At 68.3% G+C, this 57,671-nt stretch carries 48 protein-coding genes (1 of these 48 running past the window's edge); 19 read left to right on the forward strand and 29 right to left on the reverse strand.

The annotated features are described in order from the left end of the window. Positions 1-1,731, forward strand: a 1,731-nt coding sequence (locus tag BN948_RS11375) for a PhoH family protein (protein WP_035621717.1), incomplete at its 5' end; no start/stop codon positions are given. 90 nt (positions 1,732-1,821) lie between these two features. On the opposite strand, the gene dnaB is transcribed toward BN948_RS11375, so the two are convergent. From dnaB to ppsA, 10 genes are all read right to left on the reverse strand, one after another. Further along, positions 1,822-3,243: a replicative DNA helicase gene (gene dnaB, locus BN948_RS11380; RefSeq protein WP_009520645.1), complete on the reverse strand. Its 1,422-nt coding sequence runs from the start codon at positions 3,241-3,243 to the stop codon at positions 1,822-1,824. A 157-nt stretch (positions 3,244-3,400) separates the two neighbouring features. After that, entirely contained in the window at positions 3,401-3,856 is a 456-nt protein-coding gene (rplI, locus tag BN948_RS11385; RefSeq protein WP_009520644.1) for a 50S ribosomal protein L9, read from the reverse strand. A 14-nt stretch (positions 3,857-3,870) separates the two neighbouring features. After that, the gene (gene rpsR, locus BN948_RS11390) at positions 3,871-4,152 is read right to left on the reverse strand and encodes a 30S ribosomal protein S18 (protein WP_009520643.1); all 282 of its coding nucleotides are present in this window, start codon (positions 4,150-4,152) and stop codon (positions 3,871-3,873) included. 12 nt (positions 4,153-4,164) lie between these two features. Further along, positions 4,165-4,452, reverse strand: a complete 288-nt coding sequence (gene priB, locus BN948_RS11395; RefSeq protein ID WP_009520642.1) for a primosomal replication protein N — start codon at positions 4,450-4,452, stop codon at positions 4,165-4,167. A 30-nt stretch (positions 4,453-4,482) separates the two neighbouring features. After that, a complete protein-coding gene (gene rpsF, locus BN948_RS11400; protein ID WP_009520641.1) occupies positions 4,483-4,854 on the reverse strand; it encodes a 30S ribosomal protein S6 in 372 nt (123 codons plus the stop codon). A 196-nt stretch (positions 4,855-5,050) separates the two neighbouring features. Next, a complete protein-coding gene (locus tag BN948_RS11405; RefSeq protein WP_009520640.1) occupies positions 5,051-7,165 on the reverse strand; it encodes a sodium:solute symporter family protein in 2,115 nt (704 codons plus the stop codon). A gap of 3 nt (positions 7,166-7,168) precedes the next feature. Then, a complete protein-coding gene (locus tag BN948_RS11410; RefSeq protein WP_009520639.1) occupies positions 7,169-7,429 on the reverse strand; it encodes a DUF4212 domain-containing protein in 261 nt (86 codons plus the stop codon). Positions 7,430-7,573: 144 nt separating this feature from the next. Beyond that, positions 7,574-8,149: a tetratricopeptide repeat protein gene (locus tag BN948_RS11415; protein WP_009520638.1), complete on the reverse strand. Its 576-nt coding sequence runs from the start codon at positions 8,147-8,149 to the stop codon at positions 7,574-7,576. Beyond that, entirely contained in the window at positions 8,146-8,445 is a 300-nt protein-coding gene (locus BN948_RS11420) for a hypothetical protein (RefSeq protein WP_009520637.1), read from the reverse strand. The genes BN948_RS11415 and BN948_RS11420 overlap by 4 nt, the downstream gene beginning before the upstream one ends. 187 nt (positions 8,446-8,632) lie before the next feature. Then, on the reverse strand, positions 8,633-11,032 hold the full coding sequence (gene ppsA, locus BN948_RS11425; protein ID WP_009520636.1) for a phosphoenolpyruvate synthase: 2,400 nt from the start codon (positions 11,030-11,032) through the stop codon (positions 8,633-8,635). Positions 11,033-11,191: 159 nt separating this feature from the next. On the opposite strand from ppsA, the gene ppsR reads away from it, so the two are divergent. The 4 genes from ppsR to BN948_RS11445 all read left to right on the forward strand — a co-directional run bounded on the left by ppsR (position 11,192) and on the right by BN948_RS11445 (position 19,599). Further along, positions 11,192-12,013, forward strand: a complete 822-nt coding sequence (gene ppsR, locus BN948_RS11430) for a posphoenolpyruvate synthetase regulatory kinase/phosphorylase PpsR (protein WP_009520635.1) — start codon at positions 11,192-11,194, stop codon at positions 12,011-12,013. Positions 12,014-12,120: 107 nt separating this feature from the next. After that, complete coding sequence (locus BN948_RS11435; protein ID WP_009520634.1) at positions 12,121-13,029, forward strand: caspase family protein; 909 nt, start codon at positions 12,121-12,123, stop codon at positions 13,027-13,029. Between the two features lie 61 nt (positions 13,030-13,090). Then, positions 13,091-14,044, forward strand: a complete 954-nt coding sequence (locus BN948_RS11440; protein ID WP_009520633.1) for an N-acetylmuramoyl-L-alanine amidase — start codon at positions 13,091-13,093, stop codon at positions 14,042-14,044. Further along, the gene (locus tag BN948_RS11445) at positions 14,041-19,599 is read left to right on the forward strand and encodes a CHAT domain-containing protein (protein WP_035621722.1); all 5,559 of its coding nucleotides are present in this window, start codon (positions 14,041-14,043) and stop codon (positions 19,597-19,599) included. The genes BN948_RS11440 and BN948_RS11445 overlap by 4 nt, the downstream gene beginning before the upstream one ends. On the opposite strand, the gene ahpF is transcribed toward BN948_RS11445, so the two are convergent. Then, positions 19,600-21,177 (reverse strand): alkyl hydroperoxide reductase subunit F, encoded by a 1,578-nt coding sequence (ahpF, locus tag BN948_RS11450; RefSeq protein WP_009520366.1) that lies wholly within the window; start codon positions 21,175-21,177, stop codon positions 19,600-19,602. Between the two features lie 104 nt (positions 21,178-21,281). Then, positions 21,282-21,845 (reverse strand): alkyl hydroperoxide reductase subunit C, encoded by a 564-nt coding sequence (ahpC, locus tag BN948_RS11455; protein WP_035621730.1) that lies wholly within the window; start codon positions 21,843-21,845, stop codon positions 21,282-21,284. A gap of 388 nt (positions 21,846-22,233) precedes the next feature. Here ahpC and BN948_RS11460 point away from each other — a divergent pair, with 388 nt between their 5' ends. Further along, positions 22,234-24,465: a catecholate siderophore receptor Fiu gene (locus BN948_RS11460; protein WP_009520368.1), complete on the forward strand. Its 2,232-nt coding sequence runs from the start codon at positions 22,234-22,236 to the stop codon at positions 24,463-24,465. Between the two features lie 81 nt (positions 24,466-24,546). On the opposite strand, the gene ppk2 is transcribed toward BN948_RS11460, so the two are convergent. Then, positions 24,547-25,458: a polyphosphate kinase 2 gene (ppk2, locus tag BN948_RS11465; protein WP_009520369.1), complete on the reverse strand. Its 912-nt coding sequence runs from the start codon at positions 25,456-25,458 to the stop codon at positions 24,547-24,549. A 90-nt stretch (positions 25,459-25,548) separates the two neighbouring features. Continuing rightward, the gene (locus tag BN948_RS11470; RefSeq protein ID WP_009520370.1) at positions 25,549-26,736 is read right to left on the reverse strand and encodes an MFS transporter; all 1,188 of its coding nucleotides are present in this window, start codon (positions 26,734-26,736) and stop codon (positions 25,549-25,551) included. A 99-nt stretch (positions 26,737-26,835) separates the two neighbouring features. Between BN948_RS11470 and BN948_RS11475 the strand changes: the two genes are divergently transcribed. From BN948_RS11475 to BN948_RS11490, 4 genes are all read left to right on the forward strand, one after another. Continuing rightward, positions 26,836-27,753 carry a LysR family transcriptional regulator gene (locus tag BN948_RS11475; RefSeq protein ID WP_009520371.1) on the forward strand — a complete coding sequence of 306 codons (918 nt, stop codon included), beginning with the start codon at positions 26,836-26,838 and terminating at the stop codon, positions 27,751-27,753. A gap of 100 nt (positions 27,754-27,853) precedes the next feature. Beyond that, the gene (locus BN948_RS11480; protein WP_009520372.1) at positions 27,854-29,557 is read left to right on the forward strand and encodes a cation:proton antiporter domain-containing protein; all 1,704 of its coding nucleotides are present in this window, start codon (positions 27,854-27,856) and stop codon (positions 29,555-29,557) included. A gap of 44 nt (positions 29,558-29,601) precedes the next feature. Continuing rightward, positions 29,602-29,931 (forward strand): hypothetical protein, encoded by a 330-nt coding sequence (locus BN948_RS11485; RefSeq protein WP_009520373.1) that lies wholly within the window; start codon positions 29,602-29,604, stop codon positions 29,929-29,931. Positions 29,932-30,022: 91 nt separating this feature from the next. Next, positions 30,023-31,345, forward strand: a complete 1,323-nt coding sequence (locus BN948_RS11490) for a hemolysin family protein (RefSeq protein WP_009520375.1) — start codon at positions 30,023-30,025, stop codon at positions 31,343-31,345. A gap of 163 nt (positions 31,346-31,508) precedes the next feature. On the opposite strand, the gene BN948_RS11495 is transcribed toward BN948_RS11490, so the two are convergent. From BN948_RS11495 to BN948_RS11510, 4 genes are read right to left on the reverse strand one after another with little or no spacing between them, the layout of a single operon-like run. Further along, on the reverse strand, positions 31,509-32,585 hold the full coding sequence (locus BN948_RS11495) for a maleylacetate reductase (RefSeq protein ID WP_009520376.1): 1,077 nt from the start codon (positions 32,583-32,585) through the stop codon (positions 31,509-31,511). Positions 32,586-32,602: 17 nt separating this feature from the next. Then, entirely contained in the window at positions 32,603-33,463 is an 861-nt protein-coding gene (locus tag BN948_RS11500; RefSeq protein ID WP_035621733.1) for an NAD(P)-dependent oxidoreductase, read from the reverse strand. Next, complete coding sequence (locus BN948_RS11505; RefSeq protein ID WP_009520379.1) at positions 33,460-34,824, reverse strand: amidohydrolase family protein; 1,365 nt, start codon at positions 34,822-34,824, stop codon at positions 33,460-33,462. The genes BN948_RS11500 and BN948_RS11505 overlap by 4 nt, the downstream gene beginning before the upstream one ends. Positions 34,825-34,833: 9 nt before the next feature. Next, positions 34,834-35,757, reverse strand: a complete 924-nt coding sequence (locus BN948_RS11510) for an NAD(P)-dependent oxidoreductase (RefSeq protein WP_009520381.1) — start codon at positions 35,755-35,757, stop codon at positions 34,834-34,836. Positions 35,758-35,892: 135 nt separating this feature from the next. Between BN948_RS11510 and earP the strand changes: the two genes are divergently transcribed. From earP to BN948_RS11530, 4 genes are all read left to right on the forward strand, one after another. Further along, on the forward strand, positions 35,893-36,939 hold the full coding sequence (gene earP / locus BN948_RS11515; protein ID WP_035621752.1) for an elongation factor P maturation arginine rhamnosyltransferase EarP: 1,047 nt from the start codon (positions 35,893-35,895) through the stop codon (positions 36,937-36,939). Positions 36,940-37,044: 105 nt separating this feature from the next. Then, complete coding sequence (gene efp / locus BN948_RS11520) at positions 37,045-37,599, forward strand: elongation factor P (RefSeq protein WP_009520383.1); 555 nt, start codon at positions 37,045-37,047, stop codon at positions 37,597-37,599. A gap of 76 nt (positions 37,600-37,675) precedes the next feature. Beyond that, positions 37,676-38,554 carry an AEC family transporter gene (locus BN948_RS11525; RefSeq protein ID WP_009520384.1) on the forward strand — a complete coding sequence of 293 codons (879 nt, stop codon included), beginning with the start codon at positions 37,676-37,678 and terminating at the stop codon, positions 38,552-38,554. 16 nt (positions 38,555-38,570) lie between these two features. Then, on the forward strand, positions 38,571-39,461 hold the full coding sequence (locus tag BN948_RS11530; protein WP_009520385.1) for an LOG family protein: 891 nt from the start codon (positions 38,571-38,573) through the stop codon (positions 39,459-39,461). A 442-nt stretch (positions 39,462-39,903) separates the two neighbouring features. Here BN948_RS11530 and BN948_RS11535 read toward each other — a convergent pair whose 3' ends face one another. The 3 genes from BN948_RS11535 to BN948_RS11545 are packed head-to-tail and all read right to left on the reverse strand — an operon-like array spanning position 39,904 to position 45,657. Then, positions 39,904-41,289 (reverse strand): efflux transporter outer membrane subunit, encoded by a 1,386-nt coding sequence (locus BN948_RS11535; protein ID WP_035621736.1) that lies wholly within the window; start codon positions 41,287-41,289, stop codon positions 39,904-39,906. Beyond that, on the reverse strand, positions 41,276-44,434 hold the full coding sequence (locus tag BN948_RS11540) for an efflux RND transporter permease subunit (protein WP_009520363.1): 3,159 nt from the start codon (positions 44,432-44,434) through the stop codon (positions 41,276-41,278). The genes BN948_RS11535 and BN948_RS11540 overlap by 14 nt, the downstream gene beginning before the upstream one ends. 11 nt (positions 44,435-44,445) lie before the next feature. Next, on the reverse strand, positions 44,446-45,657 hold the full coding sequence (locus BN948_RS11545) for an efflux RND transporter periplasmic adaptor subunit (protein WP_009520362.1): 1,212 nt from the start codon (positions 45,655-45,657) through the stop codon (positions 44,446-44,448). Positions 45,658-45,770: 113 nt separating this feature from the next. On the opposite strand from BN948_RS11545, the gene BN948_RS11550 reads away from it, so the two are divergent. Next, positions 45,771-46,526 (forward strand): TetR family transcriptional regulator, encoded by a 756-nt coding sequence (locus BN948_RS11550; protein WP_009520361.1) that lies wholly within the window; start codon positions 45,771-45,773, stop codon positions 46,524-46,526. Here BN948_RS11550 and BN948_RS11555 read toward each other — a convergent pair. The 8 genes from BN948_RS11555 to BN948_RS11590 are packed head-to-tail and all read right to left on the reverse strand — an operon-like array spanning position 46,427 to position 53,994. Next, on the reverse strand, positions 46,427-47,593 hold the full coding sequence (locus BN948_RS11555; protein WP_035621739.1) for an MFS transporter: 1,167 nt from the start codon (positions 47,591-47,593) through the stop codon (positions 46,427-46,429). The genes BN948_RS11550 and BN948_RS11555 overlap by 100 nt on opposite strands. 8 nt (positions 47,594-47,601) lie before the next feature. Further along, positions 47,602-48,990 carry a DNA recombination protein RmuC gene (locus BN948_RS11560; RefSeq protein ID WP_009520359.1) on the reverse strand — a complete coding sequence of 463 codons (1,389 nt, stop codon included), beginning with the start codon at positions 48,988-48,990 and terminating at the stop codon, positions 47,602-47,604. A gap of 2 nt (positions 48,991-48,992) precedes the next feature. Next, positions 48,993-49,991, reverse strand: a complete 999-nt coding sequence (locus BN948_RS11565; protein WP_009520358.1) for a 2-hydroxyacid dehydrogenase — start codon at positions 49,989-49,991, stop codon at positions 48,993-48,995. Between the two features lie 41 nt (positions 49,992-50,032). Continuing rightward, a complete protein-coding gene (locus BN948_RS11570) occupies positions 50,033-51,445 on the reverse strand; it encodes a sodium:proton antiporter (RefSeq protein ID WP_009520357.1) in 1,413 nt (470 codons plus the stop codon). Positions 51,446-51,459: 14 nt separating this feature from the next. Continuing rightward, positions 51,460-51,807, reverse strand: coding sequence for an FKBP-type peptidyl-prolyl cis-trans isomerase (locus BN948_RS11575; RefSeq protein ID WP_009520356.1), 348 nt, complete (start codon positions 51,805-51,807; stop codon positions 51,460-51,462). Positions 51,808-51,842: 35 nt separating this feature from the next. Further along, entirely contained in the window at positions 51,843-52,562 is a 720-nt protein-coding gene (locus BN948_RS11580) for a nitroreductase (RefSeq protein ID WP_009520355.1), read from the reverse strand. Further along, positions 52,559-53,002: an acyl-CoA thioesterase gene (locus BN948_RS11585; RefSeq protein ID WP_009520354.1), complete on the reverse strand. Its 444-nt coding sequence runs from the start codon at positions 53,000-53,002 to the stop codon at positions 52,559-52,561. Before BN948_RS11585 ends, BN948_RS11580 begins: the two co-directional genes overlap by 4 nt. Continuing rightward, positions 52,999-53,994, reverse strand: coding sequence for a histone deacetylase family protein (locus BN948_RS11590; protein ID WP_009520353.1), 996 nt, complete (start codon positions 53,992-53,994; stop codon positions 52,999-53,001). The genes BN948_RS11585 and BN948_RS11590 overlap by 4 nt, the downstream gene beginning before the upstream one ends. Positions 53,995-54,243: 249 nt before the next feature. Between BN948_RS11590 and BN948_RS11595 the strand changes: the two genes are divergently transcribed. The 4 genes from BN948_RS11595 to BN948_RS11610 form a co-directional block, all read left to right on the forward strand. After that, entirely contained in the window at positions 54,244-54,786 is a 543-nt protein-coding gene (locus BN948_RS11595) for a phasin family protein (protein WP_009520352.1), read from the forward strand. 304 nt (positions 54,787-55,090) lie between these two features. Continuing rightward, positions 55,091-56,428: an NAD(P)/FAD-dependent oxidoreductase gene (locus tag BN948_RS11600; RefSeq protein ID WP_009520351.1), complete on the forward strand. Its 1,338-nt coding sequence runs from the start codon at positions 55,091-55,093 to the stop codon at positions 56,426-56,428. Then, positions 56,425-57,423 (forward strand): chorismate transformation FkbO/Hyg5 family protein, encoded by a 999-nt coding sequence (locus BN948_RS11605; RefSeq protein ID WP_009520350.1) that lies wholly within the window; start codon positions 56,425-56,427, stop codon positions 57,421-57,423. Before BN948_RS11600 ends, BN948_RS11605 begins: the two co-directional genes overlap by 4 nt. Next, positions 57,423-57,671, forward strand: partial view of a lysophospholipid acyltransferase family protein gene (locus tag BN948_RS11610; protein ID WP_009520349.1) — the 5' end (the start) only. It continues 558 nt past the right edge of the window; 249 of the gene's 807 nt are visible here — the first part of the coding sequence; its start codon is at positions 57,423-57,425; its stop codon lies off the right edge, out of view. Before BN948_RS11605 ends, BN948_RS11610 begins: the two co-directional genes overlap by 1 nt.

The raw sequence follows: 57,671 nt of genomic DNA on the forward strand, positions 1-57,671 counted from the left end.
CCCTCCAAACGCGCCGCCCTCCTCGCACCCGACGCCTACTCCCTCAAGGCCTCCAACGCCAACCTCGAAGATTTCGACGAGCGCAGCGGTGGCCTGAACATCCTCCCGGACAACGACGCACTGCTCGCGGATGAGCGCGGCGACACACCTGCGCCGCGCAAGACGCGCCCTGCCGCGCCGGCGGCCAAGTCGCGCCGCGCGCCGGCACCTGTCCAGGAACTGAAAGACCGCCACGAGCGCCCCGAACCGGCCGCTCCCACCCCCGCGGCCACCACACCTGCCAGCCCGGCGCCCGTGGCCGCCGCGCGGCGGCGCAGCGCCGGGAAGGGGCCCAGCGGCGGCCCTGCGCGCCTCTTCGTGCTCGACACGAACGTGCTGCTGCACGACCCGATGAGCCTGTTCCGTTTCGAAGAGCACGACATCTACCTGCCGATGATCGTGCTGGAGGAGCTCGACGGCCACAAGAAGGGCATGACCGAGGTCGCGCGCAACGGCCGCCAGACCAGCCGGAATCTGGACGTCCTCGCCGCGCAGGCGGGCGGAGACATGACCAAGGGGCTGAAGCTTTCGGCCACCGGACACCAATCCGCACGCGGTCAACTCTTCTTCCAGACGGAACAGTTGCTCGGCGAGCTGCCCGCCGCCCTGCCACAGGGAAAGGCCGACAACCAGATCCTGGGCGTGGTAGCCGCGCTGCGCCAGCGCTACCCCGAGCGCGAAGTCATCCTGGTGTCCAAGGACATCAACATGCGCGTGAAGGCGCGCGCGCTGGGCCTTGCCGCCGAGGACTACGAGAACGACAAGACCCTGGACGACGGCGAGCTGCTCTACCCGGGCTCGCTCGCGCTCCCGCAGGACTTCTGGACGCGCCAGAGCAAGACCATCGAAAGTTGGCAAAGCGGTAGCCACACCTTCTACCGCGTGAGCGGCCCGGCGGTGAGCCAGTTCTACATCAACCAGTTCGTCTACTTCGAGGCGCCCGGCGAGCCTTCGCTGTACGCGCGCGTGACCGAGATCCGCGACAAGACCGCGGTGCTCAAGACACTGAAGGACTACACCCACCTCAAGAACGCCGTGTGGGGAGTGACCAGCCGCAACCGCGAGCAGAACTTCGCCCTCAACCTGCTGATGGACCCGGAGATCGACTTCGTCACGCTGGCCGGCACGGCCGGCACGGGCAAGACGCTGATGGCGCTGGCCGCTGGCCTCACTCAGGTGCTCGACGACCGCCGCTACACCGAGATCATCATGACCCGCGCCACGGTGAGCGTGGGTGAGGACATCGGCTTCCTGCCCGGCACCGAGGAAGAGAAGATGGGCCCCTGGATGGGCGCGCTCGATGACAACCTGGAGTTTCTGGCCAAGGGCGATGGCGGCAACGCGGGCGAATGGGGCCGCGCGGCCACCAACGAACTCATCCGCAGCCGCATCAAGGTCAAGAGCATGAACTTCATGCGCGGGCGCACGTTCATGAACAAGTACGTGATCATCGACGAGGCGCAGAACCTGACGCCCAAGCAGATGAAAACGCTGATCACGCGCGCGGGACCCGGCACCAAGATGATCTGCATGGGCAATCTGGCGCAGATCGACACGCCCTACCTCACCGAAGGCTCCTCGGGCCTGACCTTTGCCGTGGACCGCTTCAAGGGCTGGCCGCACGGCGGGCACATCACGCTGGCGCGTGGCGAGCGTTCGCGGCTCGCGGACTTCGCCTCGGAAGTGCTGTAAGCCTGCGCAACCGATCCGCCGACGGGCCGCCCCAAGGCGGATCAGCCCCCTCGGGGGGCAGCGACCCGCGCAGCGGTGGAGCGTGGGGGCCTAGTAGTCGCCGCCGCCGACGAGTGATTCGAAGCGCGTCAGCATGTTCAGGAAAGCGAGCTTGACGACCCCGGTGGGGCCGTTTCGCTGCTTGCCGATGATGATTTCCGCCACACCGGGCTCTTTGCAGGCGTCCTTGGTGTAGTACTCGTCGCGGTAGATGAACATGATGATGTCCGCGTCCTGCTCGATGGCGCCGGATTCGCGCAGGTCGCTCATCATGGGGCGCTTGTCGGTGCGCTGCTCGACCGAGCGGTTGAGCTGCGACAGCGCGATCACCGGGCATTGCAGTTCCTTGGCCAGCATCTTCAGGCCGCGCGAGATCTCACCGAGTTCGGTGGCGCGGTTGTCACCGCCGTCGCTGCTGGAGCCGCTCATGAGCTGCAGGTAGTCGACCACGATCAGGCCGAGCTTGCCGCAGGTGCGCGCCAGGCGCCGGGCGTTGGCGCGCAACTCGCTGGGCGTGAGGCCGGGTGTCTCGTCGATGTGCAGCGAGACGTGGCGCAGCTTCTCAATGGCCTCGGTCAGGCGCGGCCACTCCTCGTCGGTGAGCTTGCCGGTGCGCAAGTGGCCCTGGTTGATGCGGCCAATGGAGCCCACGATACGCACCGCGAGCTGGGCCGCGCCCATTTCCATGGAGAACACGGCCACGGGCAGGCCTTCGTTGAGCGCCACGTGCTCGGCGATGTTGATCGCGAAGGCGGTTTTCCCCATCGACGGGCGCGCCGCCAGCACGATCAGGTCGCCCCCCTGCAAACCCGCCGTCATGCGATCGAGGTCGATAAAGCCGGTGGGAACACCCGTCACGTCCTGCGGGTTGTCAGCCATCTCCTGCACGCGGTCCAGCAGGTCGACCACCAGCCGGTCCATCGACTGGAAGCCCTCCTTCATGCGCGAGCCTTCCTCGCCGATCTTGAAGATCTTCTGCTCGGCCTCGTCGAGGATCTTGGCCACCGGCTTGCCCTGCGGGTTGAAGGCGGAGGTGGATATCTCGTCGCTGGCAGCCACGAGTTTGCGCAGCACGGCGCGCTCGCGCACGATCTCGGCGTAGCGGCGGATGTTGGCTGCGCTGGGCACGTACTGAGCCAACGAGTTCAGGTAGGCGAGACCACCCACCTCCTCGGCCTTGCCGAGATTTTGCAGGTGCTCGAACACCGTCACCACGTCGGCAGGCTTCGAGGCATTGACCAGCGCGGCAATGGCCGAGTACGTCAGGCGGTGCTCGTAGCGATAGAAGTCCGAGTCGTTGAGCAGATCGGCCACGCGGTCCCACGCACCGTTGTCCAGCAAGAGCCCACCCAGCACGCTGGACTCGGCTTCGATGGAATGGGGGGGAACGCGGAGCTGGGCGACCTGCCGGTCGCCGGTGTCGTCGAGGCCGCTGCCGAGGTCAGGGAAGGGGCTGGAGAAGGCGGTGGACATGCAGCGTCAGGTCAAAGGGGCATGGTACGCCCCTGGGTAGTCCGCGTCATGGGACAACCCTGTGGAAAACAGGTGGGAATGCGGTGTACGCGTGGTGCAAAGAAAAAGCCGCTGCCCGAAGACAGCGGCTTTCGGCAAGCCGGACGGCTTGCGGGTATCAGGCGGTTTCGCCCAGCACCGAGACCGCCACGTCGACCGTGACGTCGGTGTGCAGGTTGACCTGCACGGTGTAGTCGCCAACCACCTTGAGCGGGCCGTTGGGCATGCGCACCTGCGACTTGACCACATCCTTGAAGCCAAGCTTGTGCAGTTCGTCGGTCACGTCGTGGTTGGTGACGGAGCCGAAAAGGCGACCGTCAACGCCGGCCTTCTGCGTGAGCTTGAGGCTGCTGGCAGCCAGCTTCTCACCTAGGGCCTGGGCATCGGCCAGCTTGGCGGCGGCGGCCTTCTCCAGTTCGGCGCGGCGGGCTTCGAAAGCCTCCAGGGCGTCCTTGGTGGCGCGGCGGGCCTGGCCCGTGGGGATCAGGAAGTTGCGGGCGTAACCGTCTTTCACCTTGACGACATCACCGAGGGCGCCGAGGTTGTGGACTTTTTCGAGAAGAATCACTTGCATGTCGGGCTCCTCGATCAGACGCGGTGCTGATCGCTGTAGGGCAGCATGGCCAGGAAGCGCGCGCGCTTGATGGCGGTGGTGACCTGACGCTGGTAGATCGCGCGGGTGCCAGTCAGGCGCGCGGGAATGATCTTGCCGTTTTCAGAGATGAAGTCGCGCAGGACGTCGATGTCCTTGTAGTCCACCTCTTCGACCTTGGCGACGGTGAAGCGGCAGAAGCGCTTGCGCTTGAAGAGCAGCGACTGGGTGTTGCGCTTGGGGCGCTTGTCTTTGTTGAAACGCTTGGGTGCAGCCATGATGGGCCTTTCCTATGTCTTGCTGAATGCCTGGATGTGGAAAACCACGCCTTTGCCGTTGCGCGCGTTCGCGAGGAAGCCGTCAAACACCGCCAGTTCGTTGAGCGCCTGCTTTTGCAGGGTCTCGGCCAGGGGCCCGAAGGCCACGGCACGGATCTGGAGGGCGACGGTTCGGGGTGTGTCCAGTTCGGTCTGCTGTGACTCGTGCTCTAGCACGAGGTTGAGCACCGGGATGCCTGCCGGTGTGTAACGCAGGTTCTGCACCTGCACCACCACGGCCTGCAACTGGAGACGGTTCACCCGATTCCCGCGAGCCTCACGCCTGGGGCGTCAGGTGGTGGGCTCCTGCGACTGCTGCTGGGCCTTGCGGGCCTCTTCGCGCTCCACCGTCTTCATCATGGACGACGGGCCGGTGTCGGCTTTCTTGCGCTGCACGCTCAGGTGGCGCAGCACGGCGTCGTTGAAGCGGAAAGCGTGCTCCAGCTCGTTCATCACGGCCTGATCGGCTTCGATGTTGACGCAGAGGTAGTGGGCCTTGGACAGCTTGTTGATCTGGTACGCCAGTTGACGGCGGCCCCAGTCTTCAACGCGGTGGATCTTGCCGCCGCCGGCGGTGATCATGCCCTTGTAGCGCTCCAGCATGGCCGGAACCTGTTCGCTCTGATCCGGGTGGATCAGCAAGACGATCTCATAGTGACGCATGGACTCTCCTTGTGGATGACCCCGGCCGACCGGAAGACCCTGGCCGGGGAGGTTGACAGCCGCCCCCAGGCGTCAGCAGGGGTGCAGCAAGGCAAGCCCGCGATTATACAAAAGTGAAAAGCCCGGGCCACCTGCCGGTGGTCCGGGCCGGATTCACCCACCAGCAACGGCGGGTGAAGGGCTTCTCAGGCGCCGATCAGGCGGCCTTGAGGTTGGGGTAGCGCACGTGCTCCACCAGTTCCTGGATCTTCTTGTTCGGCGCCGGGGTAACCAGGCTGACCAGGATGATCACCGCCATGCCGAGCGGCACACCGAACACGCCGGCCGAGATCGGCTGGATACCGAACCACAACTCCACCGGCGAGGTGACGCCGAAGACGCCGCGCAGCCAGGGCTGGGTGGTGACCATGTAGTAGAAGGTGATGCCCAGGCCGGCGATCATGCCCAGCGAGGCGGCAATGCCGGTGGCGCGCTTCCAGAAGATGCCAAGCACCAGGGCCGGGAAGAACGCCGCCGCCGCGAACGAGAACGCCGCGGAGACCAGGAACAGGATGTCGGCAGGCTTCTGCGCCGCCACGTAGGCAGCGCACAGGGCCACGACCAGCAGCAGCGTCTTGGAGATCGTGACGCGGCGGGCCGTCGAGGCGTTGGGGTCGATCATCTTGTAGTACAGGTCGTGCGACAGCGCATTGGCGATGGTCAGCAGCAGGCCGTCTGCGGTGGACAGCGCCGCAGCCAGGCCGCCGGCCGCCACCAAGCCCGAGATGACGTACGGCAGTCCACCAATAGCCGGGGTGGCCAGCACGATGATGTCACCGCCGATGCTCATCTCGTTGAGCTGCAGGATGCCGTCCTTGTTGACGTCGGTCACCGACAGCAGACCCGGATCGACGCGGTTCCACGCCGCTATCCATTCCGGCAGGTTGTTGAACGGTGTGCCCACCAGGACGTTGAGCACCTCGAACTTGACCAGCACCGCCAGCGCGGGCGCCGTGAAGTACAGCAGGAAGATGAAGAACAGCGACCAGGTCACCGACTGACGCGCCTCCTTCACGCTGGGCACCGTGTAGTAGCGCATCAGGATGTGCGGCAGCGCGGCGGTACCCACCATCAGGCAGAAGATGAGCGCGAGGAAGTTGCGCCGGGACTCGTCGAAGGTCTTCTTCGCCGCGGCGTCGCCGTTGGGGTCGCCCGCGAACTGAGCGGCGTGGCGCGGCATGCCGTTGAGCGGCTTGGTCTTCGCATCGGCGGCGGCCTTGGCCTTGGTCCAGGCAGCCTTGGCGGCGTCCGGGTCCTTGGGCAGATCGGCCACGGCTTTTTCGGCGGCGGCGATCTCGGCGCTCGGAGCATTGGCGGCGCGCAGGTCGGCCAGCTTCTTGTCGGCCGCGGCCTTGTCCGCGGTCAGGGCGGCAGCCGGATCCTTCAGCTTTTCAGCCAGTGCGTCGGAACGGGCCTTGAACACGCCACGGACTTCCAGCTCCTTCGGATCATTGATCAGGCGCTGTTCAGCCTCGGTGACCTTGACCAGTTGCTGGCCATAGATCGCCTGGGGCACGGGCACGCTGGTCTGCTTCACCGACAGCCACACCACCGGGATCATGTAGGCAATGATCAGGATGATGTACTGAGCCACCTGCGTCCAGGTCACCGCGCGCATGCCACCCAGGAACGAGCACACCAGGATGCCGCCGAGGCCCAGGAAAACCCCGAGCTCGAAGGCCACGCCCGTGAGGCGCGCGGTGATGATGCCCACACCGTAGATCTGCGCCACCACGTAGGTGAAGGAGCAGAGGATGGCCGCGAAGATGCCCAGGAAGCGCGGCAGGTTGCCGCCGTAGCGCTCACCCAGGAAGTCGGGGATGGTGAACTGCCCGAACTTGCGCAGGTACGGCGCCAGGAACAGCGCCACCAGGCAGTAGCCGCCCGTCCAGCCCATGATGAAAGCCAGGCCGCCGTAGCCCGTGAGGTACAGCGTACCGGCCATGCCGATGAACGACGCGGCCGACATCCAGTCGGCGCCGGTGGCCATGCCGTTGTAGACGGCTGGCACGCGGCGTCCGGCCACGTAGTACTCAGCCGCATCGGTGGTACGGCTCATGATGCCGATGCCCGCGTACAGGGCGATCGTGGCGATCAGGAAGATGAAGCCGATCCACTCGCGCGAGAGCCCGAGCTGCTCGAAGATGGCCAGGGCGACCACGAAGACGAAGAAGCCCCCCGTGTACCACTTGTAGACCTTGTTGAGTTGTTTCTTGAACGCAGCGTTTCCGCTTGCGCCGCCGGATGCGCCGGTTTCAAAGATGCCAGCCATGGTTCACTCCTCGGTCTCGTCGACACCGTGTTCGATGTCGAGCTTGTTCATGTACCAGGCGTAGAAACCGATGATGGCCACGTAGACCACCAGTGCCCCTTGCGCCCCGACCCAGAAGCTGAACGGCCAGCCGAAGAAGCTGAAGTTCAGGTCCCTGGCGAAGTAGCCCACCACGAACGTCACGAAGAACCATATCGCGAGCAATATGGCCGTGATGTTGAGGTTCTTCCGCCAGTACTGGCGGTGCTTTTCTGTCAATTGCATTGCATCGACCTCCATCAACAAGACCCTCTCGGGCACATCACGGACACCACCGTCTCCTCATGGCGGCCTGCAACCGGTCCGTGTTCTCGGCACCCGGCTTGCACCCGGCACCCCTTTTGATCAACCCCTCAGCCGCAGCGCGCGTCAGGTCTGTGCCTTGCCCAGACCTGTCTCGCGCTCCAGTTGAGCGGCCACCTTGGGCTCGAACCGTCGCAGGTGGCGAATGATCTTCGCCGCCTCGTCAGGTTCTTGCCGGTCCACATGAACCCGCGCCAGCTGATACCAGCCGTAGGGGCTCATGGGTTGCAGTTCGGTGTTGCGCTTGAGTGCCGTCACGGCGTCGTCGAATCGACGCTGACGTATCAGGCACAGTGCCAGGCCATACCAGGCACGGTCGAATTTGTCGTCAAGGGCGATGGCCTGGCGAAAGGCCGCCTCGGCCTCGTCGATGCGGCCCAGGTCTTCGCGCAGGAAGCCCAGGTTGAACCAGCCGGCGGCCTGCGACGGCTGCAAGGCGACCACGCGCTCAAGCGCTTCCACGGCCCCTGGCTTGTCCCCCTGCTCCGACAGCAGGTGCGCGCGAGTGGCCAGTGCATACAGGTCTTCGGCATCGAGCGCGAGCAAGGCGTCCACGCGCTCCAGCGCCGCGGCGCGGCGGTTGAACACCAGCAGCAGCTTGATCTGCCAACGCAAGAACCGACGGTTGAGCAAGTCGTTCATTTGCACAGCTCCACCCCGATGCGCAGGCAATGCTGGATGCGCAGCGCGGTCACCACGATCCAGGCGAAGGCGAGCACGAGGAAGGCCACCAGCGGCACGTGGCGATCGAGCACGATGCTGCGCGGCGTGATGAAGCGCGCCAGCACCACGAAGGGCCGGCCGACCTGCGCGAGGATCTGATAGAAGATGTTGGTGTCGCGCTTGCCGCCGGCCAGCAAGCCCACCACCCACTGACCGAACAGCGACATGAGTGCGATCTCGCAGATCAGCTTGACGGCAGAGAGAAGCAACAGCATGCGAAAGGTGTTCCTGTGAGTTGCCGCGATTCTGGGCGGGCAACTTACCGCCTTCTTACAAAGGCCCCGGGCTGGGCTTCCGGGCAGGTCAAACCCTGTCGGGGTTTTCCCGGGGTAGGACTTCGCTGCAGCGCAATGAAAAACGGCCGGGTTTCCCCGGCCGTTGTCGTGTTGAGTACCGAAGACCTCAGGCCCCGGGCTGCGCCAGCAGCTGCCAGGTGTCAACCACCGTGTCGGGGTTGAGCGAGATCGAGCTGATGCCCTCGTCACGCAGCCACTGCGCGAAGTCGGGGTGGTCGCTGGGGCCTTGGCCGCAGATGCCCACGTACTTGCCCTCGGCCTTGCAGGCGCCGATGGCGAGCTTGAGCAGCGCGCGCACCGCCGGGTCGCGTTCGTCGAAGTCGTGCGCCAGAAGCTCCAGGCCCGAGTCGCGGTCCAGACCCAAGGTGAGCTGCGTCAGGTCGTTCGAGCCGATGGAGAAGCCATCGAAGTACTGCAGGAAGTCCTTGGCGAGCACGGCATTGCTGGGGATCTCGCACATCATGATGAGCTGCAGGCCGTTCTCGCCGCGCTTCAATCCCTTGTCGGCCAGCAGCTCGGTCACGCGCTTGGCCTGCGCCAGCGTGCGCACGAAGGGCACCATCACCTGCACATTGCTCAGGCCCATGTCCTCGCGCACGCGCTTGAGCGCCTCGCACTCCATGGCGAAGGCCTCGGCGAAGTCGGCGCTGATGTAGCGCGCCGCGCCGCGGAAACCCAGCATGGGGTTCTCTTCATCGGGCTCGTAGCGCGAGCCGCCCACGAGCTTGCGGTACTCGTTGCTCTTGAAGTCCGACAGGCGAACGATCACCGGCTTGGGCCAGAAGGCCGCGGCGATGGTAGCCACCCCCTCGGCGACCTTGTCCACGTAGAACGCGCGCGGCGAGGCGTGGCCACGCGCCACCGACTCCACCGCCTTCTTCAGGTCCGCATCGATCTGCGGGTAGTCGAGGATGGCCTTGGGGTGCACGCCGATGTTGTTGTTGATGATGAACTCGAGCCGCGCCAGGCCCACGCCACCATTGGGGATCTGCGCGAAATCGAAGGCGAGCTGGGGGTTGCCCACGTTCATCATGATCTTCACGTCGAGCTCGGGCATCTCGCCGCGCTGGACCTCGGTCACTTCGGTTTCGAGCAGGCCGTCGTAGATGTTGCCGGTGTCGCCCTCGGCGCAGCTCACGGTGACGAGCGTGCCGTCCTTCAGCAGCTCGGTGGCGTCGCCGCAGCCCACCACGGCCGGGATGCCCAGCTCGCGCGCGATGATGGCCGCGTGGCAGGTGCGCCCGCCGCGGTTGGTGACGATGGCGCTGGCGCGCTTCATCACGGGCTCCCAGTTCGGGTCGGTCATGTCGGTGACGAGCACGTCGCCGGGCTGCACCTTGTCCATCTCGCTGATGCTGTGCACCAGGCGCACCGGGCCCGTGCCCACCTTCTGCCCGATGGCCCGGCCACTGGCCAGCACCGCGCCCTTGCCTTTGAGCTTGTAGCGCACCTCGGTCTTGCCGGCGCTCTGGCTCTTCACGGTCTCGGGGCGCGCCTGCAGGATGTAGATCTGGCCGTCGTTGCCGTCCTTGCCCCATTCGATGTCCATGGGGCGGCCGTAGTGTTCCTCGATCACCAGCGCGTACTTCGCCAGTTGCGCGACGTCGGCGTCGCTCAGGCTGTAGCGGTTGCGCTGTTCCACCGGCACGTCCACGGTCTTCACGAGCTTGCCGCTGGCCGCCTTCTCCTCCGCCGTGCTGAACACCATCTGGATCAGCTTGCTGCCCAGGTTGCGTCGGATCAGCGCGCGCTTGCCGGCCTTGAGCATGGGCTTGTGCACGTAAAACTCGTCGGGGTTCACGGCGCCCTGCACCACCGTCTCGCCCAGGCCGTAGCTGCTGGTGATGAAAACGACGTCGGAAAAGCCGCTCTCGGTGTCGATGGTGAACATGACGCCGGCGGCGCCCAGGTCGGAGCGCACCATGCGCTGCACGCCGGCCGACAGCGCCACCTCGGCGTGGGCGAAGCCCTTGTGCACGCGGTAGCTGATGGCGCGGTCGTTGTAGAGGCTGGCGAAGACCTCTTTCATCTTGTGCAGCACCTCGTCGATGCCGACCACGTTGAGGAAGGTTTCCTGCTGGCCCGCGAAGGAGGCGTCGGGCAGGTCTTCAGCGGTGGCGGAGGAGCGCACGGCGAAGGACGCCTTGTCATTGCCCTCGCTCAGCGTGACGAAGGCCTCGCGGATGGCCTTCTCCAGATCGGCCGGGAAGGGCTGGGCCTCGACCCAGCCGCGGATCTCGGCACCGGCCGCGGCCAGGGCGCGCACGTCCTCGGTGTCCAACGTGGTCAGGCGCTGGTTGATGCGATCGGCCAGGCCGTCGTGCTGGAGGAATTGGCGGAAGGCGTGTGCCGTGGTGGCGAAGCCCGTGGGCACTTTCACGCCGCTGGGCAGCTGCGAAATCATCTCGCCGAGGCTGGCGTTCTTGCCGCCGACGGACTCGACGTCGCTCATTCGCAGCTTTTCGAAGGGCACGACCAGTGCGGTCGCCTCGAACAGGTTGGACATGGAAAAACTCCTGAGGTTGAAAAACCGGGGATCCATGCGCCAGCGTGTGACCTGTGCTTGTGTTGTGGGTCGGCCACCGGGCAAGGCAGAAATGGGGGCGGCGCGGCCCGGATAATGGCCCGCCACGCAACAGCAGCGGATTGTAAGGACGCCCCTCCCATGTCCCTCAGAACGGTTTTCTTCGTCTCCGACGGCACCGGCATCACCGCCGAAACGTTCGGTAACGCCATCCTGGCGCAGTTCGAGGCCACGGTGCGCCGCGTGCGCCTGCCCTTTCTGGACAGTGTGGACAAGGCCCACCAGGCCGTGCGCCAGATCAACCACACCGCGGAGGTGGAGGGCAAACGCCCGCTGGTCTTCACCACGGTGGTGAACGACGAAGTGCTCGACGTCTTTCAGCACCACTGCCGCGGCATGCTGCTCGACATGTTCGGCACCTTCGTGCAGCCGCTGGAGGAAGAGCTCGGCATCAAGAGCAACCACCGCGTGGGCCGCTTCTCCGACGCCTCCAAGAGCAAGGCGTACCACGACCGCATCGAGGCCATCAACTACTCGCTGGCGCACGACGACGGCCAGAGCGACAAGGACCTGGAGAGCGCCGACGTGATCCTGGTGGGCGTGAGCCGCAGCGGCAAGACACCGACCTCGCTCTACCTGGCCATGCAGTACGGCCTGAAGGCGTCCAACTACCCGCTGATCCCCGAAGACTTCGAGCGCCGCAAACTCCCGCCGGCGCTGGTGGCGCACCGCAAGAAGCTCTTCGGCCTGACCATCGCGCCCGACCGGCTGAGCGAGATTCGCAACGAGCGCCGGCCCAACTCGCGCTACGCCGACCTGGAGAACTGCCGCAACGAGGTGGCCGAGGCCGAGGCCATGATGCGCCGCGAGGGCATCCGCTGGCTGTCGACGACGACCAAGTCGATCGAGGAAATTGCCACCACCATCCTGCAGGAGCTGCGGCCCGAGCGCCTGGAATATTGAGCGCTCACCGCGTCCCTCAACTGAGGGAGCAGCGCGATTGACAGTGCACCCGGCGCCCTCCCAGAATCCGTGCGGCGTTTCACGGATTGTTACCCCTGGAGGGTGCCATGACGAAGAAGGGCAAGGCGGACGGCAGCGGTGCCCCCCGGGGCCTGTCGCTGCACATCGGCATCAACGAGGTGAGCGCCGATGCCTACGAGGGCTGGACCGGGCCGCTCGCGGCCTGCGAGGCCGACGCCCATGACATGGCCGCGCTGGCCAGCGCACGCGGCCTGAAGGCCACCCAGCTCATCACCATCAAGGCCACGCGCCGCAACGTGCTGCGCGCCCTGCGCGCCGCCGCCAAGGCGCTGGTGGCGGGCGACCTGTTCGTGCTGACCTTCTCCGGCCACGGTGGCCAGGTGGACGACGTGACCGGCGACGAGGACGAGCAGGACGACAAGCTCGACGAGACCTGGTGCCTGTACGACGGCCAGCTCATCGACGACGAGCTCTACCTGGAACTGAGCCGCTTCGCCCAGGACGTGCGCGTGCTGGTGCTGTCCGACAGTTGCCACAGCGGCACCGTCACGCGCGCGCCAGATCCGGCGCTGGTCAACGGCCGACCGCGCCAGATGCCGCGCGACATCGCCCGGCGCGTGTACCAGGCGCACCGCGCCTTTTACGATGAATTGCAGCGGGACGTGGCCAAGGCCGCTGGCGCCGCGTCGGTGGACCCCGACACCGCGCTGGCCAATGTGGCCGTGAGCCAGCGCCTAACGGCCATCGTCAAGGACTTCAAACCCGCAGTGATTCTGATCTCGGGCTGCCAGGACAACCAGTTCTCCATGGACGGCGACCACAACGGTGCCTTCACCGGACAACTGCTGCGCGTGTGGAACGACGGCCGCTTCAAGGGCAACCACGCGCGCCTGCACGCCTTGGTGCGCGCGGGCCTGCCGGCCACGCAGTCGCCCAACCTGTTCACGCTCGGCCCCGCGGCCGAATTCCTGCAACAGACGCCGTTCACGATCTGAACGCGGCGGCCCGGGCACGGCCGCCTTCCCCCCGTGCCCTCCGCTCGTGCGAGGAGCCGACATGCTCAGGATCGCCAACCACCGCCTCAGCGGCCCGGGCGTGAGCCACCAGGCCACGCCCAACACCGGCGGCGCGCTGCGCCCGCGCTTCGTGGTGCTGCACTACACGGCCGGGCGCGACACCGACAGCGCTGTGCGCTCCCTGTGCGCGCGCAAGCCCCAGGGCAACGCCTCGGCCCACCTCGTGCTCGGGCGCGACGGGAGCATCGTGCAACTGGCCGACTTCAACGTGGTCACCTGGCACGCGGGCGTGAGCCAGTGGGCCGGCGTCAACGGCCTCAACCCGGTGGCCATCGGCATCGAGATGGACAACGCCGGCCTGCTGCATCGGGAGGGCGATCGCTGCGTGTCCTGGTTCGGCCGGGCCTACCCCGAGGACGAGGTGGTGCTGGCCGAGCACAAGCACGGCGGCGGCGTGCGTCCCTGGCACCACTACACCGAGGCGCAGATCGAACGCGCGCTGGAGCTGTGCGAGTTGCTGGTGGCGCACTACGGCCTGGAGGACGTGCTCGGCCACGAGGACGTGGCTCGCGGGCGCAAGCTGGACCCAGGCCCGGCGTTTCCGCTGGCCGCCGTGCGCGGCCGCGCGCTGGGCCGTGGCAGCGACGCGCCGCCGCGCTGGGTGGTCACCGCCACGCGGCTGAACATACGCGGCGGCCCGGGCGCCGACCACACCGCGCTGGGCACCGCGCTGCGGCGCGGCACCGAACTGATCCTGCTGGAGCCGCTGGACCGCTGGAGCCGCGTGGCCGTGGTCGGCGAGACCGACCTGGAAGGCTGGGTCTGCAACGACTTCATCGAGCGCCAGGCGGTGCCGCGCTCGGGGCTGGTGGCGCTGCACCGCTCTCAGCGCCAGGTGCCCCTGGCCGCGGTGGCCCGCCGGGCGGCTGGCCGATCCACCGCCCTCCCCCGCCCAACCACCAGCCGCACGCGCCGCAGCGAGGTGAGCCAATGAGCCCCTCCTCCAACGACCAGGCCCTTCTGTTCGTGGTGCATGGCCAAGCCGTGCCTCCCGACGCCACGCGTGGCGGTCCGACCGGCACCGGACGCCCGCTCGGCGAGCGCACCCGTGTGCTGCAACGCGTGCAGATGGGTGCGCTGCGCGGCGGCGCCCCCCAGCGCCTGAGCGCGCGCCCCGGGCAGGACGCCGTGGTGCTGCACATCGCCGACGGGCCCTCACTGGTGCTGCACCCGCTCACCGCCAAGGCCCTGATGCAGGCCCAGGCCCCGGGGGTGCGCGCCGGCGCGGACGAGACAGCCATTCCTGCGCAACTGGGCTGGCCCGGGCTGGCGCCGCGCGGCGCCACGCGCGGGGGCCTGGGCAGCGCGCTGATCTCGGCGGTGGAGGTGATCACCGGCATCGCGCTGGAGCCGGCGGCGCGCCTCACCGCACGCCGCCTTGCCCGGCGCTTCGACGAGCAGGTCACGCCCGGCGTGCACCCGCTCTCGGCCGAGGCCATGGCCACTCCACTCAAGGGGCAGGCGCCGCTGCAACGCATTCCGGCCGCGCCGGCGGACGCCCCCTTGCTGGTGCTGCTCCACGGCACGTTCTCCGATACGCACGGCACCTTCGGCAAGCTCTGGCTGCACCACCCGCAGCGCGTGCGCGATCTGTTCGGCCACTATGGCGGCCGCGTCTACGCGCTCGACCACCCCACGCTGAGCGCCAGCCCCATCGACAACGCGCTGATGCTGGCCCAGGCCCTGCCCGACGGCGCACGCGTGCACCTGCTCACCCACTCGCGCGGCGGCCTGGTGGGCGAGGTGCTGGCGCGCGTGTGCGCACACCCCGAACTCGACGAGGCCGCGCTCGCGCCGTTCAAGGCCGAGGGGCACCGCGACCAGTTGCGGGCCCTGCGCGCGCTCGCGGCCGAGCTCAAGGGCCGCGACATCCGCGTCGAGCGTTTGCTGCGCGTGGCCTGCCCCGCGCGCGGCACGCTGCTGGCCTCCGGGCGCCTCGACGCCTACGTCTCGGTGCTCAAGTGGACGCTGGAGCTGGCCGGCGTGCCGGTGGCACCGCAACTGCTGGACTTCCTGGGCGAGGTGGCCAGCCACCGCACCGACCCGCAGGAGTTGCCCGGCCTGCAGGCCATGACGCCGCTGAGCCCGCTGGTGCAGTGGCTGCACGCCAGCGACGCGCACGGCCCGCTGCCCGGCCAGTTGCGCGTGGTGGCCGGCGACATCGAAGGCGACTCGGTACGCACCTGGGTCAAGACGCTGCTGGCCGATGCCTTCTACTGGACCGACAACGACCTCGTGGTGCAGACGCGCTCCATGTACGGGGGCACGCCGCGCGCGGCCAACGGTGCGCAGGCGGGCGCGAGCTTCGTGCTCGAACGCGGTGGCAACGTCACCCACTTCGCCTACTTCAGCCACCCCCGCACCGCCCAGGCGGTGTGCGACGGCCTGACGCAGGAGCAGCCGGCGGGCTTTCGCGCCATCGGGCCACTATCCTGGGCGGGCCAGAGCGAGACCGGCGTGCGCGCCGCTCCAGCGAGCGGCGAGGCGGCGCGACGCCCCGCCGTGATTCTGCTGCCAGGCATCCTGGGCAGTCACCTCGCCGTTCACCGCGAGCGCGTGTGGCTGAGCCTGCGCATCATCGGCGGGCTCGACCGCCTGGCCTGGCAGGGGCACGCGGGCGAGGTGCTTCCCGACGGCCCCATCGGCGCCTTCTACGACAAGCTTGCGCGCCGCCTGAGCGAGACGCACGAACTCATCCCCTTCGGCTTCGACTGGCGCCGCCCGATCGAGGAAGAAGCCCGCCGACTCGCCGACTGTATGGAGCGGGCGCTGGCCGCGCGTGAGGACAGCGGCCAGCCGGTGCGCCTGCTCGCCCACTCCATGGGCGGCGTGCTCGCGCGCACCGTGCAGCTCGAACGGCCCGACGTATGGGAGCGCTGGGCACAGCGGCCTGGCGCGCGCCTGCTCATGCTGGGCACGCCCAACGGCGGCTCCTTCGCGCCCATGCAGGTGCTCTCGGGCGACGACAACTTCGGCAACGCGCTGGTGGCCTTCGGCCTGCCCTTCCAGGACCACCGGGCGCGCCAGATCATGGCCGCCATGCCGGGCTTCCTGCAGCTGCAGGCCGGCCTGCTGGACCCGTCGCTCGGCCTGGCCTCGAGCCAGCGCTGGACCGAGTTGGCCGAGCAGGACATGAAGACACTGGAGCGCGCGCTGACGTGGCACAGCGAAGGACCGCAGCGCTCCATCTACCGGTGGGGCATTCCGCCGCAGCCCGTGCTCGACCAGGCGCGTGCGCTGCGCGAACGGCTCGACCGCCAGGCGCGCGAGGCCTTGCCGGGCTTCCGTGACCGCCTCGTCATGGTGGTCGGTCGCTCGCGCTTCACGCCCGCGGGTTACGAAATCGACGACGACGAGGGCCTGGTCTACCTTGACCGCCCCCAAGGTGGCGACGGCCGCGTGACGCAGGAAAGCGCCCTGTTGCCCGGCGTGCGCGCCTGGCGGCTGGACTGCGCCCACGGCGACTTGCCCAAGGCTGAGCGCGCCTTCGACGCCTACCTCGACTTGCTCGAGCGCGGCGAGACCACGCGGCTGGAGCCCGTGGTCGCCACCGCCCGCAGTTCGCCCGCCGAACCCACCGAAGCGCCCACGGTGCGCAGCCGCCCCTCGCGCCAGGCGCGCGCGATCGACGAGCCGCTGCTCGACGTGCACGCGCTGCTCGACCCCGAGGATCTCCACCCCGCGCAGCCCCCCGCGCCCGGCTCTGCGCCGCTGGCGATCACGGTGCACAACCGCGACCTGGTGTTCGTCGGCCAGACGCTGCTGATCGGCCACTATGCCTCGTCCCGCCTCACCGGCACCGAGGCGGTGGCGGACCGGTTGCTGGGTGGCGTGCCATCGGCCTCGCTGGCCGCCGGCGTGTACCCCGAGGCGCCGGGCACCCACCAGATCTTCGTCAACCGCCACGAGAACCCCGCGCGGCCCCTCGGCCTGCCGCAGCCGCCCTGGGTGGTCGTGGCCGGCCTCGGGGCCGAAGGCAAGCTCGGCAGTGCGCAACTCGTGCACACCATCTGCCAGGCCACCATCGCCTGGGCCATGCGCCTGACCGAAGACCCGGCAGGCCCGCCGGCGCAGTTCGAGCTGACCAGCACGCTGATCGCCAGCGGCGGCAGCGGCATCCACGTGGGCACCTCGGCACAGGCACTGGCGCACGGCGTGCGCGAGGCCAATGCCCGGCTGGCCCAGGGCCAGTGGCCACAGGTGAGCCACCTGCACATCAACGAGCTGTACCTCGACCGGGCGACCGAGGCCTGGTCGGCGCTGCAGATGCTGGCCGGCGCCGCGCAGGGCCACTTCCGTCTCAGCCCGCTCATCGAGTCCGGCCCCGGTGCCCTGCGCCGCCCGCTGGACAGCGGCTACCGCGGCACGGGCTACGACTTCGTCAGCGCCATCGTGCACGACGACCGCCATGGGGAACCCGTGATCACCTACACCCTGGACACCAAACGCGCGCGCAGCGAGGTGCGGCAGCAGCCGCTGCAGCAGCGGCTGATCCACGACCTGGTCACCACCGCGTCGAACCACCTCACACGCGACCCGCAGCTCGGCCGCACGTTGTTCCAGCTGCTCGTGCCGCAAGACCTGGAGAGCAGCCTGGAAGGCACCAGCGAGCTCGTGCTCGAGCTCGACGACCGCTCGGCCACCATCCCCTGGGAACTGCTCGACGCCCCGCTGGACCGCCGTCGCGACCCCAAGGAGCCCTGGGCCATTCGCAACCGCCTGGTGCGGCGCCTGCGCACCGAGGTGTTTCGATCCCAGGTGCGCGACGCCACGATCGAAGACCACGCCCTGGTGGTGGGTGAACCCGCCAGCGGCCCCACGCCTTTGGCGGAGCTGCCGGGCGCGCGCGCCGAGGCCCGGGCCGTGGCCACGGCGCTGCTGGGCCCCAAGGGCCTGGCGGAGAACGAGGTGCGCCGCCTCATCGCCGACGAGGACGGCCACAAGCCCGGCGCCGCCGACATCATCAACGCGCTGTTCGAGCGGCCCTACCGCGTGCTGCACATCGCTGGCCATGGCGAGCCCGCCGCCGCGCGCGACAGCGGCCCGACTCGCCCGGCCCTGCGCGGCGTTGTGCTCAGCGACGGCGCCTTCATCGGCCCGCGCGAGATCGAGGCCATGCGCGTGGTGCCGGAGCTGGTGTTCCTCAACTGCTGCCACCTGGCGGCGGACAAGAGCGCGTCGCTGGCCGGAGCCGACAACCGCAGTGCGCTTGCCGCAGGCCTGGCCCAGCAGTTGATCCGCATCGGCGTGCGCTGCGTGGTGGCGGCCGGCTGGGCCGTGGCCGACGGCGCTGCCGCGGCCTTTGCCACCACCTTCTATCAGCGGCTGCTCGATGGCCAGCGCTTCATGGACGCCGTGCAGGCCGGACGCGTCGAGGCCTACCGCACCGACGGCACCAGCAACACCTGGGCGGCCTACCAGTGCTACGGTGACCCCGACTGGGTCTGGCAGCGCGCAGGCAGCGAGGCGGACAACGCGCCCCTGCCCGTCGAACAGCGCTACGCCTCGGTGGCTTCGCCCTCGGCGCTGGTGGTGGCACTGGAATCGCTCATCGCGCAATGCAACACGGGCAATCTGGCGCCGGCCGAAATGGTCGTGCGCCTGCGCCACCTGCAGCAGCGGTTCCAGGAGCCCTGGGGCGGCAGCGGCGCCATCGCCGAAGCCTTCGGCCTGGCCTGGCGCGAAGCCGATCAGCTCGACGAGGCCGTGCACTGGTTCGAACAGGCCGTGCGCGCCGACGATGGCAGCGCGGGCATCCGGGCGGCGGAGCAACTGGCCAACGTGCTGGCGCGCCGTGCCTGGTACCGCCTGCGGAGTGCCAGCCGCTCGCCCGACGAGATGTCCGAGGCGCTGCGGCAGGCCCGCGTGGACGTGGCGCGGGCGCTCGACAGCCTGCAGGCGCTGGTGGCGCTGGCGGACTCCGTCGAGCGCGCCAGCCTGCAAGGCGGCACCTTCAAGCGTCTGGCACAGATCGAACGGCTGGCACACGAACGCGGGCTGACGCCCGATGACGCGGCCTGCGCGAAGGCGCTGGCCTGCATGGCCGAGCACTACCAGCGCGCCGAAACACTCGCCCTGCGCCAGGGCCAGGACGAGGCCTTCCACCCCGCCATGAACCTGCTGGCCGCCGACGTGGTGCGCGGACACCCCCTGGACCCACGGCGCGTGGCCCAGGCCAGCGACAGTCTGCGGCGCCAGCACGCCCGCTCGCCGAACTTCTGGAGCGCCGTGGCGGACGCGGAACTGCTCATCCTGCAGGCGCTGGACCAGAACCAACTGGCCCAGGCGCAAGCCGGCATCGACGCCATGCTGGTCGACCTGCACGCCCACGCGGGCTCAAGCTGGCTGTGGAAATCGCCGACCGACCAACTCGAGTTCCTGCTCGGGCTGGCCGATGCCGGCCAACGCGGCACCGCGCACCGGGAGGCGGCTGCTCTGCTGCTGCAGCGCCTCAGGCGCTATGCGGGGGCGGCGGCTGGGGCCGCCTGATCAGGCCGCCGCCGCTTCCGCCACCGGCAGACGGATCAGGTGATCGAACGCGCTCAGCGCGGCCGTCGACCCCGCGCCGGCGGCGATCACGATCTGCTTGTAGGGCACCGTGGTGCAGTCGCCGGCCGCGAACACGCCCTCCACGTTGGTGTGGCCCTTGGCGTCGATCACGATCTCGCCGAAACGGCTGAGCTCCACCGTGCCCTTCAGCCATTCGGTGTTGGGCACCAGGCCGATCTGCACGAACACGCCTTCGAGCTCGATGTGACGCTGCTCGCCGCTCACGCGGTCCTTGTAGCTCAGGCCATTCACCGTGCCGTTGGCGCCGGTGATCTCGGTCGTCTGCGCGTTCACGTGGACGCTGACATTGGGCAGGCTCTCGAGCTTGCGCACCAGCACCGCGTCGGCCTTGAGCGCGTCGGCAAACTCGATCAATGTCACATGCTGCACGATGCCCGCGAGATCGATCGCCGCCTCGACACCCGAGTTGCCGCCACCGATCACCGCCACGCGCTTGCCCTTGAACAGCGGGCCGTCGCAGTGCGGGCAGTAGGCCACGCCTTTGTTGCGGTACTCGGCCTCGCCGGGCACGTTCACGTTGCGCCAGCGCGCGCCGGTCGACAGGATCACGCTGCGCGCCTTGAGCGTGGCGCCGTTGGCCATGACCACCTGCACCGGGCCGCCGGGCTCGCTGGCGGGCACCAGTTTTTCGGCGCGCTGCAGGTTCATGATGTCGACGCCGTAGTGACGCACCTGGGCTTCGAGCGCGGCAGCGAATTTCGGCCCGTCGGTTTCCAGCACGCTGATGTAGTTCTCGATCGCCAGCGTGTCGTTCACCTGGCCGCCGAAGCGCTCGGCCGCCACGCCCACGCGGATGCCCTTGCGCGCCGCGTACACGGCCGCCGCGGCACCGGCCGGGCCACCGCCCACGATCAGCACGTCGAACGGGTCTTTCGCATCCAGCTTGGCGGCTTCACGCGCATCGGCGTTCACGTCGAGCTTGGCGACGATCTCCTCCAGCGACATGCGGCCACCGCCGAACTCCTGGCCATTGAGGTAGACCATGGGCACCGCCATCACCTGGCGCTGCTCCACCTCGGCCTGGAACAGGCCGCCGTCGATCACCGTCACCTGCACCGCCGGGTTGCGGATCGCCATCAGCGACAGCGCCTGCACCACATCCGGGCAGTTGTGGCAGCTCAGGCTCATGTACACCTCGAAGCGCAGATCACCTTCCAGCGTGGCGATGGCGTCCAGCGTCTCCTGCTCGGCCTTGGGCGGGTGGCCGCCCGTCCACAGCAGCGCCAGCACCAGCGAAGTGAACTCGTGGCCCAGGGGGATGGCAGCGAAGCGCACGCCGGTGGTCTCGCCCTCGCGGGCGATCACGAACGAGGGCTTGCGCTCATCCATGCCGCTGTCGTCGAAGGACACTTGGTCCGACAGGCCGGCGATGGTCTGCAGCAACTCGCGCAGCTCCTGCGACGAAGTGGAATCGTCGAACGAGCCGATGAGGCGGATGGGCCGCTGCAGCTTGCCCAGATAAGCCTGCAATTGGGCCTTGAGGGTGTCGTCGAGCATGGGGGACTCCTTTCGGTTCGGTTCAGCGTTTTGCGAGGAACCCTGGGCGCGCGGCGCCCAAGGTTCAACGCAAAACCCTCAGGGGGTTTCAGCGCATGGGGCGATCAGATCTTGCCGACCAGGTCCAGCGAAGGGGTCAGGGTCTTGGCGCCGTCGTTCCACTTGGCGGGGCACACCTGGCCGGGGTTCTTGGCCACGAACTGGGCGGCCTTGAGCTTGCGCAGGGTTTCCTTCATGTCACGCGCGATGGCGTTGTCGTGGATCTCGGCGGTCTTGATCACGCCATCGGGGTTGATGATGAAGGTGCCGCGCAGCGCCAGGCCCTCTTCCTCGATGTGCACGCCGAAGGCGCGGGTCAGGGCGTGGATCGGGTCACCCACCAGCGGGAACTTGGCCTTGCCCACGGCGGGCGAGGTCTCGTGCCACACCTTGTGCGAGAAGTGCGTGTCGGTGGTGACGATGTACACCTCGGCGCCCAGCTTCTGGAACTCGGCGTAGTTGTCAGCCGCGTCTTCCACTTCGGTGGGGCAGTTGAAGGTGAAGGCAGCCGGCATGAACACCAGCACCGACCACTCGCCACGCAGGCTCGCGTCGCTCACGGGCACGAACTTGCCGTTGTGGAAGGCCGTGGTGGAGAAGGGTTGAACGGTGGTGTTGATCAGGGACATGGGAACTCCTGGTTGCGGTTGAAGGGAATGGGAGGAACGGTGACGGCGTTGAACACTGTTCGACGCGACAGGGGTAATCATAGTCGATAACTATGGATGATGCGGATTAATAGTCTTTATCCGCTCCATAGGGATTTTTGTGCTTTGCAGCACGAATGACGCCTGCGGCTGTCACGGGCAATCGGTAAGCCCGAGCGGCTGTTGATGTGCCAACGCAACAAAATGTGAAGAAAAATCGCACGAGATGTTAATGAGAACGGTTTTCATTAGCAATAATCTCGCCCGCAGCCAGCCACCGACCCAGCGCTCCCCCCTCGTGCCCAGCGGCACTTGCGCGCCGTGATGAGGAAGCCAGCCAGCCGACTCACCACTGCCTCAAGGACCCAACATGGCACGCAAGCACCGCCGCTCCTCCCGCCCTTCCGCCCAACTCCTCGCCCTGCTGGCCGTCGCCGTGCCCGCCGTCGGCATCGCGCAGACCAGCCCGTCGAACACGCTGCCCACCGTCACGGTGAAAGAGGCGCCGGAGGTGCCGTACAAGGCCGACGAGTCGGCCAACCCGAAGTTCACCGCGCCCTTGCTCGACACACCCAAGACGGTTCAGATCATCAAGAAGGAAGTCATTGAGGAGCAAGGCGCCATCACCCTGATGGAAGCGCTGCGCAACACCCCTGGCATCACCATGCAGATGGGTGAGAACGGCAACACCTCCGCCGGCGACACCTTCCAGTTGCGCGGCTTCTCGCTGCAGCAATCCACCTTCGTTGACGGCATCCGCGACCTGGGTGCCATCACACGCGACACCTTCAACCTCGAGCAGATCGAGGTCGTGAAGGGCGCCGCTGGCGCCGAGACCGGCCGGGGCGCCGCGTCCGGCTTCCTGAACCTGGTGACCAAGCAGGCGCACCTGGGCGATGAGAACAGCGCCTCCGTCACCCTGGGCACGGCCAAGCGCAAGCGCGCCGCCGTGGACCTGAACAAGCAGCTCGGCAACGAGTCCGCCATCCGCATCAACGCGATGGTGCAAGACAGCGGCGTGGACGGCCGCGACTACGTGGAAAACACCGGCCAGGGCCTGGGCCTGTCCTACGCGACCGGCCTGGGCACGCCCACGCGCATCCACCTGTACAGCCAGCACATCCGCCAGAAGAACGTGCCGGATGGGGGCATTCCGTCGATTGGTTTCGAAGGCTTCTTCAACGCCACTCCCGCCGTCCGAAACGCCCCCAAGGTCGATCGCGAGAACTACTACGGCAGCGTGAACGACCGCGAGAAGGTCGAGGCCGACATGCTCACCGCCAAGGTCGAACACGACCTCGGCGCGGGCACCACTGTGCGCAACATCACGCGCGTCGGCAAGACGCACATGGACCGCACGCTCACTGGCATCAACGCCATCACCACCACCGGCAACGGCGCGGTGCTGGCGAACCCCTTGACCTGGAACATCAGCCGCTCGCGCCAACGCGTAGACCAGGAAAACGAGATCTTCGCCAACCAGACCAGCGTGAACACCGAGTTCAACGCGGGCGGCCTGGAGCACTCGCTGGCGGCCGGTGTGGAACTGCTGCACGAGAAGCAGACGTCCTTCACCCATTCGACCGTCACCCCCGCCGGTGCTGTCACTTTCGCCAACCTGTACAACCCAAACCCCTACGACGTGGTGTCGCAGTTCGGGCCACGCACGGGAGCCAAGTCCGGTGGCACCACCAACACCATCGCGCTGTACGCCTTCGACACCGTGAAGTTCAACGAGCAGTGGTCGCTCACCGGAGGCCTGCGCCTGGACCGCTACAAGCTGCGCACGCGCGCCAACGACGCGGCCGGCGTGCTCACGACGGCGCTTGACGATTCGCGCACGCTCAAGAGCTGGAGCCTGGGCACTACGTACAAGCCCGCCGAGAACGGCAGCATCTACGCGGCCTACGCCACCTCGGAAACCCCACCCGGGGGCAACAACTTCACGCTGAGCTCGCAGGACAACAACCAGAACAACGCCGCTCTGGACCCACAGGAGACCAAGTCGATCGAGCTCGGCACCAAGTGGGATCTGCTCAACAAGCGCCTCAACGTCTCGGCCGCGATCTTTCGCATCGAGAACGACAAGCAAACCTCGACCGACCCCGTCACCAACACCGTGCAGCAGTTCGGCAAGACGCGCGTGCAAGGCTTCGAACTCTCGGCGGTCGGCCAGATCACCAACTTCTGGCAAGTCAGCGCCGGCCTGGCCAAGACCAGCACCAAGCAGATCGATCAGCGCAGCGGCACCAACGGCGCCACGATCACCGACGGCGTGCGCTGGTCGCCCGACCTGACGCTGACGCTGTGGACCTCGTACCAGCTGGACAAGTGGACGATGGGCGTCGGCACGCGCTACGTGTCGGAACAGAAGCGCGTGATCAACGGCGCCAACCCCGCAACGCAGAACGTGCCCAACATTCCCTCCTACTGGGTGGCCGACGCCATGCTGGGCTACCAGATCAACGACAAGGTCAGCCTGCGCCTGAACGTCTACAACCTGTTCGACGAGGAATACCTCTCGGTGCTGAACAACGGCGGCTCGCGCCTGGCGCTGGGCACGCCCCGCTCGGCCATGCTGACGGCCAACTTCAAGTTCTGACCGAACCGGAGAATCCAAGGAATTACCGCCAGGCCACCCGCCTGGCGGTTTTTTTTTTTGCCCGCGCGCCGGGCGCGGTGCTCAGTACACCTCGGGCACGTAGATCTCGCCCGGCACCTGGTGGCGGCGGTAGCCCTCGTGGCGAATGCGCTCCGGCAGCGTGATGCCGGGCCGCTCCACCTCGTGGTATGGGATGAGCGAGAGCAGGTGGTGGATGCAGTTCAGCCGCGCCGTCTTCTTGTCATCGGCTGGCACCACCCACCAAGGCGATTCGGGGGTGTTCGTGCGCGCCAGCATCTCTTCCTTGGCCTTGGTGTAGAGCTCCCAGCGGCGGCGGCTCTCCAGGTCCATGGGGCTGAGCTTCCACTGTTTGAGTGGGTCGTGGATGCGACCGAGGAAGCGCGCCTCCTGCTCCTCGTCGGAGATGGAAAACCAGTACTTCACGAGCTGGATGCCCGAGTTGACGAGCATCTTTTCGAACTCGGGCACTGTGCGGAAGAAGGACTCGAGCTGCTGGTCGTCGCAGAAGCCCATCACGCGTTCGACGCCGGCGCGGTTGTACCAGCTGCGGTCGAACAGCACGATCTCACCACCCGCAGGCAAGTGCGTGACGTAGCGCTGGAAGTACCACTGCGTGCGTTCGCGGTCGTTGGGCGCGGGCAGCGCCACCACGCGGCACACGCGCGGGTTCAGGCGCTGGGTGATGCGCTTGATCACGCCGCCCTTGCCGGCCGCGTCGCGGCCCTCGAACACCACCACCAGCTTGTGGCCGGTGCTCACCACCCAGTCCTGCAGCTTCACCAGTTCGGCCTGCAGCCGGAACAGTTCGCGGAAGTAGACCCGCCGCGCCTCGCGGCGCTGGGCGGCGGCTTCGGGATCCGCCTCCTCGTTCGGGTCGCGGTCCTCGATCTCCATCTCGAGTTCCTCGTCGTAGCCGTCCATGAGGTCGTCACTCAGGCGGCGCATCAGGTCGTCGTTGTGGTTCATGAGCATGGCGCAGTCCTTTTTCCTACCGAACAGGCCAGTATTGCCCCGATGTGTGACGTTCACATGACATTCACGTGAATGCCCCCGGGGTCAGCGCTATGCCCGCCAGCGCCACAGCGCCGCGCCCAGCGCGCTGCTCACGCCCAGCAGGGCGACAGCCGGCCAGCCCCAGTGCGCCCACAACAGCGACCCGAGGACCGACCCGCCCGCCATGCCCACAAACATGGCCGTGATGAGGATGGCGTTGAGGCGGCTGCGCGCAGCGGGGTCCAGGCCGTAGACGGTGCTCTGGTGCGCGATCAGCGAGGCCTGGAAGCCGAAGTCAAAGCCGATGGTGCTGAGGACCAACAACAGCAATGCCCCTGACATCGGCAGGAAGTCCATGCCCAGCATGAGCGCGTAGGCCAGGGCGGCCACGCCGGTGCCCATGAGCACGACGCGGCGCGGACCCACCCGGTCGGACAGCCGGCCCGCGATGGGCGCCGCCAGCGCGCCCGCCGCCCCGGCCAGGCCGAAGGCGCCCGCGGCACCGCTGCCCATGCCGAAGCGCGCGTGCAGCATCACGGCCAGGGTGGACCAGAACGCGCTGAAACCCAGGCCCAACAGGGCCTGGGCGACGGCGGCCCGGCGCAGCAAGGCATGCTGGCGCCACAGCCCGGCCATCGACTTCAACAAATCGCCATAAGGCAGGCGCGTGGTGGGCGCAAAGGCCGGCACCCGCCATTGCACCGCCAAGGCCAGCAGCAGCAGGCTGGCGGCCGCGAAGCCGAACATGGCCCGCCAGCCCAGTGCCTGCGTGACCAGGCCGCTGACCACACGCGACAGGAGGATGCCCAGCAGCAGGCCGGTCATCACCGCGCCCACGGCTTTGCCCCGCTGGTGCTCGGGCGCCAGCGAGACAGCCGCCGGCACGAAATCCTGTGCGGCCGTGGCGGCCAGCCCGATGAACAGGCTCGCAACCAGCAGCACCGGAACATTGGGCGCCAGGGCACAGACCAGCAGCATCACCGCCAGCAGCATCGACTTCACCAGCATCACGCGGCGTCGGTCGAAGCGGTCGCCCAGCGGGGCGAGCAGCAAGATCCCGGCCGCATAACCCAGTTGCGTGAGGGTGGGCACGGCGCCGATGGCGCCTTCGCCCACCTGCAGGCCACGCGCCAGATCGGGCAGCATGGGCTGGCTGTAGTAGATGGAGGCGACGCTGAAGCCTGCGCCCGCGGCGAGCAAGGGGGCAAGCCCGACCGGTGTGCGGTTCAGGTCATGCGTGGCGGGAATGGAAGTCATGACGTGCTTTCGAGGCCATTTCGGCGATGGACCGCATTGTTCCCATGCGAATGTCGGTCGGATAGACTGCAAGGCGAACAGGCTTCATACGTCCTGCGCATGAAAGACACCCGACTCGCCATCGACCGCATCGAACTGCTGCAGACCTTCGTGCGCATCGTCGAGAGTGGCAGCCTCTCGGCCGCGGCCGAGCGCCTGGACACCACGCAGCCCACGGTGAGCCGGCGCCTGCAGGCGCTGGAGCGCCACTTCGGCGTGCGCCTGCTGCGGCGCTCCACCCACGCGGCCACGCTCACGCCAGATGGCGAGCGCTGCCTGACCATGGCGCGCTCGCTGATCGACGAATGGGACGCCATGCAGGAAGAGCTGCGCGGCTCGCGGCTCGCGGCCAGCGGCACGCTCAAGGTGCAGGTGCCGCACGCGCTGGGGCAGGAACAACTGGTGGCGCCACTCGCCCAGTTCCTGCGCGCGCACCCCGAGGTGCGCGTGGAGTGGCTGCTGGGCGACCGCCCCCCCGATTTCGCGGGCGAAGGCATCGACTGCGCGGTTCAGGTCGGCGAGGTCACCGACCCCAACGTGGTGGCGGTGCCGCTGTACGAACTGCCCCGCATCGTGATCGGCGCGCCCGCCCTGCTCGGCCGCCACCCGCCCCGCACGCCCGAGCAGTTGCGCGAGCTGCCCTGGCTGGCGCTGCAGACCTTCTATCGCGACCGCGTGGTGCTGCACCCCGTGGGTGGCGGCACGGCGCAGCGTTTCGACATCCGCCCGCGCCTGCGCACCGACAGCCTGTACGCGCTGCGCAGCGCGGTGCTGGCGGGCCTGGGCGTGGCCATCGTCTCGGCCTGGCTCGTCACCGACGACTTGCGCGACGGCCGCCTGGTGCACCTGGCGCCCGGCTGGCGCGCCGAGCCGCTGCCCGTGCAACTGGTCTATCCCCCCGCGCGCTTCCAGGCCGCGCGGCTGCGCCGCTTCCTGGAGGTGGTGAAGGCCTACGGCCAGTCGCTCGCGGCACGCTGAACGATCGAGCCTGCCACGTGCATGGACCCCGCGTGAAATTGCGCGACACTCGGTGCACCCCTGTCGCCAGCAACCCCACCTGCTTCACCTCGACACCCGCATGCACGACAACCTTGCCCTGATCAACACGATAGCCGCCGGCCTAGGACTGGCGCTGATCCTGGGGTTCCTCTGCGCGCGCGTGAAGCTGCCAGCCCTGGTGGGCTACCTGTTGGCCGGCGTCATCATCGGCCCCTACACGCCCGGCTTCGTGGCCGACACCGAGATCGCCTCGCAGCTCGCCGAAATCGGCGTGATGCTGTTGATGTTCGGCGTCGGCCTGCACTTCTCGCTCGACGACCTGCTGTCGGTGCGCAAGATCGCCCTGCCCGGTGCCGTGGTGCAGATGGTGGTGGCCACGTTGATGGGCATGGCCATGGCCACCTGGTGGGGCTGGGACATCGGGCCCGCGCTGGTACTGGGCATTTCCCTGTCGGTGGCCAGCACGGTGGTTCTGCTGCGCGCGCTGGAAAGCCTGGGCATCCTGGGCTCCATCACGGGGCGCATCGCGGTCGGCTGGCTGGTGGTGGAAGACCTGGCCATGGTGCTGGTGCTGGTGCTGCTGCCACCGTTGGCGGGCTTCCTGGGCGGCACTGCGCCCGACAGTGGAGGCGCGCAGTCGGTGGGCGCCGCACTGGGCATGACACTGCTGCGCGTCGGTGCCTTCGTGGCGCTCATGCTGCTGGTGGGGCGCAAGCTGTTTCCCTGGCTGCTCTGGCAGGTCACGCGCACCGGCTCGCGCGAGCTGTTCACGCTGTGCGTGGTGGCCGCGGCCCTGGGCATCGCCTTCGCCTCGGCCAAGCTGTTCGGCGTGTCCTTCGCGCTGGGCGCCTTCTTCGCCGGCATGGTGCTGCGCGAGTCCGAGTTCAGCCACCGCGCGGCCGAGGAATCGCTGCCGCTGCGCGACGCCTTCGCGGTGCTGTTCTTCGTCTCGGTGGGCATGCTGTTCGACCCGTACGTGCTGATCGAGGAACCGGTGCACGTGCTGGGCGTGGTGGCCATCATCGTGGTGGGCAAGTCGCTCGCCGCGGTGGCGCTGGTGCTGCTGATGCGCTACCCGCTGCATACCGCGCTCACCATCTCGGCCAGCCTGGCGCAGATCGGCGAGTTCTCCTTCATCCTGGTGGGCCTGGGCGCCCAGCTCGGCCTCATGCCCGACGAGGGCCACAGCCTGGTGCTGGCCGGCGCGCTGATCTCCATCGCCATCAACCCACTGCTGTTCAGAGCCATCGAGCCGCTGCGCGCACTGATGCGCCAGCACTCGCCGTTGATCCGCCGCCTGGAGGCGCGCGATGACCCGCTGGCCGAACTGCCACGCAGCACCGAGGCCAAGTACCTCTCGCGCCAGGTGGTGCTGGTGGGCTACGGCCGCGTGGGCCGGCGCATCGCGCAGGCACTCAAGGCCGCGGGCCAGCCCTTCGTGGTGGCCGACCAGAACCGCGAACTGGTGGAAGCCCTGCGCGCCAAGGGCGTGGCCGCGGTGGTGGGCAACGCCGGCGACCCGGAGGTGTTGATCCAGGCCCACATCGCGCAGGCGCGCATGCTGGTCATCGCCACGCAGGACACGCTGTCGCTGCACCAGATGATCGAGACCGCGCGCACGCTCAACCCCGAGATCCAGATCGTGGTGCGCTCGCACAACGAGGACGAGGCCGAGCGCATGCGGTCAGCGGGCGTGGGCACGGTGTTCCTGGGCGAGGCCGAGCTCGCACACGCCATGGCGCGGCACGTGCTGGCACCGCCCCCGCTGGAGAAGGCGCACTGAGCGGCGACCGCGCCCGAGCGGCCGCTCCGTACAATGCGTCCTCTATGCGCCGCTGGCTCATCGCGCTGTTTGCCTGCCATTTCCTGCTGGGAGTGATCGGCTTCGGCATACCGGATCACATCGTGGACGTGCCTCGCGCGGCCGACGCGCTGATCGACCCCGCGTCGAACGACCCGCTCGCCAAAAGCCAGAAAGGCCTGGCCGACCTGGAACACGCACTGGGCGATGAACTCCCCGATCTGCCCGACTCCCTGCAACGGCGCGCGACGCCGCCGTTGTCGCATGTGATGACGCCGGCGCGGGCGCCCACGAACGTGGGGCTCATGCCCTGGCCGCTACTGGACGCGCCGTTTCGTCCACCCCGGCGCGCCTGAGCGCACCGTCTCTTCCAGCCCCGTCCGCCATCGAGCGCTGCCGCCTGTGCGCTGCGCCGCGGACGGCCCGGCCCTTGCTCGAATCACCCCCATGGAAATTGCCTTACTGATCGCGCTCATCCTCCTCAATGGCGTCTTCGCCATGTCGGAGCTGGCGCTCGTGACCGCGCGCAAGGCGCGCCTGCAAAAACTCATCGACGAGGGCGACGGCGCGGCCGCCGCGGCCGTCAAGCTCGGCGAAGACCCGAACCGCTTCCTCTCCACCATCCAGATCGGCATCACCTCCATCGGCGTGCTCAACGGCATCGTGGGCGAGGCGGCGCTGGCCGGCCCCCTGGCGCTGTGGCTGCAGACCCTGGGCGCGCCGGTGCAGGCCAGCCAGTACGGCGCGACGGCGCTGGTGGTGGTGGTCATCACCTACTTCTCCATCGTGGTCGGCGAACTGGTGCCCAAGCGCCTGGGGCAGACCTACCCCGAGGCGCTGGCCCGCCTGGTGGCGCGGCCCATCGACTGGCTGTCCAAGGCCACCAAGCCCTTCGTGATGCTGCTGTCGGTGTCCACCCGCGCGCTGCTGCGCCTGCTGGGCGTGAAGGAAGGCAATGTCAACGCGGTGACGGAGGAAGAGATCCATGCGATGCTCGCCGAAGGCACCAGCGCGGGCGTGATCGAATCGCACGAGCACGCCATGGTGCGCAACGTGTTCCGCCTGGACGACCGCCAGATCGGCTCGCTCATGGTGCCGCGCAGCGACGTGGTGGTGCTCGACCTGGAGCAATCCTTCGAGGTGAACATGGCGCGCGTGGAAAGCAGCGAGCATTCGCGCTTTCCCGTCGTCAAAGGCAATCTGGGCAACCTGCAGGGCGTACTGAACGCGCGCCAGTGGATGGCGCAGGCCCTGCGCGGTGCAGCGCGCGAGCTGGCCGAGCAGCCGCTGCAGCAACCGCTGTATGTGCCCGAAACCATCACGGGCATGGAGCTGCTGGACAACTTCCGCCTCTCCGACGTGCAGATGGCCTTCGTGATCGACGAGTACGGCGAGCTGCAGGGCATCGTCACGCTGCAGGACCTCATCGAAGCCATCACCGGCGAGTTCCAGCCGCGCGACCCCGAGACCTCGTGGGCGATGCAGCGCGAGGACGGCTCCTGGCTGCTGGACGGCCACATCCCCGTGCCCGAGCTGAAGGACCGGCTGAACCTGGACAGGGTGCCCGACGAGGAGCGGGGCCGCTACCACACGCTCAGCGGCATGCTGATGCTGCTGACGGGCCGCCTGCCGCGCGTGGGCGACTGCGCCACCTGGGAGGGCTGGCGGCTGGAGATCGTGGACATGGACGGGCGCACCATCGACAAGGTGATGGCGACGAAGTTGCCGATCGATCCGCCGGCGGTCGAGGGGGATCGCTCCGACGGGTGATTTTTCAGGGACCCGTTGCAGGCCCCCGCTTCTGGTAGCCCAAGGCCACTGGGTGCCCTGCTCCGCGAATGTCCCCCGGGCGCTGCGCGCCCTCCTCCTTTATTTCGCTGCGCAGGGCACCCAGTGGCCTTGGGCAGCGGAGGTGCAGGCAGCGCACCAGGGTTCAAGCGGGCCGCGCGCCTTCCCAGGCCGCCTGCAACAGCGCGCGGATCGCCCTTGCCTCCAGTGGCCGCGGGTTCGGGTACTGGTTCTGCAAGGCAATCTCGCAGGCCTTGTCCAGGTCTTCGGCCTTCATGCCGATGTCGCGCAGCGCCACGGGCGCGCCGTTGGCCTTCGCCAGATCGAACACCGCCTGCGCGGCCTGGCCGCTATCAGGGCTGTCACTGCGGCCCAGCGCACGTGCGATGCGCCGCATGGCCTGCGGCGCGGCCGCCGCGTTGTAGGCCAGCGCGTGCGGCAGCACCACCGTGTGCGTTTCGGCGTGCGGCAAATTGAAGCTGCCGCCCAGCGTGTGGCAGAGCTTGTGGTGCAGCGCCATGCCCACCGAGCCGAGCACGATGCCGCACAACCAGGCGCCGTAGAGCGCGTCACCGCGCGCGTCCACGTCTTGCGCATTCGCCACGATGCGCGGCAGCGCACGGCCAATGGCGGCGATGCCCTCTTCCGCCATCAGATCAATCACCGGGTTGCCTTCCACCGAGTACAGACCCTCGGCCGCGTGCGCGATGGCGTTGATGCCGCTGGTCACGCTCAGACCCACCGGCAGCGTGAGCGTGAGCTCCGGGTCATAGATCACGCTCTGCGGCAGCACCTTCAGGTCCTTGCCCGTCTTCTTCAGGCCGGCTTCGGTGATGCCGTAGATCGGCGTCATCTCCGAGCCCGCGTAGGTGGTGGGAATGGCCAGGATGGGCAGGCCCGAGTCGAGCGCGATGGCCTTGCCCAGGCCGGTGGTGGAGCCGCCACCGATGGCCACCGCGCAGTCCGCGCCCAGTTGCCGCGCCACCTCGCGCGCCTCGCGCGCGGTCTCGATCGGCACGTGCATCACCGCGCGATCGAAGATGCCCGCCGCGCGATCACCCAGCAGTTGCGCCACGCGTTCGGCGCTGGCGCGCTGCTCGGGCGTGCACAGCACCAGCGCGCGCTGCGCGCCCATGGCCTGGATGGCCTGCGGCAGTTGCGCCAGCGCCCCCGCGCCGAACACCACGCGGCTGGGCAGGCCCTGATAAACGAACGGTCGCATGCGGTCTCTTTCCTTCTTCAATCGGTGCGCAAGCCAGAGGCGCGCTGCAGAACCCGGATGATGGCCGCGTAGTCCAGCTCCGCATCGCCCTGCGCCTGCGCGGCCGACATGAGCTGGCGCGTGGCCGCCGTCTGCGTCAACGGTACCCGCAAGCGCGCGCCTTCACCGAGGATGAGGTCGATGTCCTTGTTCATCTGTCCCACGGTGAAGGTGGGCGTGTAGTCGTTCTTCGAGAGCTGCACGCTCTTGGCCTTGACGATGGGCGAGGCCACCGCGCTGGCGCCGATCACCTGCCACATGTCATCCCACGCCAGGCCACCCTTCTGCCCCAGGCTCAGGGCCTCGGCCAGCATCGCGCTGGTCTGCGCGATCATGAGGTTGACCACCAGCTTCATCAGCCGCGCCTCTTCGGCCTCGCCCAGCCAGAATTGCGTGGGCCCCCAGCAGCGCAGCAGGGGCAGCAGGCGCTCGTGCAGCGCCTTGGGGCCCGAGGCCATCACCGTGAGTTGCGCCGCCTCGGCCATGTGGTTGTTGCCCGAGACGGTGCAGCGCAGGCTCTGCACACCGGCACGCGCACAGGCCTCGGCCACGCGGGCCGAAGCCTCGGGCGACACCGTGCTGGTATCCACCCAGGCCGAGCCCTTCATCGCATTCGCGGCCACGCGCTCAACCACCGCGAGCAGCGCGCCATCGTGCGGCAACGAGGAGACGATCACCTCCGCCGCGGCAAGGCCGTCGCCGGCGTCCAGCCCGGCCTTGCGGGCCAGGGCCAGGCGCTCGGCCGAGGGGTCTTCCACCGAGACGCTGTGCCCCGCGGCGAGCAAGTGGCGGGCCATGGGCAGGCCCATCTTGCCGACGCCGATGACGTGAACCTTCATGCCGTGACTCCGTTCGATGCGCCGATGCCCATGGCGCAGGTGATCTTCTCGCCCGAGGCGCGCAGCGCCGAGAGCAAAGGGGGCAGGTCCACGCCCACCAGTTGCCCGGCGCGCTTGCGCCACTGGCCGGCGACCATGACCGAATCGATGTTGGCCAAGGTGGCCTGGAACACCACCGCGCTCACCGGGTCGTGCACGGGCTGCATGTTCAGCGCGTCGGCGCGGATCAGCACCAGGTCGGCCTGCTTGCCCGGGGCCAGGGTGCCGATGCGGTGCGACTGGCGCAGCATGCGCGCGCCCTCCACCGTGATCCAGGCCAGGGCCTCGCGCGTGGTGATGGTGGAGGTGTCGGGGATGGTGCCGTGCGCAGCGCGGTGGGCCACGTTGTCCAGGCTGCGCTGAATGCCCAGGGCGATGCGGGCCTGGCTGATCATGTCGCCGCTCATCACACTCTCCAGGTCCACGCCCAGCGAGGGCGCGCGGCCCAGTGCGCGCAGCCGGCCCGTGAGCGGGTGGCCGTGGCCCTGCGACATTTCGCTCTCGGCCGCGGCCGAAAAGCTCATGCCGAGGTCACAGAAGCGCTTGAGCTGTTCATCACTGAGCGCGTGGCCGTGCACGATGTTGATCTGCTCGCCCAGCAGGCCCAGCGCCTCCAGCCGCTCCCAGCCGTCGGGCGTGCGCGCCGGCCCACCGCCCTGGTGCAGCGATGCGATGAGGCCCAGCTCCTGGGCCATGCGGAAGTCGTGCACCGCCACGTCCAGCGTGCTGTAGTGCGGGCCCAGCACGGCGGCGTGGATCTCCAGCAGCGGTTTCCCCTGGTGGGCCTTGAGCAGGCGCTCCACCTCCGCGCGCGGGTGCGGCACTTCCCAGAACGGCGTCTGGCCGGGCTTGGGGTCGGGCTTGGGCGTGCCATGGAAGAAAGCGGCTCGGATGCCCGATTGCAGCAAGGCGTCGACCGCCGCGTCGTTGTGCGCGGGCGTGGGGTTGTTGTGGCACCAGTCCACCAGCGTGGTGGTGCCGCAGTTGAGCTGGTTGAGCGCGCCCACCAGCGTGGCGATGCGCAGGTCCTCGGGCGTGAACACCGTGGCCAGGCCCGCGTGCATGTTCTTGAAGTACTGCAACAGCGTCCAGTTGGCGGCCACGCCGCGCAGCGCGGTCTGCCAGGTGTGCATGTGGGCGTTGACGAAGCCCGGCACCAGGATGCAGCCGCTGGCGTCAACGACCTGCGCATCGTCCACCGACAGTTGCGGGGCGATGGCCTCGATGGTGTCGCCCGACACCAGCAGGTCGCCGACGGGCAGGTCGCCCTGCGCGTCCATGGTGACGATGGACGCGCCTCGGATGTGGGTGCGCTGTGCCATCGCGCCGCCTCAACTCGACAGCCCGTCGCCGACGTCGACGTTCAGCGGCGCGATCGTCAGGCCGGCGTCGTTCGCGGTCTCCTTCAGCAGGATGGCGAAGTCCACGTCCTCGTGTCCGCGGCCCACCAGGCGCGCGATGCTCTCGCGCGTGGCCGCCGCCGAGGGCATGGGCACGCCGTGCGCCTTGCCCGCGCCCAGGCCCAGATCCATGTCCTTGAGCAACAGCTTGGGCGTGAAGGTCACCTGCTCGAAGCTGAGCTTGGTCAGCACCGGCGTCTTGTAGCGCGTGTACATGCTGCCCAACACCGAGTCATTGATGCTCTCCAGGAACACGTGGCGCGGAATGCCGGCCTTCTCGGCCAGCACGGTGATCTCGCACAGGCTCTGGATGATCACGCCGAACATGGTGTTGTGCGCGATCTTCCAGACGCGCGCGAGTTCGCCCTCGCCCACCCACATGGTCTTGCGCGACATCGCGGCCAGGTAGGTCTCGTTCGTGTCGTACAGCGCCTTGGGCCCCGATGCCACCACCAGCAGCTTGCCGGCCTTGGCCACCTTGGCGTTGCCCGAGACGGGTGCGCAGAGGTAGGCCACGCCCATGCCTTCGAGCTTCTCGCGGATCTGGGCCGAACCTTCCTGCGAGATGGACGAGCTGTCGATCACGGTGCGCGGCTTCTTCGCACCCGTCATCACGCCGCCGTCCCCGAACAGCACCTGCTTGAGGTCGTCGGTGGTGGAGACCATGGTGAACACGGTGTCGCAGCCCGCCAGATCGAGCTTGCTGTCGACGACTTGCGCGCCGTACTCGGCCAGCGGCTCGGCCTTGGCCCGCGTGCGGTTCCACACCTTCACACCATGCCCGGCCTGCAGCAGCTTCTTGACCATGGCCTCGCCCATGCGGCCCAGGCCGATCCATCCCAGTGATTGGCTCACGTGCTTGTCTCCTCTTGTGGTTCGCTAAGGGCGCCGAGTGTGTCCACCCACCCGGCCTCGCGGCAACCCGGCACGCGGAAATCAGTTTTTCAAGGGTCGGTCGGGCCGTGCGCCGATGCGGGCATGATCGAGCGCATGAGCGAGGCCCGCACCTGGGACATCTTCTGCCGCGTGATCGACAACTACGGCGACGTCGGCGTCTGCTGGCGCCTGGCCGCGCAACTCGGCGCGCGCGGTCAGGCCGTGCGCCTGTGGATCGACGACGCCGCACCCCTGGCCTGGATGGCCCCCGAGGGCGCGCCCGGCGTGAGCGTGCTGCCCTGGCGTGAACCGTTCGACCTGCAAGGTGTGGTGCCGGGCGAGGTCTGGATCGAAGCCTTCGGTTGCGAGCCGCCCGAGGCCTTCGTCGCCGCGCGCACCACCGAGCCCGCGTGGATCAACCTGGAGTACCTGAGCGCCGAGGTCTGGGTGGAGCGCTGCCACGGCCTGCCTTCGCCCGTGATGAGCGGGCCGGGCAAGGGCCTTACCAAGCGCTTCTTCTACCCGGGCTTCACCGAGCGCACCGGCGGGCTGCTGCGCGAGGACGATATCGCGGCGCGGCAGGCCGCGTTCGACCGCACGGCCTGGTTGAGCGCGCATGGCCTGCCCACCGATGGCCGGCGCGTCGTGCTGTTCGGCTACGAGCCGCCCAGCCTGGGGGCGGTGATGGCCGAAGCCGAAGCGCACTGGCTGGTCACGCCGGGCCGATCGGGCGCCGCCGCGCAGGGCCTGCCGCTGGCGCCCGGCGCCACGCGCCACGCCCTGCCCTGGCTCGACCAGCGCGGCTTCGACGAGCTGCTGTGGAGCGCCGACCTCAACCTCGTGCGCGGCGAGGACTCGCTGGTGCGCGCCCTGTGGGCCGGCCAGCCCTTCGTCTGGCAGATCTACCCCCAGCACGACGACGCCCACCACGCCAAACTCCAGGCCTTTCTCGACTGGCTGGACGCACCCGCCAGCCTGCGCGCCTTCCACCACCACTGGAACGGTCTGCCGGGTTCGCCATCTGCGCCCGCAGCCCCTGTCTGGCCGGGCTGGGACGTGGTGACCGGTTGGCGCGACACCGTCCGGGCCGCCCGCCAGCGCCTGCTCGCCCAACCCGATCTGGCGACGCAGCTGAGCGAGGTAGTGGAGCGAAAACGGTAAAATGTCGGGTTTAGCGACAAACCCGCAACCCGGGCCCGGTCCATCCACCGCAGATGCCGGCCCCTCGCCCGAACCGCCGGGCGATCCCTTCAACGGAACTCCCTCATGAAAATCGCCCAAGAAATCCGCGCCGGCAACGTCATCATGCACGGCAAGGACCCGATGATCGTCCTGCGCACCGAGTACGCCCGCGGCGGCCGCGGCGCCGCCACCGTTCGCATGAAGCTCAAGGGCCTGCTCGGCAACATCGGCACCGAAGTCGTCTTCAAGGCCGACGACAAGATGGACCAGGTCATCCTGGACCACAAGGAGTGCACCTACTCCTACTTCGCCGACCCCATGTACGTCTTCATGGACACCGACTTCAACCAATACGAGGTGGAAGCCGAGAACATGGGCGACGCCCTGAACTACCTGGAAGACGGCATGGCCGTCGAGGTGGTGTTCTACGACGACAAGGCCATCTCGGTGGAACTGCCCACCAGCGTGGAACGCGAAATCACCTGGACGGAACCCGCCGTCAAGGGCGACACCTCGGGCAAGGTGCTCAAGCCGGCCAAGATCGCCACCGGTTTCGAGATCCCCGTGCCGCTGTTCGTCAGCCAGGGCGACCGCATCGAGATCGATACGCGCACCGGCGAATACCGCAAGCGCGTCTGATCGATCGCATCACTGTCGCAAGACACGAAGGGCTCCACACGGAGCCCTTCTGCATTGAACGCCCCGCACGCGCAGCATGGACCTGATCGCCCGCATCGCCGACATCATCATCCCGGTGTTCCTGATCGTGGCCATCGGCTACGGCTATGCGCGCCGGCGGTCCATCGATCTGCACAGCTTCAACCGCATCGCGCTGGATGTGCTGGCGCCGCTGCTGGTGTATTCCGCGCTGGCCTCGCGCGACTTCGTCATCGGCGAGTACGTGCCGCTGCTCATCGGCGGCACGGTGATCATCCTGGCCAGCGGGCTGGTGGCCTGGCCGCTGGCCAAGGCCTTCGGCGCGCAGCCGCGCACCCTGGTGCCGGTGGTCATGTTCAACAACTGCGGCAACATGGGCCTGCCCCTGGCGTTGCTGGCCTTCGGGCCGGCCGAGTTCGGCGCGGCGGTGGCGCTGTTCTCGGTGAGCAACCTGCTGCACTTCTCGCTGGGCGCGCGCATCACCAGTGCTGCGGCGCGCACGCGCGACCTGCTGCTCAGCCCCCTGATGATCGGCACCCTGCTCGGCTTTCTCAGTGCCTTCACCGATGTGCGCCCGCCGCCCGTGGTGCTGTCGGGCCTGAAGCTGCTGGGCGACGCCCTGCTGCCCATGATGCTGTTCGCGCTGGGGGTGCGCCTCACGGCGCTCACCCGCCAGGGCATGAAGCTGGGCTTGCTGGGTGCGCTGGCGCGTCCCCTCATCGGCCTGGCCATCGGCATTCCGCTGGCCTGGGCCATGGGGCTGGAGGGTGCGGCGCGCAGCCAGTTGCTTCTGTTCGCGGCCTTGCCGCCCGCTGTCATCCAGTTCATGCTGGCCGACCGATACCATCAAGAGCCCGAGACGGTGGCCGCCTCCATCATGGTGGGCAATGCGCTGGCGGTGGTCTTCGTGCCACTGGCGCTGGCCCTCGGCCTCTGAACCGAAAGACAAGAACATGCCCCAAGCCAACACCACCGAAGCCGATCACGACATCACCGAACGCCGCCTGGCCGACGCCTGGGCGGAGTTGCAGGCCCATTCGGACAGCGGCAACCCCTTGCTGGCCGACGCTTACCGCCTGGCCTTCGCCGACCCCGAGTTCCTGCTGCGGCGCGAGACGCGGGGCATCCGCATGCAGTTGGAGATGCTCAAACCCGACCTGGCGCAGCAGCAACTGGGCATCGAGAACACCATCGTGGTGTTCGGCAGCGCGCGCTTTCGCGAACAGGCCGAGGCCGAGGCCGGCCTGCGCGCGGCCGAGGCCGCGGGCGAGCCCCGCGCCATCGCCAAGGCGCGTGCGCTGGTGCGCAACGCCCACTACTACGACCGGGCGCGCGAGTTCGGGCGCATCGTGGCACAGTACAGCGCGCACTGCCCCGAGAGCGAGAAGCTGTTCATCTGCACGGGCGGCGGCCCGGGCATCATGGAAGCGGCCAGCCGGGGCGCGCACGACGAAGGCGCGCTCAACGTGGGCCTGAACATCGCGCTACCCCACGAGCAGTCGGCCAATCCGTACATCACCTCGCAGCTGAGCTTCAAGTTCCACTATTTCGCGCTGCGCAAGATGCACTTCATGATGCGCGCGAAGGCACTGCTGGCCTTCCCCGGCGGCTTCGGCACGCTGGACGAGCTGTTCGAGGTGATCACACTGGTGCAGTGCAAGAAGTCCAAGCCGGTGCCGATCCTGCTGTACGGCAGCGACTACTGGAAACGGCTGATCAATCTGGAGGTGCTGGTGGAGGAAGGCACGATCTCGCCCGAAGACCTTCAGCTCTTCCAGTACGTGGACGACCCGAAGGTGGCCTGGGAGGCGATCGTGAAGTTCTATCAGTTGCCGGTGGGTTAACGCCTCTCGGGCTTTCGGGCTTTTGCGGCACGCCCTCGCGTCGGCTTCAATCGCAGACCTCGCGCTGACGGCTGGCGTGGTCCGCGTTCTCCGGCCCACGCTCGCGCAGAGGCGCCCGAGCGCTGCACCGGAAATCGGGAGCCCCTCAATTGGGGTCAGAGCCCCTCAATTGGGGTCAGATTCCAATTAGTCGCCGCGTGAAGGGAAGTCCGGTCTTCTTTGGCTGGCCAGTGCGCTACTGGGGTCGATGGTGTGGGTGCCCGGGCGCAGGCCCCATTCGCGCTTGCCACAGAGGGGGTGCGCCAACCACGGCGGTGACGCCAGCCCTGTTCGAGCGCCCGGGCGCCTCTGCGCGAGCGTGGGCCGGAGAACGGGCACACGCACCAGCGGCCCTCGCGAGGAAGAGGCGCGCAAAGCCCCAAACCCCATCAAGCCAGAGCAATCACTCCAACCACCCCCCACCCAGCGCCGCATACAGCGCCACCCGGTTCTGCTGCAGCGCCAGGCGCGTCTGCGCCTCGGCCTGCTGCGCCGCGAACAGCGAGCGCTGCGCGTCCAGCACATCCAGGAAGCTGGCCACGCCGTTGCGGTAGCGCAGGTCGGCCAGGCGGAAGCGGTCTTCCTCGGCCACCACCTGATCGCGCTGCGCCTGCAACTGGTCGGCCAACGTCGCGCGCCCCGCCAGTGCGTCGGCCACCTCGCGGAACGCGGTCTGGATCGCCTTCTCGTACTGCGCCACCGCGATGTCGCGCGACACCTCGGCCGAGTCCAGCCCCGCGCGGTTGCGGCCCGCGTCGAAGATGGGCAGCAGCGCCACGGGGTTGAGCGTGAAGCCCCAGGAGCCGTCCTTGAACAGGCCCGAGAGGTCGTTGCTCGCCGTGCCCGCGCTTGCGGTGAGCGTGATGCGCGGGAAGAAGGCCGCGCGCGCCGCGCCGATGTTGGCGTTGGCCGCGATCAATGTCTGCTCGGCCTGGCGGATGTCCGCGTGGCGCGTGAGCAGGTCCGACGGCAGACCCGCCGGCACGTCGGCCAGCACGGCCGTCTCGGCCTCGGCCACCTGCAGCAGCTCGGCCGGCACGGCCTCGCCCACCAGCAGGTTTAACGCGTTCACGTCGAGCGCGCGCGCCCGCTGCTGCTGGGCGAGCGCAGCGCGCCCCGTGGCGGCCAGCGACTCGGCCTGGCGCAGGTCCAGCGCCGAGGCCGCGCCGTTGTCGAAGCGCAGTTTGGTCAGGCGCAGCGAGTCCTCTCGCGTGCTCAGGGTCTGGCGCGTGATGGCCAGCAGGGCCTCGTTGGTCTGCAGGCTGAGCCAGCTGCTGGCCACCGCCGACACGAGGCTGGTCTGCGCGGCGTTGCGCGCCTGTTCGCTGGCCAGGTACTCGGCCAGCGCCGCTTCCTTCAGCGCGCCGAGGCGGCCGAAGAAGTCGATCTCCCAGGTGCTCAGCGCCAGCCCCACGCTGTAGGTGCTCTGGATGCCGCCGGTGCCGTCGGGCTGGCGGTTGCCGCTGGCGGCCAGGCCGATGCTGGGAAACTGGTTGGCGCGCTGGATCTGGTACTGCGCGCGCACGCGCTCGATGTTGAGCGTGGCCACGCGCAGGTCGCGGTTGTTGTCGAGCGCCCGCCGCACGAGTTCGCGCAGGCGCGCATCCTGCACGAAGTCGCGCCAGGCGGTGTCGGCCGCGCTGGGCACGCCAGTGGCTTCACCAGCGAGCGGGTACGCCTGCGGCACGGGAGACGCCGGGCGTTCGTAGGTGGGAATCATCGAGCAGCCGGCCAGCAGCAGGGCCGCGACCAGCGGGCTCAGGCGGGTGGTGAGATCACGATTCGTCATTGTCGACTCCATGCGCGCGGGCGCTTTCGCGGTCGCGCTGGTGTTGGCGTTCGCTGCCCTTGAAGAGGCGGCGCACCACCACGAAGAACAGGGGCACGAAGATCACGGCCAGCAAGGTGCCGGAGATCATGCCGCCCACCACGCCCGTGCCGATGGCGCGCTGGCTGGCCGAGCCCGCGCCGGAGGCCAGGAACAGCGGCAACACGCCCAGCGTGAAGGCCATCGAGGTCATGATGATCGGGCGAAAGCGCAGCTTGGCCGCGGCCAGCGCCGCCTCCATCGCGCTCTTGCCCTGGGCCTGCACGTCCTTGGCGAACTCGATGATCAGGATGGCGTTTTTCGCGGACAGGCCGATGATGGTGATCAGGCCGACCTGAAAGTACACGTCGTTCTGGTAGCCGCGCAGCAGCGTGGCCAGCAGCACGCCGACCACACCCAGCGGCACCACCAGGATCACCGACAGCGGGATGGTCCAGCTCTCGTACAGCGCCGCCAGGCACAGGAACACGGCGAGGATGGCGAAGCCGTAGAGCACGATGGCCTGGGCACCGGCGAGTTTTTCCTCGCGCGAGGTGCCGGTCCATTCGAAGCCGATGCCCTGCGGCAATTGGGCGGCCAGGCGCTCCATCTCGTCGAGCGCAGCGCCCGTGCTGTAGCCCGGGGCCGCGCTGCCGCTGATGCGCATGGTGGGGTAGCCGTTGTAGCGCACGGTCTGCATCGGGCCGCTGATCCACTTGGTGGACGCGAAGGCCGACAGCGGCACGGCCTGGCCGCGGTTGTTCACCACGTTCAGTTGCAGCAGGTCGTCCGGCTGCATGCGCGCCGCCGCGTCTGCCTGCACCACCACGCGCTGCAGGCGGCCGGCGTTGGGGAAGTCGTTCACGTAGCTGGAGCCCAGCGCGGTGCCGATGGCGCTGTTGATGGCGTCGAAACCCACACCCAGCGCCTGCGCGCGGTCGCGGTCGATGTCGAGTTGCAACTGCGGCGCGTCCTCCAGGCCATCGGGGCGCACCTGCGTGAGCACGGGGCTCTTGGAGGCCAGGCCCAGCAACTGGTTGCGGGCCTGCAGCAGCACGTCGCGCCCCAGGCTGGCGCGGTCCTGCAGGCGGAAGCTGAAGCCCGAGGACGCACCCAGTTCCGGAATCGGCGGCGGGCTCAGCGGGAAGATGAAGGCGTCGCGGATGCCCGAGAGCGCACCAAAGGCGCGGCCTGCCACGGCCTCGGCCGAGTTGGCGGCGCCTTCGCGTTCGGCCCAGTCCTTGAGCGTGATGAAGGCCAGCGCGGCGTTCTGCCCCTGCCCCGAGAAGCTGAAGCCCAGCACGCTCACCATGCTCTGCACCTCGGGCTGCTTGAGCATATAGCCCTCGACCTGCTGCATCACCTCCAGCGTGCGCGCCTGCGTGGCGCCGGGGGGCAGCTGCACGTTCACGAGCATGGTGCCCTGGTCTTCGTTGGGCAGGAAGGAATTGGGCAGGCTCGTGTAAACCCAGGCCGCACCCGCGCCGATGGCGAGGTAGACGATGAGCATGCGCCCGGCGCGCGGCAGCAGGCCACTCACCGTGCGGGTGTAGCCGTTGGTGGTGCGCGCAAAGCCCCGGTTGAACCAGCCGAAGAAGCCCTTCTTCTCCACGTGGTGGCCCTTGGGCACCGGCTTGAGCAGCGTGGCGCACAAGGCCGGCGTGAGCGACAGCGCCAGGAAGGCCGAGAAAGCGATGGACACGCCCATCACCGCGGCGAACTGGCGGTAGATGTTGCCGATCGATCCCGCGAAGAAGGCCAGCGGCACGAACACCGAGATCAGCACCACGGTCACGCCGATGATGGCGCCCGAGATCTGGCCCATGGCCTTGCGCGTGGCCTGCAGCGGTGGCAGGCCCTCCTCGCTCATGATGCGCTCGACGTTCTCCACCACCACGATGGCGTCGTCCACCACGATGCCGATCACCAGCACCATGCCGAACATGGTGAGCACGTTGATCGAGAAGCCCATCGCCAGCAGCACGGAGAAGGTGCCCAGCAGCGCCACCGGCACCACGATGGTGGGAATGACGGTGTAGCGGAAGTTCTGCAGGAACAGGAACATCACCAGGAACACCAGGGCCACCGCCTCCAGCAAGGTCTCGGCCACTTGCTCGATGAAGATGCGCACGAAGCGCGAGCTGTCGTAGGGAATGGTCCAGCTCATGCCTTCGGGGAAGAAGCGCTCCAGTTCGGTGAGTCGCGCGCGCACCGCGTCGGCGGTGGCCAGCGCATTGCCGCTGGGCGAGAGTTGCACGCCGATGCCGGTGGAGGGCTTGCCGTTCAGGCGGGCCGAGGTGGCGTAGGCCTGGGCGCCGAGCTCGATGCGTGCGACATCTTTCAGGCGCACGGTGGCGCCGCCGGGGTCGGCGCGCAGCACGATGTTGCCGAACTGCTCGACCGAGCTGAGCTGGCCATTGACCACCACGGTGGCCGAGATGCCCTGCCCCGCCACGTTGGGCAGCGCGCCGATCTCACCGGCCGAGACTTGCGCGTTCTGGGCTCGGATGGCGGCGTTCACGTCGGCCGCGCTGAGGTTGAAGCCGAGCAGCTTGGCCGGGTCGATCCAGATGCGCATGGCGCGCTCGGTGCCGAACAACTGCGCCTGACCCACGCCAGGCACGCGCTGGATCTCGGGCAGCACGCTGCGCGTGGCGTAGTCGCCCAGCGCCACCGGGTCCCACTTGGGGTCGTCGCTGGTGAGGATGGTGAACAGCAGGAAGTTGCTGCGCGCCTTGTCCACGCGCACGCCCTGCTGCGTCACGGCCGCCGGCAGGCGCGGCGAGGCGCGCGAGAGCCGGTTCTGCACGTCCACCTGCGCCAGGTCGGCGTTGGTGCCGGGCTGGAAGCTCAGCGTGATCGAGCCGGTGCCGTTGGCCTGGGCCACCGACTCCATGTAGATCAGGCCGGGCGAGCCGTTCATTTCCTGCTCGATGATGGACAGCACCGAGTCCTCGAGCGTCTTGGCGGACGCACCCGGGTAGGTGGCGTTGATCGAGATGGACGGCGGCGCCACCGGCGGGTACTGCGCGATGGGGAGCTGCGTGATGGAGACCGCGCCCATCACGATGATGAACAGCGCGATCACCCACGCGAAGATGGGCCTGTCGATGAAAAACTTCGCCATGTACGACTACCTCAGCTCGCCTTGGAAGGTGTGGCGCCGTTGGGCTTCTTCTCGCCCGGCTTCTGCCACGGCACGGGCTTGACCGTGCCGCCCGGCTGCAGCTTCTGGAAGCCGTCGACCATGACCTGGTCACCAGCCTTGAGGCCGTCTGTCACGACCCACTGTCCGTCCTGCTGGCCGCGCACGGTGATGTTGCGCGGCGCGACCTTGCCTTCGCCATCGACCACCATCACCGAGTCGCCCTGCGCGGTGCGCGTGACGGCCTGCTGCGGCAGCAGCAACGCGTTGCCGGCCGTGGCCTGCTCGATGCGCACGCGCACGTACAGGCCCGGCAGCAGCACGCCATCGGGATTGGGCACCTCGGCGCGCAGCGTCACCTGGCCGGTGGCGCTGTCGACGGTGAGGTCGGAGAACAGCAGACGGCCGTCGCGCCCGTAGACGGAGCCATCTTCCAGGACGATCTTCACGTGCGCCACCTGATCGCCCGCGCCCTTGAGCGAACCGCTCTGGAAGGCGCGGCGCAGGCGGTAGACCTCGGAGGCCGACTGCGTGAAGTTCACGTACATGGGGTTGATCTGCTGGATGACGGCCAGCGGCGTGGGCTCGCCCTGCCCCACCAGCGCGCCCTCGGTCACCAGCGCGCGGCCGATGCGCCCGCTGATGGGCGCCGTGACATTGGCGTAGCCCAGGTTGATGCTGGCGGTCTGCACGGCGGCACGGCCGGCGGCCACGTCGGCCTCGGCCTGCTTTTGCGCGGCCTGGGCGTTGGCGTATTCCTGCTGGCTGATGGCGTTTTCCTTCACCAGCGGGCCGTAGCGGTCAGCCAGGGCCTTGGCCTGCGTGAGGTTGGCCTCGGCACGGGCCAGCGTGGCGCGTGCGCTCTGCAGCGTGGCCTGATACGGCGCGGAGTCGATCTGGAACAGACGCTGGCCAGCCTTGACCTCGCTGCCTTCGCGGAACAGGCGCCGCTGCAGGATGCCGGCCGCGCGCGCCCGCACCTCGGCCACGCGCGAGGCCTCCAGGCGACCGGGCAATTCGTTGACCAACCCGATGTCGCCCAGGGCCACGGTGATCACGCCCACTTCGGGCGGCGGCGGCGCGCCGGCGCCAGCGGCCGGGGCCGCACCGTCCTTCTGGCCGCAGGCGGCGATCAGGGCGGTCAGGGCGATGGCAACAAGGGTCTTGGCCGCGCGGGAGCGCGGCAGCGAGAGCGAACTGGGCATGGAATAACCTCGAGGAACGTCGGGCCAGGCACGAAAGCGACGAGTATACATACGTGAATGTATGTATAGTGACGGGCTTGTAATCCAAACCCCCACGGATCCCCAGCCCATTCATGGCCCGACGCACCAAAGTCGAAGCACTGGAAACCCGCAACCGGCTGCTGGACGCGGCCGAGCGCCTGTTCCAGGCCAAGGGCGTGACCAGCACCACGCTGGGCGACATCGCCACCGCGGCCGGCACCACGCGCGGCGCGGTCTACCACCACTTCAAGGACAAGGCGGACCTGTTCAACGCCATGATGGAACGTGTCACCTTGCCGATGGAGGATGCGCTGGCCGAAATGGCGAAGGACGCGGGGGGTGAACAAGATCCCTTGCAATCCCTGCGCCAGGTGATGCTGCATGCCCTGCACCAGATTGCGCACGACGAGCGCACGCGGCGTGTGTTCGAGGTGGCGATGCAAAAAGTGGAGCGCACCGATGAGATGCGCGCCGTGCACGAGCGGCATGTGCAGGTGCTCAATGAGTGCCAGGCGTTGACGCGCACCGCGCTGCGCGAGGCCGTGCACCGCCAGGGGGGCGCTTTGTCCATTTCCCTGCCCGCCGCCACGCTGGGCCTGCACGCGCTGATCGATGGCCTGATCCACAACTGGCTCCTCGAGCCCGAGGCATTCCATCTGGTGCGCGTCGGACGCCAGACCTTCGATGCGTATCTGCGCGGACTGGGCTTCGAGTTGCCCTGGACGCGTTCCGCCAGCACCCGCGCGGCTCAGCGCGGGGACCGCTCCGGTGGCGTGGCCACTGGCCGCAGGCGCCAGGCCATGGGCGAAGCCACGCCCACCAGGCTGCCCACGGCCCAGAACACGTAGGCCACGCCCACCGCGGCCCCCACCGAGCCAAACAACAGCGGCATCGCCACGCTCGATCCGTTGATGGCCATGGAGCGCAGGCCCAGGGCCTCGCCGTGGCGGTGCGGTGGCGTCATCTGGTGCAGCATGCTCATGATCATGGGCTGCACCGAACCCAGAGCGAAGCCCAGCAGCACCGACAGCGTGGCCATGGCCCCGGCCGCGTGTGCGAACGGATAGATGGCGAACAGGCTGGCGGTGGCGAACATGGCCGTGGCGATCACGGCCGATTCGCGCAGGCGCGACGCGAGCCAGGGCATGAGCACGCGGATGGCCGTGGCCGCGAGCGCGAAGCCGCCCAGGATCGCACCAATGGCGGTGGCGCTCAGGCCGCGCTCATGGCCCAGCACGGGCACCAGGAAGGTGTGCACGTCCCAGCAGGACGACAGCATCCAGTTCAGCGCCATCAGCCGGCGAAAGTCGGGCTGGCGCAGCAGATCCCAGGAAGAAGCGCGCCGACCGCCTTCGGGCGCGGGCTCGCGCGGCAGCTCTTGAGTGCGGCGCACCCACCACCAGGCCAGCCAGGGCAGCAAGGCCAGCACCAGGTAGGCCCAGCGAAAGCCCGCGTGGTCGATGACGAAGCCTGCCAGCACCGGGCCGAGAAAGTTCGAGATCGAGGGCCCCACGGCCATCCAACTGAAGACCTGGCGCAACTCGGTCGCATCGTGCGCCAGGCGGCCCACGTGGCGCTGCAGCGCGATCATGGCCATGCCGCTGGCCGCGCCGCAGGTGGTGGCCGACAGGCACAACACCCAGAACGTGGGCCAGACCACGGCCGCGAGCGCGCCCACGCTGGCCACCGTGACGGCCAGTCGCACCGGGCGTTGCAGGCCGTGGCGGTCGGCGAAGCGGCCTGCGGGCAGCGCCAGGAACACCGGCGCCAGCGCGAACAGCGCGAGCAGGATGCCCACCGACCAGGCGCTGTGGCCTTCGCGCAGCGCCATCAGCGGCGCGGCCATGCGAAAGCCCGTCATGCAGGCGTGCACGCTGATCTGCGAGGCGATCAGCCGCGCCAGGTCGACGCGCAAGCGGGGGTTCAAGGGGCCTCGGGGTCGGTGGGGTCGCTGTCCAGCGGCAGCAGCGCGCTGCTGCGATCCTGCGGCAGTGCCTCCACGGTCTTGAGCGCGCGGCCCATGGCGCGGCTGCGCACCTCGGCCTGGTCCAGGGTGTTGAGCACCGTTTGCGTCTGGCTCTTCACGCGCGCGAGCGTGTCGCCGAACTTGCCGAACTCGGTCTTGACCGCGCCCAGCACCTGCCAGACCTCACTGCTGCGCTTCTCCAGCGCGAGCGTGCGAAAGCCCATCTGCAGCGAGTTGAGCATGGCCATGAGCGTGGTGGGCCCGGCCAGGGTAACGCGGTGTTCGCGCTGCAACAGCTCCATCAGCCCCGGGCGGCGCAGCACCTCGGCGTACAAACCTTCGGTGGGCAGGAACAGGATGGCGAAGTCGGTGGTGTGCGGCGGCTCGAGGTACTTCTCGGCCATGGACTTCGCTTCCAGGCGGATGCGCTGCTCCAGGGCGCGGGCGGCGATCTCGGCGCCCTCCACGTCGGCGCGCTGCTGCGCGTCGAGCAGCCGCTCATAGTCTTCGTTCGGAAACTTGGCGTCGATCGGCAGCCAGCAAGGCGCGCCGTCGTCGCCACGGCCCGGCAGGCGCACCGCGAAGTCCACCGCGTTGCGCGAGCCCGGACGCGTGCTCACCTGGGCCGCGTACTGGTCGGGCGCGAACACCTGCTCCAGCAGCGCGGCCAGTTGCGCCTCACCGAACATGCCGCGCGTCTTCACGTTGGTGAGCAAGTGCTTGAGATCGCCCACGCCCTGCGCCAGGGTCTGCATCTCACCCAGGCCCTTGTGCACCTGCTCCAGGCGGTCGGCCACCTGCTTGAAGCTCTCGCCCAGGCGAGCCTGCAGAGTGGTCTGGAGTTTTTCGTCCACCACCGCGCGCATCTCGTCGAGCTTGGCTGCGTTGCCCTGCTGAAGCTGCGTGAGTTGCGCGTCCAGCGTGGTGCGGATCTCGGCCAGGCGGCGCGCGTTCGCCTCGCTCATGTCCTGCAACTGGCGCGTGAGCGCGTCGCCCAGGGCGCCGCGCAGTTGCACCAGTTGCTGCGCGAAGCCGTCGAGCTGCGCGTTCTGCGTGCGCGTGGTCTCGGCCGACTGCGCGGTGATCGACTCCTGGAAGCGGCTCAGGCTGTGCTGCTGTTCCTGGCGCGCGGTGCGGGCGTTGTCGGCCACCTCGCGGCGCAACTCGCCTTCCACCTGCTGCACGCGCTGGGTGATCTGCTGCAGTTGCGCCAGCACCGCCTGCCGGTGCGCGATCTCCTCGGATGTGGCGGGAGCAGGCTCGGGCCGGCGCCGCCACAGCAGGACCTGCAGCAGCACGCCGGCGACGGCCAGCGCCAGCAACACGATCAGCAACCAGGTGTCCATGATCAGGTCCGTGCACCCTTCCCGATGATGTCCGCGTTCAGCGGCGTGCGCGGTTTGCCGGTGGTGAGGTAGTCGATCACGTTGTCGGCCGCCAGCATGGCCATGGCGCGGCGCGTCTGGATGGTGGCACTGGCAATGTGCGGCGTAAGCACGATGTTGGGCACGGTGAGCAGATCCGGATGCACCGACGGCTCGCCCTCGAACACGTCCAGGCCCGCCGCCGCGATGCGCCGCTCCTTCAGTGCCTTCGCCAGCGCCGCGTCATCGACGATGCCGCCGCGCGCGATGTTGACCAGCGTGGCGCTGGACTTCATCTGCGCGATCTCTGCCGCGCCGATGGCGTGGTGGCTTTCCTTGCTGTAGGGCAGCACGAGGATGAGGTGGTCGGCCTCGCGCAGCAGCGTGGCCTTGTCCACATAGCTCGCCTTGCACTCGGCTTCGGTGGCCGCGTCCAGGCGCGAGCGGTTGTGGTAGATCACCTTCATGCCGAAGCCCAGGGCGCCGCGGCGCGCGATGGCCTGGCCGATGCGGCCCATGCCCAGGATGCCCAGCGTGCTGCCGTGCACCTCGGCGCCCGCGAACATGTCCAGGGCCCAGCGGTTCCACTGGCCGGCGCGCAGGAAATGCTCGCTCTCGGTGAGTCGGCGCGCGGTGGCCATGAGCAGCGCGAAACCGAAGTCGGCCGTGGTCTCGGTCAGCACGTCGGGCGTGTTGGTGGCCAGAACGCCGGCCGAGCTCAGCGCGGGCACATCGAAGTTGTTGTAGCCCACCGCGATGTTGGCCACGATGCGCAGCGAGGGCGCGGCTTGCACGATCGCGCCATCGATGCGTTCGCTGCCGGTGGTGAGCGCGCCCACCTTGCCCTGCAGACGTTCGATGAGCTGGGCCGGCGCGAGCACGCCGTCGGTGTCGTTGTGGTCGACCTCGAAGTGCTGGCGCAGATGTTCGACAACGTCGGGAAAGATCTTGCGGCTGATCAGGATGGCGGGCTTGGCGGCCATGCGGCGGGTCTCCTTGGGGTGGTGTTGTGCGGGGGAGCAAATCAGAGGAACCAGATCCAGGTGACGACCAGGAACAGCGGCACCAGGATGCCGACCGACCAGGCCATGTACCCAAAGAAGCTGGGCATCTTCACGCCGCGGTCCTCGGCGATGGCCTTGACCATGAGGTTGGGCGCGTTGCCGATGTAGGTGTTGGCGCCCATGAACACCGCGCCCGCCGAGATGGCGATCAGCGTCGGCGCCAGGGTGGTCATCAGCACCTGCGGGTCGCCACCGGCGGTGTTGAAGAACACCAGGTAGGTGGGCGCGTTGTCCAGGAAGGAACTCAGAGCGCCCGTGGCCCAGAAGTACATGGCGTTGTTCGGCGAGCCATCGGCGTGCGTCACCGCGCGGATCACGGCCGAGAACGGGCCGTCGACGCCGGCTTTGAGCATGGCGATGACCGGGATGATGGTGAGGAAGATCGCCGCGAACAGCTTGGCCACCTCCGCCATCGGCCCCCAGTTGAACTGATTGCCCTCGTGCGCGCTGGCCGGCGTGATGCGCAGCGAGACCAGCGTGACGATGACCAGGCCGACGTCGCGCACGATGCCGGGCAGGCCGACGTCGGTACCGGCGACGTTGAACACCACAGAGGACTTCCACAAGCCGCTCATGAGCACCAGCACCACCACCACGCCCAGCAGCGCGAAATTGGCCGCGCCGTCGAAGCCCAGGCGCGGGGTGTCGGGCGTGGGGTCGGGCGCGCGCACCTCTTCACGGGTGCGGTAGTACCAGGTATCGACCAGGTAGAACAGCAGCAGCAGCGCGCCGACGATGAAGCCCGTCTTGGCCCACAGGTGCTCCAGCGTCCAGAAGAAGCCGACGCCCTTGAGGAAGCCCAGGAACAGCGGAGGATCGCCCAGCGGCGTGAGCGCGCCGCCCGCGTTGGACACGATGAAGATGAAGAACACCACCACGTGCACCTGGTGCTTGCGGTTGTCGTTGGCACGGATCAGTGGGCGGATCAGCAGCATCGACGCGCCGGTGGTGCCCATGAAGCTGGCCAGCACCGCGCCGATGGCCAGGATGCCGGTGTTGAGCGCGGGGCTGCCGTGCAGGTTGCCGCGCACGAAGATGCCGCCGGCCACCGTGAACAGCGCGGTGAGCAGGATGATGAATGGGATGTACTCGGCCAGCGCCGCGTGAACCACCGCCGCGCCGGTGGCCCCGGCACCGAAGGTAATGGCAAAGGGCACCAGAAAGGCCAGGGCCCAGGCCGCCGACACCTTGCCGAAGTGGTGGTGCCAGAACATGGGCGCCAACAGCGGCATGATGGCGATGGACAGCAGCACGCCCGCGAACGGCACGCCCCACAACACCGACAGCTGGCTGCCGTCGAGGTCGGCGGCGGCGGCCAGGCCGGGCAACAGAAGGGTGAACAGGGCCAGCGCCCTGCTCCATTGAAGTCTCACGCGGTGCTCCTTGCTCAGACGGCCAGCAGATCGACTTCAAACAGCAGCGTGGCGTTGGGCGGGATCACGCCGCCGGCGCCGCGAGCGCCGTAACCCAGTTCGGGCGGGATCACCAGGCGGCGCGTGCCGCCCACCTTCATGCCCTGCACGCCCTCGTCCCAGCCGCGGATGACGTGGCCCATGCCGAGCGGAAATTCGAACGGCTGGCCGCGATCCTTGCTGGAGTCGAACTTGCTGCCGGCGGCGTCGTTGACGTACAGCCAGCCGGTGTAGTGCACCTGCACGGGCCGGCCCGCCTGGGCTTCGTCGCCCTGGCCCACCACGGTGTCTTCGTACTGCAGGCCGCTGGGGGTGGTGATCATGTGTGTCTCCTGAAATGAAAGGGAAGTAGGCGGCCTCAGCCCAGCCAGCGAGTGAACGCCGACACCGGCTCGCGGGGCGTGTGGAACCCGTTGACGGGCTCGTCGGGATCGGCGTAGCCGAGCGCCATGCCGCAAACCAGCATCTCGTCGGCGCCGGCACCGATGTGCGGCAGGATGATCTTCGCGAAACCATTCCAGGCCGCCTGCGGGCAAGTGTGCAGGCCCTGGCCGCGCGCGGCCACCATGATGTTCTGCATGAACATGCCGTAGTCCACCAGGGAACCGCGCCCCATCACGCGGTCCAGGGTGAACATCAGGCCCACGGGCGCGTCGAAGAAGCGGAAATTGCGGTGGTGCTGCGCGTGCATCTTGTCCTTCTCGCCCTTGGCGATGCCCAGCAGCCCGTACAGGCCCCAGCCGTTCTCGCGACGACGGTCGATGTAGGGGCTGACCCATTTCTCGGGGTAGTAGTCGTATTCCTCGCGGTACTCGGCGGCCAGCGCGGGGTTGGCGTAGATCGCGTCGTGCGCAGCGCAGACCTTGGCCACCAGTTCGTCGCGTGAGGCGTTCTGCAGCACGTACACGCGCCAGGGCTGGGTGTTGGTGCCCGAGGGCGCGCGGCTCGCCACCTGCAGGATGTGCTCGATGGACTCGCGCGGCACCGGCGTGCGCAGGAAGGCGCGCGTGGACATGCGACTGGTGATGGCGGCATCGACGCTCGCGGGGTCGATCGACACGGGCTCGGCAAGATTCATCGAAGGGTCTCCAGGGTCTGCTTCAAGGCCTCGGGCAGAGGCACCGGACGGCGGCTGGCGCGGTCCACGTAGACATGCACGAAGTGGCCATGGGCCGCGGTGCGTTCGGCCCCCTCGGCGAACAGGCCGACCTCGTAGCGCACGCTGGAGGTGCCCAGGTGCGCCACGCGCAGGCCCGCCCAGACGGTCTGGGGAAAGGCGAGGGGTTCGAAATAGTGGCACTGCGTCTCCACCACCAGGCCAATCACACCGCCCGCATGAATGTCCAGCGCGCCCGACTCGATCAGGTGCGCGTTGACCGCGGTGTCGAACCAGCCGTAGTAGACGACGTTGTTGACGTGGCCATAGATGTCGTTGTCGGCCCAGCGCGTGCCGATGGCGCGAAAGACGCGGTAGTCGCTGCGGGGCCGGGCCTGGGGGCGGGAAGCCGGTGCGGTCATGGCGCCGGATTGTGCCAGTGCGTACCCTGGGGGGTGGCCGCGGCCTCGGCCGCGAGCGCCTGGCCCTGCCAACGGCGCTCGAACGCCAGCGCGGTGCGGTAGGTGTTGACTTGCACCTGCAGGGTGGACTCCATGTCGTGGCCATAGCCGCCACCCATGGCAAAGACCAGGGGCAGGCGGCGCGACCAGGCCCAGTCCATGACGCGTCGGTCGCGCGCCTCCAGGCCGTCGAAGCTGAGTTTCAGGCGTCCGAGCCGATCGCCCTCGTGCGGGTCGGCGCCGGCCAGGTAGAGCACCAGCTCAGGCTCGAAGCGTCGGTCCAATTCGTCCAGTGCCAGTTCCAGCGCGTGGAGGTAGTCGTCGTCGGCGCAACCATCGGGGAGCTCCACGTCAAGGTCGCTCGGCTCCTTGCGGAAGGGAAAGTTCTTCGCGCCGTGCAACGACAGCGTGAACACGCTGGCATCGCCCGCGAAGATGCGCGCCGTGCCATTGCCCTGGTGCACGTCCAGGTCGACGATGGCCACGCGCAGCGGCTCGCGCCTGTCGTGGCGGCGGGCGTGCTCCGCCTGCATGAGCCGCGCCGCGACGGCGAAGTCGTTGAAGACGCAGAAGCCGCCGCCCTTGTCGGCGTAAGCGTGGTGGGTACCCCCCGCAAGGTTGGCCGCCAGGCCGCCACCCTGCCCCATCACGCGTCGAGCGGCCTGCAGCGTCGCCCCCACCGAGCGGCGCGCCCGCTCGGCCATGGCCGTGCTCCAGGGAAAGCCGATCTCGCGCTGCAAGGCCGGGCTCAGCGTGCCGCTGGCCACAGCGTCGATGTAGGCGGGCGTGTGCACCAACGTCAGCTCGCCATCGCTGGCGGGGAGCGCCTCATGCATTTCCACCTCGGGACATTCCCGGGCCAGGCGCTCGCGCAACTGAGCGTACTTGGCCATGGGAAAGCGGTGCCCGCTGGGCAGGGGCAGCACGAAGTGATCGGCGTAGAAGGCGTGCACGAGGGGACGGTCCAGGAACAGCGGCGCATTGTGGTCGCGGCGCGAAGCCGCAGCGGGGGTACCGGATTTAGAACGCGGTCTCTAGATTGTTGCAATGCAGCAAAAAAGGGTTGCGCTCCGGCAGCGCGTCCTGAATAATTCGATCCATGTTGCAGCGCAGCATAACGAACGGAAACACCGCTCGAACCGGGACTTCAGCCCCACGCCGCAACCGCCGTTGTCCACCATCCACCCTTCAGGAGAATCCTCATGCTGACCGCCGAACAAATCATCGCCGCCCAGAAGTCCCAGATCGACACCCTCTTCGGTCTGACCCAGAAAGCCTTCGAAGGCGTCGAAAAGCTGGTTGAACTCAACCTGCAAGCCACCAAGGCCGCCCTGTCCGAGTCCGCGAACAACACCCAGGCCCTGCTCAGCGTCAAGGACGCCCAGGAACTGCTGAACCTGCAAGCCAGCATGGTGCAGCCCCTGGCCGAGAAGACCGTGGCCTACAGCCGCCACCTGTATGACATCGCCGCCGGCACCGGCGCCGAGTTCAGCAAGGCCGCCGAAGCCACCGCCACCGACACGCAGAAGAAGTTCATGGCTGTCGTGGACAACGCCGCCAAGAACGCGCCGGCCGGTTCCGAAACCGCTGTCGCCGTGATGAAGAGCGCTGTCTCCGCTGCCAACAACGCCATCGAATCGGTGCAAAAGGCCGTCAAGCAAGCCACCGACATGGCCGAAGCCAACTTCAACACCGTGGCCGCCACCGCCGTGAACGCCACCAAGACCGCCGCCAAGAAGCGCTGAAATAGCACAAGTTTGCTGCCGTTGATCGCGGGACTTGACATTTCGTCGCCCGCCCACAATTGGTACGACAAGACAGTCTTAGCCTGAGCACCCAAGGTTTTGCTGTCATCGGTTTTTTCTGGTTGTCTCCTCGGGTCCTTTTCGAAATTCGGTTTCATCGGACCCTTCAATGCCCTCACCATGCGGTGAGGGCTTTTTTTTGGTTACATGCCCCCCCAGGAGGCCCCCGGGCGGGCCTCCTAGAATGCCCGGGACCAAGCGCCACGCGACCGCGAACGGCGCGCTCGACGAACAACGAGGTTCCATGCAAGAGGCGGGCATCACGCAGCGCGACTGCGACGTTCTGGTGATCGGTGGCGGGCCTGCGGGCTCCACGGTCGCCACGCTGCTGGCGCGCGAGGGCCACCATGTGGTGCTGCTGGACAAGGACCGGCACCCGCGCTTTCACATCGGTGAGTCGCTGCTGCCGGCCAACCTGCCGCTGCTGGATCGGCTGGGCGTAGGCGACGCGATCCGCGCGATCGGCATGCACAAGCCCGGGGCCGAATTCGTGTCTCCCCAGCACACCCACACGCAGGTCTATCACTTTGCCGACGCCTGGGACAAGTCCATGCCCGCTGCGTACCAGGTCAAGCGCGCGGACTTCGACCATGTGCTGTTGCGCAATGCCGCCTCCCAAGGCGTGGACGTGCACGAGGCCACGCTGGCCCGGGAGGTGCGCTGGTCCGCCGATGCCCAGCGCGCCGAGTCGGTCACCTCGACAGACGAAAACGGCCAGGCCATCGAATGGCACCCCCGCTTCCTGGTGGACGCTTCGGGGCGCGACACCTTTCTCGCCGGCCGGCTCAAGAGCAAGGAAAAGAACCCCAACCACAACAGCGCCGCCGTGTATGCGCACTTCCGGGGGGCACGCCGGCAAGCTGGCGCGGACGAAGGCAACATCACCATCTTCTGGTTCGACCACGGCTGGTTCTGGTTCATCCCGCTGAGCGACGGCACCACGAGCGTGGGCATGGTCACCTGGCCTTACCACATGAAGACGCGGGGCGGACGGGATCTGCAGGACTTCCTGCTCGACAACATCCGCGCCTGCCCCGCGCTGGCCGAGCGGCTGGCCGAGGCCGAGCCGGTCACCGCCGCCGAGGCCACGGGCAACTACTCCTACCGCTCCACGTTGAGCCACGGCGAGGGCTTCCTGCTGCTGGGCGACGCCTACGCCTTCATCGACCCGGTGTTCTCCTCGGGGGTATGGCTGGCCATGAGCAGCGCCGACATCGGGGCCCGCACGGTTGACACCTGCCTGCGCGAGCCCGCGCGCGCTGCACGGGCCATGCGCCATTTCGACCAGCACATGCGCCATGGCCCACGCGAATTTTCCTGGTTCATTTACCGCATGACGAATCCCACCATGCGCGGCTTCTTCATGGACCCGCACAACCCCTTGCGCATGAAAGAGGCGCTGCTGTCCGTGTTAGCCGGGGACCTCTTCGGGCGTACACCCATCTGGCCTTCGCTGTGGGCTTTCAAGAGCTTTTATTTCGCGGTCAACCTGGGCAACCCGCTGCGAACCTGGCGCGCCTGGCGACAGCGCCGGCGCAACATCCGGCCCACTGTCTCGGCCAACGCCGCCTCGAATCCATGAGCGGCCTGCAATGGCTCACGCAGCGCGCGATCGACACGTCGATCGCTCACACCGTGCTGGGTGGCGCGGCCCTGCCCGATGCACCCGGCACGCCGACCTGGCCCGAGCAGCGCCTGCGCATGGTCGTTGAGAGCGGCACCGACGCGACCTGGCGCGAGGCCTGGTGCAGTGACGGCCCACTGCAGCAGGAACAGGTTGCTGGCCTGCAATGGCGCTGCGGCCATGACCTGCTGTACGGCCTGATAGAACTCGACGAACCCGCGCCGGACGTGCCCGAACGCGGCAAGCACCTGCGCGAACGCACGCGTAATGCCTACCTGCGCCTGTTTGCCTTGCTAAACGAGCGTGAAATGCCCCACTTGTGGCGTGTGTGGAACTTCATGGCCGACATCAACCGCGACGAGGACGGCCTGGAGCGCTACCGCTGGTTCAACCTGGGCCGACACGACGCCTGCTCGGCGGCCGGCGCCGCCAGCGCGGCCCAGATGCCCGCGGCCAGCGCCCTGGGCTGGGCCCGGGGACCGCTGTCGATTGCCTTCCTCGCCGGGCGCAAGCCGCCGCGCCCGATCGAGAACCCGCGCCAGGTGAGCGCCTTCCACTACCCCGGCGACTACGGACCACGCCCGCCGCTGTTCGCGCGCGCGGCGCTGGCCGAATCGGGCCGTGACGAATGGCTCTTCGTCTCGGGCACGGCCAGCATCGTGGGCCACCAGACCGTGCACACGGGCGACGTGGTGGCGCAGTGCGAGGAAACCGCCCGCAACGTGCTGACGGTGCTGGACCAGGCGAACCAGGTCACGCGCACAGCAGGCCACCGCGCCGAGGCGCTGAGCCACCGCGTGTACGTGCGCCACACCGCTGACTTCCCTGTGGTGCGTCGTGCGCTGGAGCGTTGTCTTGGCGGCGCCGGCCTCACACTCATGCAGGCCGACATCTGCCGCCACGATCTGCTGGTCGAGGTGGAGTCCGTGGCCCACGGCCTCCTGCTCGCTTGATGGGGCTCGCACTGCCACGAACTGCCCAGGCGCTGCAAGCGCTGCGCGAGCACATCGCCATGGCGATCGGCCTGGGCACGCTCGCGCTGCTGTGCCTGAGCTGGTCGCCGATCGCACTGCTGCTGCACCACACGCTGCCCCGCCGCTGGGGCCAACCGCTGGGCCGGCGAGTGGCCACGCTGTGTTTCCGCTTCTACCTGGGCGTGCTGCGCGTGGCCTGCGGCTGCCACTTCCACCTGAACGCGCTC

It is taken from the genome of Hydrogenophaga intermedia (assembly GCF_000723405.1).
In the GTDB taxonomy this organism is placed as follows: domain Bacteria; phylum Pseudomonadota; class Gammaproteobacteria; order Burkholderiales; family Burkholderiaceae_C; genus Hydrogenophaga; species Hydrogenophaga intermedia.

Coding starts and splice junctions, on each gene's coding strand:
- dnaB (WP_009520645.1), bottom strand. CDS start 3,243: ATGTCCACCGCCTTCTCCAGCCCCTTCCCTGACCTCGGCAGCGGCCTC.
- rplI (WP_009520644.1), bottom strand. CDS start 3,856: ATGCAAGTGATTCTTCTCGAAAAAGTCCACAACCTCGGCGCCCTCGGT.
- rpsR (WP_009520643.1), bottom strand. CDS start 4,152: ATGGCTGCACCCAAGCGTTTCAACAAAGACAAGCGCCCCAAGCGCAAC.
- rpsF (WP_009520641.1), bottom strand. CDS start 4,854: ATGCGTCACTATGAGATCGTCTTGCTGATCCACCCGGATCAGAGCGAA.
- BN948_RS11405 (WP_009520640.1), bottom strand. CDS start 7,165: ATGGCTGGCATCTTTGAAACCGGCGCATCCGGCGGCGCAAGCGGAAAC.
- BN948_RS11410 (WP_009520639.1), bottom strand. CDS start 7,429: ATGCAATTGACAGAAAAGCACCGCCAGTACTGGCGGAAGAACCTCAAC.
- BN948_RS11415 (WP_009520638.1), bottom strand. CDS start 8,149: ATGAACGACTTGCTCAACCGTCGGTTCTTGCGTTGGCAGATCAAGCTG.
- BN948_RS11420 (WP_009520637.1), bottom strand. CDS start 8,445: ATGCTGTTGCTTCTCTCTGCCGTCAAGCTGATCTGCGAGATCGCACTC.
- ppsA (WP_009520636.1), bottom strand. CDS start 11,032: ATGTCCAACCTGTTCGAGGCGACCGCACTGGTCGTGCCCTTCGAAAAG.
- ppsR (WP_009520635.1), top strand. CDS start 11,192: ATGTCCCTCAGAACGGTTTTCTTCGTCTCCGACGGCACCGGCATCACC.
- BN948_RS11435 (WP_009520634.1), top strand. CDS start 12,121: ATGACGAAGAAGGGCAAGGCGGACGGCAGCGGTGCCCCCCGGGGCCTG.
- BN948_RS11440 (WP_009520633.1), top strand. CDS start 13,091: ATGCTCAGGATCGCCAACCACCGCCTCAGCGGCCCGGGCGTGAGCCAC.
- BN948_RS11445 (WP_035621722.1), top strand. CDS start 14,041: ATGAGCCCCTCCTCCAACGACCAGGCCCTTCTGTTCGTGGTGCATGGC.
- ahpF (WP_009520366.1), bottom strand. CDS start 21,177: ATGCTCGACGACACCCTCAAGGCCCAATTGCAGGCTTATCTGGGCAAG.
- ahpC (WP_035621730.1), bottom strand. CDS start 21,845: ATGTCCCTGATCAACACCACCGTTCAACCCTTCTCCACCACGGCCTTC.
- BN948_RS11460 (WP_009520368.1), top strand. CDS start 22,234: ATGGCACGCAAGCACCGCCGCTCCTCCCGCCCTTCCGCCCAACTCCTC.
- ppk2 (WP_009520369.1), bottom strand. CDS start 25,458: ATGCTCATGAACCACAACGACGACCTGATGCGCCGCCTGAGTGACGAC.
- BN948_RS11470 (WP_009520370.1), bottom strand. CDS start 26,736: ATGACTTCCATTCCCGCCACGCATGACCTGAACCGCACACCGGTCGGG.
- BN948_RS11475 (WP_009520371.1), top strand. CDS start 26,836: ATGAAAGACACCCGACTCGCCATCGACCGCATCGAACTGCTGCAGACC.
- BN948_RS11480 (WP_009520372.1), top strand. CDS start 27,854: ATGCACGACAACCTTGCCCTGATCAACACGATAGCCGCCGGCCTAGGA.
- BN948_RS11485 (WP_009520373.1), top strand. CDS start 29,602: ATGCGCCGCTGGCTCATCGCGCTGTTTGCCTGCCATTTCCTGCTGGGA.
- BN948_RS11490 (WP_009520375.1), top strand. CDS start 30,023: ATGGAAATTGCCTTACTGATCGCGCTCATCCTCCTCAATGGCGTCTTC.
- BN948_RS11495 (WP_009520376.1), bottom strand. CDS start 32,585: ATGCGACCGTTCGTTTATCAGGGCCTGCCCAGCCGCGTGGTGTTCGGC.
- BN948_RS11500 (WP_035621733.1), bottom strand. CDS start 33,463: ATGAAGGTTCACGTCATCGGCGTCGGCAAGATGGGCCTGCCCATGGCC.
- BN948_RS11505 (WP_009520379.1), bottom strand. CDS start 34,824: ATGGCACAGCGCACCCACATCCGAGGCGCGTCCATCGTCACCATGGAC.
- earP (WP_035621752.1), top strand. CDS start 35,893: ATGAGCGAGGCCCGCACCTGGGACATCTTCTGCCGCGTGATCGACAAC.
- efp (WP_009520383.1), top strand. CDS start 37,045: ATGAAAATCGCCCAAGAAATCCGCGCCGGCAACGTCATCATGCACGGC.
- BN948_RS11525 (WP_009520384.1), top strand. CDS start 37,676: ATGGACCTGATCGCCCGCATCGCCGACATCATCATCCCGGTGTTCCTG.
- BN948_RS11530 (WP_009520385.1), top strand. CDS start 38,571: ATGCCCCAAGCCAACACCACCGAAGCCGATCACGACATCACCGAACGC.
- BN948_RS11535 (WP_035621736.1), bottom strand. CDS start 41,289: ATGACGAATCGTGATCTCACCACCCGCCTGAGCCCGCTGGTCGCGGCC.
- BN948_RS11540 (WP_009520363.1), bottom strand. CDS start 44,434: ATGGCGAAGTTTTTCATCGACAGGCCCATCTTCGCGTGGGTGATCGCG.
- BN948_RS11545 (WP_009520362.1), bottom strand. CDS start 45,657: ATGCCCAGTTCGCTCTCGCTGCCGCGCTCCCGCGCGGCCAAGACCCTT.
- BN948_RS11550 (WP_009520361.1), top strand. CDS start 45,771: ATGGCCCGACGCACCAAAGTCGAAGCACTGGAAACCCGCAACCGGCTG.
- BN948_RS11560 (WP_009520359.1), bottom strand. CDS start 48,990: ATGGACACCTGGTTGCTGATCGTGTTGCTGGCGCTGGCCGTCGCCGGC.
- BN948_RS11565 (WP_009520358.1), bottom strand. CDS start 49,991: ATGGCCGCCAAGCCCGCCATCCTGATCAGCCGCAAGATCTTTCCCGAC.
- BN948_RS11575 (WP_009520356.1), bottom strand. CDS start 51,807: ATGATCACCACCCCCAGCGGCCTGCAGTACGAAGACACCGTGGTGGGC.
- BN948_RS11580 (WP_009520355.1), bottom strand. CDS start 52,562: ATGAATCTTGCCGAGCCCGTGTCGATCGACCCCGCGAGCGTCGATGCC.
- BN948_RS11585 (WP_009520354.1), bottom strand. CDS start 53,002: ATGACCGCACCGGCTTCCCGCCCCCAGGCCCGGCCCCGCAGCGACTAC.
- BN948_RS11595 (WP_009520352.1), top strand. CDS start 54,244: ATGCTGACCGCCGAACAAATCATCGCCGCCCAGAAGTCCCAGATCGAC.
- BN948_RS11600 (WP_009520351.1), top strand. CDS start 55,091: ATGCAAGAGGCGGGCATCACGCAGCGCGACTGCGACGTTCTGGTGATC.
- BN948_RS11605 (WP_009520350.1), top strand. CDS start 56,425: ATGAGCGGCCTGCAATGGCTCACGCAGCGCGCGATCGACACGTCGATC.